Genomic DNA, 57,671 nt, shown 5'->3' on the forward strand with positions numbered 1-57,671 from the left:
TGAAACCCGCACTCTGGCTTATGTTTACTTCTTTCGAAGTAATTACCTTTTATTGTTCAGTTTTCAAAGATCAACTTTGTCTTCACAACACTGTGTTGCGGCGACTAGATTATAATAACAGATTTACAATATCGTGTCAACAGTTATTTTTAATCTTTTTAATTTTCTTAGTTACTAAGCTGTAAGAAAATTAAAAGTGCTTGTGTCTCAAGCACTAAAAGTATTATATGCTATTTACCAATAATTTGCAACCCTACTTTTTACTATTTTTCATATATGTTTTCTATAGAATTCACCCTATATAATCTAGCCCTACTTAAAACAACTAAATTAAGTATATCTAAGCTAAAGCATAATGTACACCCCCTGCTTCTAATTATAATCGGATTTATAACACCATGTGCCAGCAATACTTATATTTCTTCTGAGTAACGTAGTTATACATAGAATAGTTTGTGGAGTTTCTTACTACCTAAATTCCTCAATCATCATAAGAGCACAGCACCCCACCCTAGAACGCAGTTATGCGTAGAACGCCTTGTGGCGATTATATTGACTAAATCACACAAATACAAGAAGAGCACGGTGTGCCCCCGAACAAACATTATGCAATACCGTTTGAGAGGGGGCATACCGCGCTCTGCCCTTTATCGTATTCAGTTAATAATCGCCACAAGGCAGAATAGCATTACAAGTGAAACCCTTGGGTTTTTGCAATTTCTACCAAAGCACTGCGCTTCTCATCCTTCATTTGTAATCGCCCCACTACTTGGTCTGTAAATTTAGGCAAGGGATAATTAGGACTACGAAGATCATAGTATTGATTCATTTCTTCATCATAATCTTCTAATAGCTCATGATAATTATCAAACGTACTATATTCATCATCAAATACATTTGCTTCTCTTGGCATGCGTGGTTTCAATGCTGGTTTTTGGTCTGCCATACCCAGTCCAAGTCCTACTACAGGGAATGTTAATTCAGGTAGGTTCAAAATTTCAATCATTTTTTCTGCATCATTTAAGATACTTCCCAAATATACTGTACCATATCCTGCTAGCTCTGCGGCAGTCACCATATTTTGTGCCGCTAAACAGGCATCTGTCCATCCTTGGAAGAATCGATCTGCATCATTTGCTGTATCGAGATCTAGCCTTTTTTCTTTCATAATTTGTGCATTTCGATACGCATCTACTACAAATACAAATAGCTCAGGCATATTTTTCACATACTCTTGTTTACATACCGCTGCAATGGCTTCTTTAATTTCTGGCTTTACAATACGTATGATACTGAATGTTTGCATTCCCATGCTTGTGGCAGTCCGTTTCGCTACATCTAATAAAATGCTCAAATGTTGTGGAGATACTCGCATTGGTTTATATTGTCGAATACTTTTATGATCTAACATAATATCAATAGGGTTCATAGTTTTACTCCTAACCTTCATCATACTTTCACATAGTTTATGTAGTATAATAACAAATACTAGATGTACTGTATATATACCATTGTAGGGTACTTATTTTTTGTTTGTCAACAGGTACATCATATAGAAAGGACGATTTTATGAAACATTCATTGCTTTTGAAAGCTTTCACTATCGGCGCACTGATGACATCTGCCACAGTGGGCACTATGGCTGCAGATATGACTGCAAATATGTCCGCTGGAGAAATATCCGTCACAGGCCAAGCTGTTCGCCAAGTGGCACCATCCTATGCATTACTTAACCTTGGGGTATCTAGCAAAAATACGTCTGTTCAATCTGCAAAATCTCAAAATGATGCGATTATGTCTAAACTTATCTCATCCCTACAACATTTAGGCGTATCTAGAAATAATATCCAAACATCTAACATTACTATCAACCCTAATTACGATTACATTGATGGGAACTCAAAATTAAATGGTTATAATGTAAACAACACTGTTGTTGTAAGGGTCTATAACACATCCTCTATTGGAAAAGCCATCGACGCAGCTATTGCTAGTGGCGCTTCTGATATCAATTCCCTTACCTTCCAAACCGATGTATCCCAAGAGATAGAAGATCAATTATCTGCATCTGCCATTAGTGATGCACGCCACCAAGCGGAAGTGATTGCAAAATCTCTTGGCCGCGAACTAGGTCCTGTTAAATCCGCAAGCTTAGGAACTACACGCACACAGACTATGGAGGTAAACCCTAGATATGCTATGCTTGCAGTAAAATCTATGGATTTATCTAGCTCTACACCTATAGAGAAGGGAGATATGTCCGCTAACAAAACAGCAAATGTAGTATTCTATCTGCAATAGAATCTATATCTCTTGATACAACTATCTGATTGCCAAAATATGTGCATTCACATACACCTCTAATGATGCAGTTGTACATATCACTTACTATATAAATATAGCCCCCACAAGAAACGTCATCCTATGTATGGCGTTTCTTCATTTTTCTAAAAAAAGCCGTAGCGAAAACAATCCTCAGTCGCTACGGCTTTTTCTTATTTTTTCTTAGGCACAACTTTAAAGCTATCATGCATTTGCTTTTTCATATCATCTGATAATGGACACGGCCATTCATTGATATCATTATGCTTCTTTAATTTTTTTAAATCCTCAGGACTTAATTTTTGCTTTTCTGCATCGTCAAATGTAATCATGATTCCATCACCTCTACTCGGAATACTAGAAAAGGAAAGACCAATTTCTTTCTAATTGTATTATATGATGAAAAGCACCTTCTTGTGAAGATGCTTTTCATATGTATACACAATACTTATATCATCAAAAATCCACTAGGATCCATGTATCAGATTCACGCAAAGTGCCTCCATACTATCCTATTTATTTTAGTGATTATGCACGATCTTTAATTTCTTGTTGGATATTTGCCAAGAATTCTTCCCAAGGAATCGCACCTTGTTCGCCTACGCCACGTTTACGAACAGCTACTTTTCCTTCTTCCACTTCTTTGTCACCTACCACAAGCATGTAGGATACTTTTTCCATTTGTGCTTGACGGATTTTGTAACCAATTTTTTCACTACGATCATCTAGTTCCACACGCACATAGGCATCTTTAAATGCTTTACGTAATTTTTCAGCATATTCTACATGTTTTTCACTGATCGGAAGGATTTTCACTTGTACTGGTGCCATCCAAGTTGGGAATGCCCCTGCAAAGTGTTCAATCAAGATACCAATGAAACGTTCCATAGAACCAAAGCATGCACGGTGAATCATGATTGGACGATGTTTTTGACCATCTTCTGCGATATATTCCAAGTTAAAACGTTCTGGCAAGTTCATATCCAATTGGATAGTACCACATTGCCATGTACGGCCGATAGAATCGCGAATATGGAAATCTAGTTTAGGACCATAGAACGCGCCATCACCTTCGTTGATACGATATGGAATACCTTTTGCTTCGATAGCTTCACGCAATGCTTCTGTTGCTAATTCCCAGATTGCATCGTCGCCAATAGCGCCTTCTGGTTTTGTACTTAACTCTACATGATAGGACAAGCCAAATTGAGAGTAGATACGACCGAATAAGTCGATAACGCTCATTAACTCTTCTTTAATTTGAGATGGAGTCATGAATACATGGGCATCATCTTGTGTAAAGCTACGTACACGGAATAAACCATGTAAAGCACCACTCAATTCATGGCGATGTACTAAACCAAGTTCTGCCATACGAATCGGCAAATCACGATAGGAATGCATATCGTTTGCATACACCAAGATACCGCCTGGGCAGTTCATTGGTTTTATGGCATATTCTGCTCCGTCGATTTGTGTTGTGTACATATTTTCACGGTAATGGAACCAGTGACCAGATGTTTCCCACAAATGTTGGCTTAAGATGATTGGAGTACGAACCTCTTCATAATCATAGTCATGATGTACTTCACGCCAGAAATCTTCTAAGGCATTTCGTACTGCCATACCTTTTGGCAAGAAGAATGGGAATCCTGGTCCTTCTTCTTTGATAACGAACAAGCCAAGCTCTTTACCTAATTTACGATGATCACGACGAGCTGCTTCTTCTAATAAGTGTAAGTATTCTTCTAGTTCTTCTTTCTTTTCAAAGGCAGTACCATAGATACGTTGCAACATTTTATTTTTTTCATCGCCACGCCAGTATGCACCTGCAATACTTTGTAATTTAAAAGCTTTTACTTTACCAGTACTTGCCAAGTGTGGACCTGCGCAAAGGTCAGTAAACTCACCTTGTTTATACGCAGAAATCACTGCATCAGCAGGCAAATCATTGATTAACTCTACTTTATAATTTTCCTGTTTAGCTGCGAAGAAATCTAGTGCTTCTTGACGTTCCATCAATACTTTTTCGATAGGCAAGTTTTCTTTTACAATACGGCTCATTTCCGCTTCGATTTTCGGTAAATCTTCTGGCACTAATTTATGTTCCATATCGATGTCATAGTAGAACCCGTTCTCGATGGCTGGTCCAATGGCCAATTGCGCATCAGGCCACAAACGTTTTACTGCTTGCGCCATCACATGAGATGCTGTATGACGGAATGCATGTTTACCACCATCTTCTGCAAATGTTAAAAAGCTTACCTTAGAACCATCCACCAATACTTCACGAAGGTCTGTTAATTCTCCATTTACATCAGCGGCTAATACTTTTTTTGCTAAGCTGTTTGATAGTTGTTTTACTGCTTCACCCAATGTAGTTCCAGCTGCAAAAGCTTTAGAACTTCCATCAGGTAAAATGATATTTACTTCACTCATAGGTTACCTCCCTAGGTCTAATACTACTATGCCATTGGGGATGGCAATACTTTTTTACCAACAAAAAAAGACCTTCTCCCACACAAGGGACGAAGATCTTCGCGGTTCCACCCTAGTTAGTCCCTATTGATAGGACTCACTCTTACGGACGATAACGGGTCCACACGGATTTGATTACAAGCTAAGCCTTCACCAAACCAGTTTGAAGGTGGTAACGTCTAAGTCTACACTAGATACTCACAGCCAAGGTATCTTTCTCTGAAAGTATAGATGGTTAGGGTCATGTCCTTCGCATCACTGTTCTATATGTATAATACAAATATAGTAACTCCAAACTATATATCTGTCAAGCGATTTTTTTCGATGTAATTAATTCCCTATAAAAAAGTACTACTCTCTGCACCCTGTCCGAGAACTGGCCATTGAGTAGTACTATGTATATGCTCTTAAGACTTGAACAATAGAATCAACTTTTATCCCATGTCTCTTTAGCCGTTTCTAACAAACCTTTGAGCCGGGCTAATCCTTTTCTTCGCAATCGATGAATATAACTATGACTGCACTCCATTGTGTCTGCAATAGATGCTACACTGTGATCTTTGTAATACACTTCTTCCACTACATGTTGCTCCGCTAAAGGCAACTGTTTCATGGCAGAGGTTACCATATCCCCATACATGCGTTCCTCGCAAACAATTTCTGTAGAAGGTCCCTCCGCAGGCAGTTGTTCCCACCAAGTTTCTCCATCTTCTGATTCAGTTTGTAACACAATGCCTTCCTTACCTTCTTTGCGAAGATAGTCTAATATGCGTCCACGAATACGATGCACTGCATAGAGGGAAAAAGCTACTCCTTTTTGGGAGTCATAGCGCTCTACTGCCTCAATTAGGCCAATCGTGCCCTCTTGAATACAATCCATCATATCTATCTTAGAGGATTGATATACATTGGCTTCTTTCAATACTAATGGTTGGTAATGCTCTATGATCGTCATGCGAGCCTGCATATCTTCATGTTCTTCATAGGATTTCCAAAGCTGTTGTTCTTCTTCCCATGACAATAATTCAATTTTATCCACACTGGCAATATAATCATTAAGCATACCTTCACCTCCTTTAGAATCGATAGCGCCACTGCGCCCCTAAATAGCGTTTATTTTCATTATTAAACCATCCTGTAGCACTGACATTACGATTGATATCATACTGAAAACCATATGATACATGATCGTTTTTTAGCCCTCTAGTTAAGGTAATCATCAAATCTGGCACTACATATTTACCTATGGTCACATTAAAGTTATTTTTCTCTTGGAAATCACGAGAGTCTTTTCCATCCAAAGAGCCTGTAGTAATATTTACCAAATCTAAGCCCAATGTATCTTGCAATACATCTTCAATATACCCAAAAGCCAAGGACTGTAAACTAGAGGTAAGCAATGCATTCGCATCATCTGATGTAACACCGCTGGCATTACCTACATTACGTCCAAAAGTCAACAAAGAAATAATTTGACGTTCCGATAAATTAGGTTCCGAAGTCAGCTTTAATCTCATCTGTGTAGCAGGGCCTTCTGCTTGCAAGGATACACGATAGTTCTTTACATTCGCCATACTTCGTACATTCAGCTCAGGAATCACACTACCTGTGACAAACTTGGCTTGCCCTTCAGTAATTTTAAAACGATTTTTCAAATATTTTACATGCCCTTTATTCACAGATAGCTTACCACTTGCCTTTGGTTCTCCTAAGGTACCTCCAAATTTTACCTGCCCTTGTAAGTACATATCATAAAGCAATGGATTATATAATCTCACATTGTTTTTAGCATTGATAGTTACATCTAGCCCCAATGGAATCGATGTCTCTGAACTACTAAAGGATAAAGGTATAGATCCTACCACATCATGAAGGTTGATGACGCCTACTAAGGTTGGCAAATCATTTCTATTGATCATATACAATTCGCCTTCCAATGGGCCGGTATAGAATTCATGACCAATTTCTATACCTTTCATTTGTAATGCACCATCATAAGAAGTAATTCGAGAACCTGTCCATCCTATATTTCCAGATACGCCAGCATTACCTTTCCCCATGGTAGTACTTCCTGTAATATCAACATGATTACCACGGAATAATAGCTGCCCCTTTAACTGCGTCAATGGTTTCTTTAAGGATTTAAGCTGCATAGATCCATTCGCTAATTCGATCGTACCATTAGCTAATACATTCGCAGAGTTTCCTGTTACATGAACAATACCACGAATAGCCCCTTCTCCAGACTGTACCTCTTTAAACATCAACGGAAGTACTGACAAGTTCGCTTCATTCATATCCACATAAACATCAAATTGCTTACTCGCATCATCAGACACATATTCATTGGTTACCAATGCACTCAAAGGTAATTTACCACGCACTTTAATAGAAGAATCCGCTTTCTTGATCATCCCTTGTTGGATCGATACCACTTGGTCTTCCATATTACCTAAGATGCTTAACTGATCCAAGCTTATACCATTGATGACGGCTTGTTCTATTTCACTAGAAAACTCTACCTTTGGAGATTTCGTAGGACCCTGTACATTAATAATAAAGTTCCAGTTTCCTTGTCCATTGACATCTGATGTTACTATAGGCAAGATAGTTCCCACAGGCACTTTTGATGCTACTAACTGAATATCTGTAACCCCATCTAAATCAGCTTTACCTTTACCAGCAATAAGCCCTTCTTTAATAGGTAAATTAAACGTACGGATATCAATGGTACGTCCACCATAGCCCACATCCAGTGTAGCAGTTCCCACTACTTCATCACGAATAGTTGTATTTTCGAGAGATCCTTTTACATCTAACCTTGGGCTGTCACTAGTACCACCTAAATCAATGGTCGCCTGCAACTTGCCATTTACATCTGGTACATTTGCATTACTTAATGCTAATAACTGTTGCAATTCTCCATCTCGTACACGAACATAACCAAATAAGCGTTTCGATTCATCCAGTTGAACTCCACCTTTTACTTCATATTGACTAGTGCCGCTGCCCGTGAAAGTCAGTCCTTGTAGATGTACCACTTTCGGCGTAATGTACACAGCACCCGATATATCATGCAATGTAGTATCCTTCACCTGCATAACATCTGACTGTACCACGCCCTCAAAGATAGGTGCATCCACAGTTCCACCTAGATGTCCTTCTGCGCCTACATAGCCAACCATGTTGAGACCCGCATCCCGAATAAAGGGTTCAATCGGCACCGCATCACCTACAAAATTAATATCTAACTGTTTGTTTTGTATATCCCCATCTACCACAATAGAGGAACCATAGGTAGTAATGTCCAACCTTGGTAAATGTAAGTGCCCATCCTTATATGCATAATATCCTTCAATAGATTCAAACAGTTTTCCATATATAGAACCATCCCAGGCTTTCACATATCCATTTACTTTAGGACGCTGTAAGGTACCTTCTATATGTACATCTGTGTGAATCCATCCCGTCATAGGAATATCTGTAAAGTTTGGCAATATGTCTTCAATACGTACATCCTTCGCAGAGCCTTTGATATCCACATCTTGGTCTCCATCTAAATTGATAGTTCCTCGCACATCATAGATGCTTTTTTTATATTCTAAATCACCGTCAAGGATATGCAGTTTTTTATCCTCTATATTTGCTTTCACAAACATACGGTCAAACTGTGTTACCCCATAAGAAAGTGCATCTCCCGCAATAGTAACAGTCCCTGTAGGGTTCTCTAAGGATCCCTGCAAGTTTGCTTCCATGGATACAGTGCCTCCCAAAGGTTTAGGTGACCATCCATTAAATTGTTCTAGTCCGATATGAGTACCGTATAGGCTAAGTCCAAATGTTCCATTTCCTAAGCGACCACTACCGGTGAATGTCCCCCTACTCCAGTTACCATTCATATAAGGTACTACTAGTTGTGTACCATCCCAAGATACACTAGCATCCAAAGTATCCACTAAAATAGATTGATACCCAATTTGACGTCCCCTTACAGAGCCCACTACATTTGAAATAGCACCTCCCTGTCCTTCCACAGTCAAATCACCGCTGACAGATCCCTGCACAGAGGATTGTCCTCCAAGAGGTAGCCCATATAAAGACACATTTTGTAAGTTTAGCTGTGCCAAGAAATCTTTTGTATCTATATGATACGAGCCAGTACCTTTCACGGTTCCACCTTGCATATTCAGTTCCGCATCCCTCACATGGATGACTTGGTCACCATAGGAAAGGTGTCCTTTCCCACGGTTTACTGTCATCCCTTCATAGGTGATATCTCGTACCTCTACATCTGCACTGGCTTTTACATTAGACACGGGACCTGTTACCAGTGCATCTGCTGTAATATATCCTGTCATTGGCAGTTGAGAAGCAAGATTCCATTCTTTCAATCCTACCGACAATTGCAAGGTAGGGTCTTCATCAAAAATATGATGTATGGTGCCATTCACACGAAGATACTCGTCATTCACATTCGTTTCTATTCCGTCTAAGAATAGAACATCTCCATGGATTTGAAGGCTTCCTTTCCCAGATGTCAATCGATGATCTTGGATGGTCGTCCCTACGTTTTGGAAGGAAAGTCCTCCTTCACCATACCAGAAGCCACCACGTTGTGTTACTGTCAACGCAACATCTGTCAGATCACCCGTCATAGAGCTTACTGCACTTGGCAGAGAAATGCGACTTACTATAGGAGCTATATCTAAATGTGGGGTTTCCACATAAAATGATCGATCACCGCTGCCATCCAGCGCCCATTGTATCTTGGAGTGAATTTGATCCTTTCCAATATGAGCATCAACGACTCCCTCCAGCATATGACCACCATCACCCAAGACAGTACCATTCACATCTGATAGCAATAAAGGCGTTGCCTGTGGCAAAAATAGTGAAATCGTTCCATTTTCTACACGTAGCAATCCACTAAATTGACTAGGTTCTTCTGAGTCCCGTTCTTTTACCAACTGCAGTATATTCCATTGTCCAGTTTCATCTTGTACTACATTCACATGAGGTGAGGAGACAGTAATCGTTCCCACCAAAGCATCTGGTGATATCTGTCCAAAAGGATATTGCAATACCTTTAACCATTGTATAGACACGGTCAAAGCGTCCGCAGTAAGTACAGATTGCCCCTTAGCATCTTCTACACTGAGATCTTTCATTTGAACAGAACCATCCCAACCAATGTGAAATGATGAATAGGAAACAGTTCCATTCAGTGCTGTATGTAATTGTTCTTGCACATAAGGTCCTACATAAGTTTCACTCAATGGTTGTAAGCCGAATCCAACGCCTGCTACACATCCACTTAGTACAATACCTAGTAGCCAGTGTTTCCCCTTCATAATTTACCTCATATTAGTAAGATGACTATCCCTGATTTACGATATTTACCCCAGTACCCACAGCAGAGTCAACCGGAATACCCATCGCTTTTTCTAAAGTAGCAATACTTAAATTGTAGTTATATAGTGCATCTACATAATTATTACGTGCCGTTGCTAAGGAAGTTTCTGCGTCTAATACATCCACATTTGTACCCACTCCAGAACGGTAACGCAATGTTTTAATGCGGAAATCTTCCTGTCCTGCTTCTACTGCAGCATGAGTACTTTTAATTTTTTGTTCTGCTGCTTTTAAATTTAAGTACGCCTCTTGCACTTGTAACTCTACCGTATCAATCGTTTGTGCATAGGCTTCTTTCGCTTTTTCTAACTTTGCTTTAGCAGCACTTACATTAGCTTTTGATTGGCCCCCATCCCATACATTCCAAGATAAGGTAGCGCCTACGGACCAGTCTTTGCTATCGTTACCAGCCCAATGTGCACCATTCATGCGTCGGCTAGCATTGGCTTTCACCACTGGAATATCAGAAGCATCTGCAAGGCCTACATTTTCTTCGGCTGCTTTCACTGCCATTGCCGCTTGTACAATGGCACCACGATGTGCTACTCCATAAGATTTTGCAGATTCCAATGAAATACCATATGGTGCATAGCTTAATTCTTTGTCTGCTGTTACGATTGGTGTAGATACAGGCAATCCTACATGATTATTGAACTTTGCCTCTGCTAAATTAGCAGCGTTTTTCGCTTCTACTAAAGCAGTTTTTGCATTCGCTAATCGTGTATTCGTAGCCAGTACATCAGATTTAGATACAATACCTACTTGATATTGTAAGTTAGCATTTTTTAAATGTTCTTCGTAATCACGGACTGTTTGTTCTGCTACATTTACCTTATTACGAGACATGATAAGGGACAAATAATTAGTTGCTGCCGTTAATTTAGCTGTTTGTGCGGCTTCCGTTAATGCTGCGCCACTGCCATCACGACTATATTTAGCTGCTTCAATTTGTGCATCCAAAGCACGATTAAATACAGATACTCCCACACCTAATTGATGCGAAAAGGCATTTCCAGTTTTACTAACACCGTTCACTTCATTTCCTGTATGGTTAGCGCTATAATTATACGTCACTACTGGATTCCTACCGCTAGTCGCAACTCCTACTTGTGCTATTGCCGCTTCATAATCCCATTGAGATTGATGTAAGGTTCTATTATTTTGCAATGCTAATGCAATGGATTGTGGCAATGTAATAGACACAGATTGACTGTTTGTCTGTGCTTGGTTTTTATATGCCTTTGTCATCATTGCTGCTTGCGCAGTTGCTTTTTCTTGAAAATGTACTAATTTTACTGTATCTGTTTGCGGTGCCGCTGCTCCTACTGTACATGCATAGGCTGCTAACATCGCTGCTACTGTCATTATTTTTGTATTCATTGGGTCCTCCTAAAATGTCTTTCTTAGCCCAAAATAATTCACACGGTTATGGTCATGTCCATACCAAGTCCATTGACCGACCGCATAGGTATCTTTCCATAATTGAATATCGGAACGAATCCGATAAGAACTATGTCTCAAGTCAAACAAAGCTGCTGATAAAGAAAAGGGTGTACCAAAATCAATATCAGCTCCGACGCCTAATTTTCCATCAAACAAACCTCCTCGTAACTGTACTTTATCTAGGACTTGCTTTCCATACGTCACATCTAAATTCGATCCATTTCCTACATTAGATAGTCCTAAGGTATATACTGAATCTTTCGTCATAAGGCGCACATCGGCATCAGTACGAACTTTTTTATCTTCTGGATTATACAGTACCTCTGCTCCTATTTGCGTCTTAAAATCCGACTTTTTTCCATCCGAACCTGCTTTCACATCTCCTCCTGTGAGACGATTTAGCTTCGTAGATAACTGTGCCGTATTATGTAAGGTTTCCTTAATATCTGCCGCACTTTTAGGGTCTGTTACAACGCCTTCCATAGCGCCTGCCATTTTTGAAATACTATCTGTAGTAGTTTTCAAATTATTCACAATTTGACGCATTTCTGTTCCTGCTTGACCATCTGCATTAAATTGTTTCATATTCGTATCCATTTGATTTGTCAAGGATTCCACATTTCGTGTAATGCCTACCATATTCGCTGTTAAAGCTGAAATATTGTCACTATTATTCGCTAACATAGCATTCATTTGAGCCGTCAAATTTGCTGTATTTTGAGCAATTAACTCTGTCGATTGTAAGGCATTGCGTAAAGCGCTTTGTGTTTTTTCATCACCAATGATGCCATTCATGGATTGCAATGTAGTGGTGGCCGCTTCCATCAATTTCGTAGCTTGCGCCATGGTTTTATCGATTTCACTTTTTCCATCCCCTGTAATGAAAGCACCATCATCTAAATACAAAGTACTACGGCCTGGCGTAATTTGGATGAATTTATCCCCTAAAATACCATCACTTTCCATGGTAAAAGCAGAGTCTGTCGGAATTTTTACATCCTTGTCGATGTCCATAGCCACCGTAATCCCTTTGTCAGTGACTTGCATAGATTTGACTTTCCCTACTTTCACCCCTGAAAAGCGCACAGTATTGCCTTCTTTCAACCCCGTTACAGATTGAAAATTCCCAGCAATATGCATAGTAGGAGCTGCAAATATATCAAATCGTCCTAAAAATACAATACACACAGCAAATAGGACTACCCCCACTACGGTAAATAGACCTACCTTCGCCTCTGTTGTCCACTTCATGGTATATCTCCTTCTTCTTGTATCTCTGTTTTCACAGATTTACGACCCTCTATAAATTGTTGTACCTTCGGATTCTTAGAATGTCTAAACTCTTCTGTTGGTGATACTTCAATAAACTTTCCTTTATCTAGTAAGGCAATGCGGTCTGCCACAAAAAAGGCTGAGTTCATATCGTGAGTGACCACGATAGAACTACATTGCAAATGAGATTGCATGCTCCGTATTAAACGACTAATGGTGCCCGATGTAATCGGATCCAATCCTGATGTCGGTTCATCATATAGAATGATTTTAGGATCTAAAGCAATAGCACGAGCCAAGCTAATCCGTTTTTTCATCCCCCCTGATAGTTCACTAGGCATGTACTGTTCAGTCTTTGGCAATCCTACCATACGTAGCTTTCTAGCTACAGTACGTTGAATCTCCTCTTCGCTCATCGTCGTATGTTGGCGTAGTCCAAAGGCTACATTCTCTCCTACACTCATAGAATCAAATAACGCAGAGTATTGAAAGACCATCCCCATAGTTTGTCGCAACCGATCGAATTCATTCTCATCGATTTTCGTAATATCTACATCATCTACTAAAATAGTACCACTGGTAGGCCGTAAAAGACCGATAATCAATTTAAGCAAAGTACTTTTGCCCGCTCCAGAGCCTCCTAAAATAGCTAGAGTTTCTCCATCATGGATAGTTAAATCTACATGGTCTAAAATAATTCTATTCTCATAGGCTAGGACCACGTTTTGTAATTCAATCATAGGTCCTCCTAGAATAATAAGACTGATAAAAAGTAATTTAATATAAAGACTAAAATGATACTGGTTACTACAGAGCTAGTAGTAGCATAGCCAACAGCAGTTGCCCCCATATCTGTGTACATGCCTTTATAAGATCCAACTAGGGCAATAACCGCTCCGAACACACAAGATTTAATGAGTCCGTACGTCAAATCAGATAGGATGGCAAAAATTTGAATGGAGTCTAAATAGGTAGAACCGGCTAGTCCTTTCACTATGGTAGCTACCAAGTATCCCCCACCTGTACCGATAAGAACACCATAAAATGTCAAGATTGGCACCATAATCATACATGCTACAACACGAGGTACTACAAGATACCCAATGGGGTTAACCGCCATGACCTTTAAGGCATCGATTTGCTCTGTTACTTTCATAGTTCCTAACTCTGCCGTAATAGCTGCACCCACACGACCTGCTAATACAACGCCAACTAAAACTGGGCCTAATTCGCGCCCCATAGCAATGGCCATAATACCACCCACAGTTCCCTGTGCACCATAGTGTATCAATACATCTGCCATTTGCAATGTCATCACAGCGCCTGCAAAAAACATAGTTAATGATAAAATCGGCAAGGAATACACCCCTAAGTGTGCCATTTGTTCGATTGTGAGTTTCCAATTTATTTTTGGTAATTGTCCTATGGTTCTCCATAGTAACAACATGGCCTCACCTATCTGGGATAGGAAAAAGATCATTTGCTTACCAATCCATGTTAACCAAATCATAGTTCCTCCTGAGTATTTGTATCAATCTTCAGTATATCACAAAACTCTTTGAATGTGCAGTAGTACCATCGGAGTTTTCAAAATAAAAGCAGGAAATGATGCTATATCACTTCCTGCTCTCTTCGGATAAGACTATTTATTTTTCTTTTGGTCTGACTCTTCTGCTTTTACTTTCTCTTTTAAATTTGAAAGTTTTTCTTTGATCCGCTGTTTACGCAAATGGTCTCGATCTTTTTTATCTACCACTTGTACCGTAAACTGTCCATCACCTAAGACAACATAATCTACTACCACTCGTGATGCTTCATTGTTTTCTTTTTCGTCATCATCAGAGGCTTTCAAACCTTTTTTATGTTTGCCTCCATTTGGCAACTCATCATCGTCCACATCTTCCTCGTCTGCTTCTAGGCGTTGCTTTTTCGCCTTGTCCCCAGACTCTTCCACCATACTGATATCATCGGCTAAAAACTCTGCTACAATTTGGTTATTCTGATCATCTTCACTGAGATCTTTGAAATATTCATCAAAGTTTTTATGCACTTTCAATCGCTCTACAATTTCATCTGTCAAATTATATTTTTGTTTTTCAAACAAGTATGGCAATGGAATCACGCCACCACCACGCACTTCAAGTGTATAGGTTCCTAGCTTTTGATCTTCTGGCACTTTAAAGATAATTTCTCGTTGAATCTTTCCTTCGCGGTAGGCTTGTAAATTGGCAGTAATCACAATGTTGTCCCCAGGAGATACAATGACTTGGTCTGCACTAGCATCGATGATCGTAGCTGTACGTTTTGCTTCTTCCACTTGTACATCTACTTGAATATCACGGATTTCATAGTCTTTGAAAGCATTATTCATTAAACTTTCTACAATATCGAATAATTCATCGATAGATTTTTCAGATACTGAGCTACTGGAGTACACCATATTCCGTCGTTCTAAGGTAGGTAATTTAGGATCTACAGGTGTAATCTTAATATTGATCTTAGCTGTACCACCACCTACACGGTCTAGCGTTTTGTTCAGCAGGCTATATACGGAGGTCGCCACCAAGGTCGGCGTTAGTTTAGAAGATTCCACAACCGTGACCGCCGCATTTCGCTCTACCCCACGATCTAAATCACGAAGTTGCATACGCACAGGAACACCTTTTCCAAATACCCCAACGGTACCAGCAATACCTGCCCCGCGATCTTCTGTGATAACACCTACTTCTCGCCCTAAGGACCCCAATTTAAAACCAGAATCTATACTTTTTACTACTGTAAAAATACTGGAGTTATTCATGAAATAACCTGTAGAGCCACGTTTATCAAATGGGTGTCCAAAGGCAACTACTTTATCCTTATCTACATAGGTAACAGTCCCCACGGCGCCCATCTTCAAATCACCTTTTACCAGTAACGCCGCAATAGAGCCACCAGGCACCATTGGTTTCACAATATCATCCGTGCTGTCACTAGCCGTAGCATATCCTTTATAACCAAAGTCCTTAAATTTTGTTCCCAAATATGCTAAGGATGTTTCATCATAACCATCTGCCATCAATGGTGTGCCCAACGGAATCAATTGTGTATCTTTCCATGGATTCGGTAAATCTTTTTGGTATTTCTCATCCCACAGTTTCACCATTTGATCGATAGGTGTTACCATGCCCAAAGTACCGTCTGTAAATCCCCAGCCATAGGCAACAGCACCTACCAATTTTCCATCAATGTATACGGGGCTACCACTCATACCATGAACAATCCCCCCCGATGCATCAATGATGGGACCTGATACTTTCACTAAAATCAAATCCCCCGATGGGCCACGTTGTTTCATAACGCCTAGGACTTCCACTTTGAAAGAATCAATTTTATCCCCTTGTACTACTGTATCCGCATGACCTACCATGCCACGGTGTAAATCCTCTACTTTCATAAATTCTATTGCATGAGCACTTGTAAAAGTAGCCCCACACAATAAGAGCGCCAGCACACCCTTAGTGTACCGACGCCAAAAACGATGTAATTGCATCTATATCGCCTCTTCTTATTGATTATTAATAATTAGTTATTGATCACTGTTATAATTTGACCTCGTTCCACTGTAGCACCTGGCTCCACAGAGACTGTTTGTACCACACCGTTCACAGTGGCACGGGATGCTACCATAGGTCCCCCTAATGTTTGTACTGTTAGCAATGGGTCCCCTTCTTTGACAGAAGTTCCTACACTAACCACAGATACGACTTCACCAGATAACACAGTTTCATGATTTACTGGTGCAGCCTCTGCCGTAGATGTCACTAAAAATGCTGCTAACAATGCCCCCAAACTATATAGAAAAACTTTTTTCATATATATACACCTCCTACAATTTTCTTCCATGTACAGTATATCATATTTTCAAGAGTCAGAACAATCAATTCCTAGTAAAATAGTCTATCTTTTCATACACTATCTTACTTCCCTTATCATAAACTTTGTATATGAAAAAATCATGAAGTCAAGTACCACTTATCGTAGTTCTTCCAAGGTATCGCGCAATTGATTCAACTCTGATAGCGCTTTTCCTGTGCCCAAGATAACAGAATACCTAGGATGTTCCACTACATAAGCAGGACGACCCGTTTTTTCTGTAATCATTCGGTCTAAACCACGAAGCTGAGAGCCTCCACCAGTCAAAATAATACCATGGTGATTAATTTGCGCCAATAATTCTGGAGGTGTTTTTTCTAAAATACCAATAATCCCTTCAATAATATCTTGCACAGGTCTATCCAAAGCAAACTTCATATCTTTTGAGGTAATTTCCACAGCACGCGGTAATCCTGTCACACTGTGCCGACCTCTAACGATAGCACGTTCCTCTCCAGATCTTGGATCTACGGTACCCACTTCAATTTTTAGATCTTCTGCTGTCAAGGGACCTATAAGAAGCTTTTTCTTCCGCTTCATGTATTGTAGTAACGCTTCATCAAAGGTATCGCTACCGATGCGTAAACTCTCACTGACTACCACGCCAGAATCACAAATGACAGCAATATCTGTGGTACCACCGCCTATATCGACCACCATGGCTCCCACTTGTTCAGCCTTATCTAAGCCAGTTCCAATAGCCGCTGCTAGGGGTTCTTCCATAAGCACTATTTTACGAGCCCCTGCTTGTAAGAGCACTTCTAAAACAGCCCGCTTTTCCACGGGTGTAATACTGGAGGGAACACAAGCAATCATACGGGATCGAATTAGCCCAGATACAGGCATGACACGACGAATAAAGTAACGCAACATATAAGCGGTTGTATCATAATCGGCAATAACGCCCCCTTTTAAGGGCTGAATCACTTCAATGCCCTCTGGCGTCCTACCTAAAATAGCTCGCGCTTCATGACCTACGGCAATCACTTCTCTAGTCTTTGTATCACAAGCCACAAATCCTGGCTCATCTAAAACTATACCTCGGCCTTTGACATACATCACTACATTAGTGGTACCCAAATCGATACCAATATCAGTAGTCCATAAAAGGCTCATTTTTTCAAGAAATGATAGGGAGCGACTTTCTCGCTTAAAGGACGTTTGCTTGGTAGTCGTTCCTATTGGTTTTCTACGTACACGACGTTGTTTCCGTCTATCCTCTCTAGTTTGAGGCTGTTTTGGCTTACTCGTCCACCCGAACAATGTTAGCACCTATTCCTTTTAATTTTGTAACTAAATTATCATAGCCACGATCAATATGAGTCAATTGCCCCACTTTGGTCACCCCAGAAGCAGCTAAGCCTGCGCACACAAGAGCCGCACCACAACGTAAATCAGTCGCTTCTACTTCAGCACCTACCAATTGTTCAACACCGGTTACGATAGCTTTACGATCATCTACCTCAATGGAAGCACCCATTTTTTTCAACTCATCCACATGCATAAAACGATTTTCAAAGACTGTTTCCATCACAGTACTTGTACCTTTGGCAATCGTCGTCATAGCCATAAATTGAGCCTGCATATCTGTAGGGAATCCAGGGTATGGCAAGGTTTTAATAGATGTTGCTTTCAACTGTCCATTACTGATAACACGAATACCATCAATATCTTCTTCTACTGTAACACCAGCTTCTTTTAACTTAGCTACCACAGGCTTTAAATGCTCTGAAAGGGCATTTTCTACATATACGTCGCCACCAGCCATAGCTGCAGCAATTAAATAGGTACCCGCTTCAATGCGGTCTGGAATCACTGTATGCACAGCACCTTTTAATTCTTTGACGCCTTCAATACGAATCACATCCGTACCAGCACCGCGAATATTAGCACCCATACTATTTAAGAATGTAGCTAAATCAACAATTTCTGGTTCTTCTGCAGCATTTTCAATGATTGTTTTGCCTTCTGCAAAGGTTGCTGCCATAATTACATTTTCAGTGGCCCCCACACTTGGGAAGTCTAAATAAATTAAATTACCTTTTAATCCTTCTGGAGCCTTTGCTTCTACAAAACCTTCTCCCATAGTGATAGTCGCACCTAGTGCTTCAAAAGCTTTTAAATGCAAATCGATTGGACGACTACCAATCGCACAACCACCTGGTAAGGCAATACGAGCTTCTCCTTTGCGCGCCAATAAAGGTCCCATCACTAAAAAGGAAGCACGCATACGACGCACTAGATCATAAGGCGCCTCAGTAGCAGAAATTGTAGACGCATCAAAGGTAATATTTTCTCCATCTTTTGTTACTTTCACACCAAGGGATGCAATCACATCACAAATAGTATGAACATCTTCCAAATCTGGAATTTCAAGCAGGGTGCTTGGAGTAGACGCCAATAAAGTCGCTGCAATAATTGGTAGTACCGCATTTTTTGCACTACTTACTCGAATACGACCTTGTAGAGGCGTACCTCCTTGAATAATAAGCTTTTCCAACTGAATTCCTCCTAATCTTATTTATAGTTATCGTTTAACGGTGATACCCTATCACCTTTCAAACATGTTTTGACTGACAAACATTCATACTCTAGTATACTAAATCTTTCCTCTATACGCAAGAAAAAGACCGCCTTTAGACGGTCCTTTCTATAACAGTTATGTGTATTCTATTTATTTTACTTTCATAGATAATTTTTTATCCAATCGATGGATAGTATCTACAAAACGAACGGTTCCCGTTTTATACCGCATCACTACGGAGTGAGTACGAGCACCACCAGGGAAATATTTAATAGAAGATAATACATTGCCTTCTGTAATGGCTGTGGCAGAGAAGATAACATCATCACCACTTACTAAATCATCGATGGTCAATACTTTGTTAAGGTCAGTAATACCCATTTCATGACAACGACGAATTTCTTCATCTGTAGCTGGTTTTAAACGAGCTTGCATGTCCCCACCTGTACATTTTAAAGCAGCCGCTGCCAGTACCCCTTCTGGAGCTCCACCAGTACCTACAACCATGTGAATACCAGAGCCTTCTAAACCACATTCCATAGCTGGGTTTACATCACCGTCTGTAATCAAACGAATACGAGCTCCGACAGCACGACATTCATCCATCAACCCTTGGTGACGTTCACGATCCAACATAACGACTGTTAAATCATCGATAGCACGTTCCATTTTTGCGGCAACACGGCGCAAGTTTTCAGTCATGGATTCATTCAAGTCGATCACACCTTTGGCGCGTGGTCCTACACACAATTTTTCCATATACATATCTGGAGCATGCAATAAACCGCCTTTTGGTGCAATGGCCAATACAGCAATGGCACCATTTTGACCTTTTGCAATTAGATTCGTGCCTTCAATAGGGTCTACGGCGATATCTACTTCTTCTCCGCCTGCCCCAACACGTTCACCAATATATAACATTGGTGCTTCATCAATTTCACCTTCTCCAATCACAACAGTACCAGAAATTGGCACTGTATCGAAGGTTTGTCGCATGCCATCAACAGCTAATTGATCCGCTGCATCTTTGGCTCCACGACCACATAAACGACCACTTTTTAATGCCGCTGCTTCTGTAACACGAACAAACTCTAAGGCTAATGTGCGATCCATTTTGACCCTCCCACTTGTGTCTACTATTTATTGGCTGCTTCCCAGTCCGCTAGAAAACGTGCTAATCCTGCATCTGTTAATGGATGTTTTAAAGATTGTTGTAACACATTAAACGGTACTGTAGCAATATGTGCACCTGCTTTGGCACATTGTGTCATATGCATAGGCGTACGAACGCTAGCCGCAATGATTTCTGTTGAAATATTATGAATCATAAAAATTTCAGCAATATCTTCGATTAATTGGATTCCGTCCATAGAAATATCATCTACTCGACCAACGAAAGGACTTACATAGGTAGCACCTGCACGGGCTGCCAATAATGCTTGGTTGGCAGAGAAAATTAAAGTTACATTCGTTTTAATCCCCTCTTTAGAAAGCACAGCTACTGCTTTTAAGCCCTCTGCTGTCATTGGCACTTTAATCACTACATTATCACCCAACTTAATTAATTCATGGGCTTCTTTCACCATTTCTGGTGCTGTTGTAGCAATGACCTCTGCACTCACTGGTCCCTCTACAAGATCAGCAATTTGTTGAATCACTTCGTGTAAGTCACGTTTTTCTTTCACGATTAAAGACGGGTTTGTTGTTACCCCTGCAATAAAGCCCATTTCATAGGCTGCTTTAATATCATCAAAATTAGCTGTATCAATGAAGAATTTCATAGCGGACTCCTTTCTAAGCCTCTGGATGAATATGAGTTAAACCACCCATATATGGTTGAAGCGCTGTTGGAATGCGTACAGAGCCATCTGCTTCTTGATTATTTTCCAAAATCGCAGCCACTGTACGACCTACAGCTAAACCAGATCCATTTAATGTATGTACAAATTCTGGTTTACCTTTTTGTTCACGACGGAATTTAATATTACCACGACGTGCTTGAAAATCCGTCATGTTTGAGCAAGAAGAAATTTCACGATATACCCCTTGGCTTGGCATCCAAACTTCGATATCGTACGTTTTAGCAGAACCAAATCCCATATCACCTGTGCACAATGTAATAACACGATGTGGTAATTCTAACACTTGCAAAATACTTTCTGCTTGCGCTGTTAACGTTTCTAATTCTGCAAAAGATTCTTCTGGTTTTGCAAATTTCACTAATTCTACTTTATTAAATTGATGCTGGCGGATTAAGCCACGTGTATCACGGCCAGCAGACCCTGCTTCGGCACGGAAACAAGCTGTAAATGCTGTATAATATTTAGGCAATTCATCAGCTGACAAAATTTCATTGGCATGATAGTTTGTCAATGTAACTTCTGCGGTCGGAATGAGGAAGTAATTTTCCCCTTCCACTTTATACATATCTTCAGCAAATTTTGGCAACTGACCTGTATTCGTCAAAGTTTCACGAGTGACAATGTAAGGCGTCATCATCTCTGTGAAGCCAGCACTACCATGCATATCTAACATAAAGTTAATCAATGCACGTTCTAATCGTGCACCAATCCCTTTGTAAATAGTGAAACGAGCACCACTTTCTTTAGCAGCTCTTTCAAAATCTAAAATTCCTAAGGATTCTCCTAGGTCCCAATGCGCTTTTACGTCAAAGTCAAAAGAGCGAGGCGTACCCCAACGGCGTTGTTCGATATTTTCGTTTTCATCAGCCCCTACTGGTACAGAAGCATCACACATATTAGGTAACATCAAAGCCACTTGTTGTAATTCTGTTTCCACGTCACGCAATTTAGTATCCAATGCACCGATTTCATCACCTACACGTTGCATTTCTGCAATTTTATCATCTGCATTTTCTTTATTGCGTTTTAATTGGCTGATTTCTGCCGTTACTGCATTACGCACTGCTTTCAATTGTTCTACTTCTTGGATGATAGCGCGTCTTTCATCGTAGAACTTCACAAAGCTAGCTAGGTCGCCTGTTGTATGACGACGATCTAAGTTTTCTTGTACCGTTTCAATATTCTCACGGACAAATTTTAAATCCAACATAATCATGACCTCATAGAATTCATTTAAGTACTTAATTAATCTACCTTTAATATTAGCACATTTGCTATTACTTTTCTACCTTAATAGGCATTTACTTGGGCAATTTCCCCTTACCCTTTCTCCATCTCTGAAAGGATAACAAAACAGCGACCAAACTCATTTCTGTTTAGTCGCTGTCCATCTACGCACCTCACAACATCCTGTGCGTATACATATATTATTCTTCTGCTATTTCTTCCTCTTCTACTTTCACCGCTTCTGGTTTCATGAGAGGGAATAACAATACATCACGAATGGATGCAGAGTCCGTTAAGAACATGACTAGACGGTCGATACCGATACCCAAACCTGCAGTTGGCGGCAAACCGTATTCCAAAGCTGTGACAAAGTCTTCATCCATACGATGGGCTTCATCATCACCCGCTTCACGTTCTTTTAATTGATTTTCAAAACGTTGTTTTTGATCGATTGGGTCATTTAACTCGGAATAGCCATTTGCCAATTCACGACCATAAATAAAGATTTCAAAACGTTCTGTAGTCAATGGTTTCTCACGATTTTGTTTTGCTAGTGGGGAAATTTCAACTGGATGTCCATATACTACAGTTGGTTGCATCAAGTTTTCTTCTACATATTCTTCAAAACACAAATTCATGATTTTACCAATACCATCGGCTTCACCATATTCTACATTTAAGCGATCTGCAATTGCACGTGCTTCACTCAAGGTTTCAATAGCATCAAAGTCTTCCCCAGTGTATTGTTTAATACCTTCTTGCATAGTGATGCGATTCCATGGTGGAGTCAAATCAATATCCATGCCTTGGTAGTTAATTTTTGTTGTACCAAGTACTTCTTGTGCACAGTAGGAAACAACCCCTTCTGTCAATGCAATAGCATCTTCAAAGTTACCATAGGCCTGGTAGGATTCCATCATAGTAAATTCTGGATTATGACGAATAGATACGCCTTCATTACGGAAAGAACGGTTAATTTCATATACGCGCTCTAAACCGCCAACGATCAAACGTTTTAAGTATAATTCAGGGGAAATACGCATATAGATATCAATGTCTAAGGCATTATGATGCGTAATGAATGGGCGTGCTGCCGCACCGCCCGGAATAGCATGCATCATAGGAGTTTCTACTTCCATGAATTGCTTGCTGTTTAAATACTCTCTAATTTTCGCTACGATTTTCGTACGTTTTACAAATGTATCACGAACGCTTGGATTTACAATTAAATCCACATAGCGTTGGCGATAGCGAAGTTCTGTATCTTTCAACCCATGCCATTTTTCTGGTAATGGACGAAGGGATTTAGACAATAAAGTCAATTTGTTGACTTTCACTGTAATTTCGCCTTTTTGTGTTTTAAACACATGGCCCTCGATACCTACAATATCTCCCATATCAAGCATTTTTACATATTTGTAATCCTCTTCTCCCATAACATCTTTACGGAAGTATACTTGAATATCGCCAGATAAATCGCGCAAATTAGCGAAGGCTGTTTTACCATGAGAACGAATTGTCATCAATCGACCAGCAATCACTACTGGTTGACCATCAAAATCACGGAATTCATCCTTAATTTGGAGTGCCTTATGTTGAACAACAAATCGTTGTCCAAATGGATAGATATTATCCTCTTCATATTGCGCCAACTTTTCGCGGCGTACCAACATTTGATCGTTTAAATCCAATTGTTCTGGCACATGTTTTTCTTCGCTCATGAGGGGCCTCCTTATACTTCTTTACCCTTATTGAATGCTTAATATTTTGAAACTCACCATACCATCTGGTGTATTCACTTCTACTTTGTCACCTTTCGCTTTTCCTAAAATCGCCACGCCTACAGGGGATTCATTAGAAATACGATTGTTGAAAGGATCTGCTTCAGAAGAACCTACAATAGTGTAGTCTAATTCTTCATTAAACTCTTCGTCTAACAAAGTTACTTTACTACCTACTGTCACTGTATCGCCTTTTACATTTTCATCAATGATTTTAGCTGTATTAATTTTATTTTCCAATTCAATAATGTGACCTTCGATGAAAGCTTGTTCGTTTTTCGCATCATCATATTCAGAGTTCTCTGAAATATCACCGTAGGAAATAGCAATTTTAATACGCTCTGCCACTTCGATTCGACGTACAGATTTATAATAATTTAATTCTTCTTCCAGCTTCTTCAACCCTTCGGCTGTAAGTAAGGTTTCTTTTACCTCTGCCATGTATGTCTCTCCATTTCTATTCCTCATATACAGAAAACAGTGCCACATGACACTGCCTCCCTTATGAAAAAGTTACTTAAATTTCTTATTAACAATAGCTATAATTATACTGACTTCTCTTGTAAATGTCAATGTGAAAGCCTATACTTGTACGACACACATGGAGTTTACCCTATTTTTTATAGACACTTTCATAGATAGCTAACGCATCCTTAGGTGTAAGATTACTATATGCTGTAGGATAACGAACACAACTATTAGCAATATCCGATAAGGATTCTTTTGGAATCCCTACTTCTTCCAAAGTAGATGGCACCCCTATTTCTTTGAAATATGCTTCTAAGGCTTCGATACCAGCTAATGCATAGTCTGTATCACTCATAGTGCCTTGTTCAATGCCCCACACTTCCTTAGCAAAACGCATCAACCGCGCTGTAGCATTGGGCAAAATCCAACGCAAATACGCTGGATGCATAATCGCCAGACCTGCGCCATGAGGAATATCATAAAAAGCTGACAGGGCGTGCTCTAAGGCATGCGTCATCCAGTCTTGATCTTTGCCTAATCCTAAGGAACGATTCAAGGCTAAGGTAGCACCCCACATAATGTTAGAACGAGCTTCATAATCTTCTAAGTGTTCCATGGATTTTCTGCCATTGCGCACGATATTTTTAAAAATTCCCTCGATGGCAGAATCTGTCACATTATCATCATCAGGTGTAGATACATATTGTTCCAATAAATGAGACAACATGTCTACGATGCCATAGGCAACTTGCTCTCGCGGTAACGTGTAGGTATAGGTAGGATCTAACATAGAAAATTGTGGAAACAAAGCCGGTCCATAACCGCTTAATTTTTTCTGTGTTTCCCAATCAGTAATAACACCACCATTATTCATTTCACTGCCAGTAGCTGCCATAGTTAATACTACACCAAATGGCAATGCCTCCATCACAGGCTGATGGTCTAAAAAGAAAGTTTGCCAAAAGTCAACCGTATCTGGTAAGGTAGCACCACCTGCAATGAATTTAGTGCAATCAATAACAGAACCACCACCGACGGCTAGAATAAAATCAATATTATGTTCTTTGCATAAAGCAATCCCTTCACGCACTTTCGTAGTTCGTGGATTTGACATAATCCCACTTAACTCAAACACTTCCTTACCTGCTTGTTGTAAGGCTTCTTTTACCGTATGATAAATACCATTCTTTTTAATACTACCTCCACCATAAGTAAGTAGCACTCGTGTTCCGTAGTGACTTAATTCAGCTGCTAGTGATTCCTTCACACAGTCTTTGCCAAACACTATTTTGGTTGGGTTATGGTAAATAAATGATTTCATTCGACCCTTGTCTCCTTACTATTAAATACGCCTATCGATGATAGAATGAATAGGCAATTGTTCTTTCATAGACTGTATCTGCTTTAGTCTTGCTTTCACCATTCATATTGATATCATTCGGCACAAATTGTGGCTCAATGGCAATGCCTGCATGACTGCCATAATGACGTTCTCGGCCATCTTCATCCAACCAATTTCCTGTATATACCTGAAAGTGTGGCGCATCTGTATGGAATACCGCTGTCACATCCTTACCTTGTAACACCGCAAAAGGCACAACAGAATCTACTGTTTTACTTCCTTCTACTGGAGTCGTTACAAAATCATGGTCATATCCCTTATATTGACTTAGGGCATCAGCATAATGCTCCAATGCCTTTTGTAGATCCATACCATTTCTAAAATCAAATGGTGTTCCATCCACTGATGCTGGTTCCAATTGCGGGATTTGATGGTCTCCAAATGGCATATACTGATGGGCTCCTAATTCTAATACATGGTTCGATAAGTCACCTTCTCCATGCAGATTAAAGTATACATGATTCGTTAAGTTCACAAAGGAATCTTCAGAGGTTGTGTACACATACGTGACTACTAACGTCTGCTCTACCAATCTGAATACCGCTTCTACATAGAAATCACCTGGAAATCCATCTTCTTCAGAAGTAATAGAATGAGAGAGATGTACCACTGTATCAGAACAATTTTCCTCCACTGCATCCCATAGACGATGCCCAATATTTCCTTTCCCACTATGCAATAAGTTGGGTCCATTGTTAGCTGTTAGTTGATGAACTGTACCATTCCACGTATAGGCTGCATTGGCAATACGATTCGCCACACGGCCTACGGTAGCACCCAGTTGTCCATGCTTTGTTTCATAGTCTTGTGCAGAATCATAACCCAATGCTAAATGGCGCTGCAACACTTTATCATAAACAGCGACAATGGTGGCACCATAATTACTGATTTGTACTCGTAGTACTTCATTTTCTATTGTATATACATGAGCCTCTTGGCCTGTTTGTAAGTGTCCAAAAGATTCTACTTTCATCATAACTCCTAACCTCCGATACGCCACATAGGACGTTCCACTTTTTCAATGGAATTTCCATCATGACTCGCGTATCGACCTTGTAATGCCTCTTCAATGCAATGCAATATAGTTTGTGGTGTACCGCCATTTTGTATAAGTCCACGCAAGTCTAAATCTTCATCACGCAACAAACATAAGCGTAGCGATCCATCTGCAGTGAAACGAATCCGATTGCAAGAAGAACAATATTGATTGGACAAAGGAAAAATAAAGCCAATTCGTTGTCCATCTGGCAATTGGAAGTATTGAGCTGGTCCAAATCCCAATCGGTCTGTGACTGGAGTTAACTCAGATCCCACAATGCGTTCAATCTGCTCCTTCCACTCTCCAAAGGTTGGCACATGACTTTGTTTCCCTTGGAATGGCATATATTCAATAAATCGCCAGACCACATCCCACTCTTTTCCATAATGCAACAAGGTTTCCACTTCTTTGTCAGAAAATGGCGCTTGCACTACAGTATTAATCTTTATGTTTTGAAAGCCTGCAGTTTTTGCAGCTTCTATACCACGAAGCACACCAGCTAATTGTCCATTGCGACCTACAGCTTTGGCAAAACCCTCTTCTTCCACAGAGTCTAAACTAATATTTAATCGCTGTACCCCTGCTGTAAATAAACGTTTCGCCTGAGTTTCTAATAGACTACCATTGGTAGTCATAGAAATATCGGAAAACCATTGGCTCTCTTGTATACGCTCTAACAACTCATATAAATGTGGATACAATAATGGTTCTCCCCCAGTTAAGCGCAAAGCTTTGATGCCTCCTAAGTGCAATGCCTCTAACAAAGGCAACCAAAAGCTTGGCGGCAACACAGGCGCCATAGCTTCTGTAATCTCCTGAGGCCGACAATAGGCACAACAAAAATTACACGCTTCCGTTAAGGAGATACGTGCATACTCAATGACACGCCCTTGGCTATCACGCATTGACTGGCTCCTCAACAATACGCACTGCATCACCTACTTGAATCTTTCCGCCTTCTAGCACATGGCCAAATATCCCTTGCGTAGGCATAATGCAACTTCCTACTTGTTGCATAATTTCACAACCTTGATGACACTCTTTGCCGATTTGTGTAACCTCTACGATAGTCTTACCTAAGGCTAATTTAGTACCCACTGGCAATTGAAATAAAGTCAAGCCTTCTACAGTAATATTTTCTGCAAAATCACCAGGGTTCACATCAGCACCGCTTTTACGCATTAATTCGATACTTTCAATACCAAGCAAGCTCAATTGACGATGCCATGGGCCTGCATGAGCATCTCCTTCAATACCATGATTTACTACTAACTCCGCTTCAGGGATGTTTGTTTTCTTTTGTCCTTTTGCTCTGCTAATTGAAATAGCAATAATTTTTGCGTCCATTATATCTCCTTAGATTATTATATTTAAAATTACCTATATAGTTTCTATTATATCACGTTTGTATAGTAAATCTATAACAAAAAGCACGCCCTTCCAGAAAGCAATCCATATGTTTGCATTTCTAAAGACGTACTCTTTATTTTATATTCTTTAAACTAATTATCTTTTTATATCCCTCTGACCTAAACCATTAAAAACCATATTTAATACGACCGCTAGAATACTGCCAAAGGTAATACCACTTTCAAAAATAATCTTCGCAGCTGGTGGAAAGTTATGATAAAACTGGGGAGCTCCAATAGGAATCATGGCCACACCAATACTCAATGCTACAATCATCAAATTATGATTATTTTCGTAATCTACCTTTCCCAAAGAGCGAATGCCGCTAGCAATAATCATACCAAACATGGCAATCCCTGCACCTCCAAGCACTGGGCTAGGAATGGATGCCACTACGGCTGCTAATTTAGGAAACAGTCCTAAGACCATCAAAATCATACCAGATGTAGCTACTACGAAACGGCTTTTCACATTAGTCACTGCAATTAATCCAATATTTTGAGCAAAAGCTGTATAAGGAAAACTATTTAAAAAACCACCTATGCATGTAGATAATCCATCCGCTTGTAAACAAGAACTTAATGTTTTCTTATCCACTTTTTTATCTACAATTTCACCTATGGCAATGGCATCTCCTGTAGTCTCTACCATACACACAGACATAACTACAAGCATAGCGATAATGGAGCTTACATCAAAGGTAGGCATACCGAATGCAAGTGGTGTCACTAAGCCTAACCAATCTGCCTGAGTCACCTCAATAAAATTCACTTCTCCTAAGGCATACGCAATCATAGTACCACCTAATAAGCCAATAAGAACTGACAAATTACTTAAAAATCCTGTAGTAAAACGATTTACTAAGACTACAATGAGCAATGTTAATCCTGCCAACCATAAATTTGTGGAACTCGCGTAATTAGGATCTTCTGGAGATACGCCTGCAATCCACATAATCGCTACAGGCATCAAACTAATGCCGATAATCGTAACGATAGTCCCCGTTACCACCGGAGGAAATAATCGAATGAGCCTACTAAAATAAGGGGCGATGAAAAAGGTAAATATCCCAGCCATTATAATGGCTCCATACACAGCTGGTAAGCCATGTTCTGTTCCTATAATAATCATAGGTGCTACAGAGGCAAAGGTAACTCCTTGAATCATCGGAATTCGCGCACCCACTGGTCCTATCCCTATGGTTTGAATCAACGTAGCAATACCACAAGCAAATAGGTCAGCATTTATGAGGCGAATCAAATCTGGAGTAGATAAACCTAAGGCATTCGCCAGAATGATAGGAACGGCTACAGCCCCTGCATACATAGCCAATACATGTTGTAAACCATAGGAAAACAACTTAGGTAGGGGTAAGATTTCATCAACAGGATGCACCTGTTTAGCACTTTCACTCATGCCATTTCTCCATTCTTCAATACACTTTATTAAGAAGTTATACTAATTATAATACTTTTATATTAAATCATAACTTATATAATTTGTCAAAAAGATAGCCTACTCATCAAGAGTAGGCTATATCTTATTTAGCTTTATATCCTTTTACAGTTGGATTATGGTCTTTCATAGCTTGTTCTAAGCCGAAAATAACCATCTCATTCATATATGTACGCAATTCATCATTTTGTACTTTTTCAGCGTGACGTGCTAATATGCCTAAAAACTCAGCTTTATAAGTTTCCACTTGATCACCAGCTACAAAGCGATGTCCATTTAAATAGTTTTGATAATCCATATATAGGCTATTCAATACTGTTGTGCCATAGCTATCTTGTTTCCAGCGATGGCTATCGATATAAAAGTTTTTACGTACATTCATATAATAAAGAGCATTCTTTACATCCAACTGGCCAGCAGAAACAACTTGGTTTGTTTGTAATTCAAATAATTGTTTACTATGTGCTTGTCCATAGTTTGCAAATGTATTGACTACTTGTTTTACTTCCCAATTTGGACTTTGTACAGAAACACCAGATTGCATATCAGCTATCACAGCTACCCCTTCTTGTGCTGGCAACATCAATGGGTCTTGTGCTGCATACGCAGTTTGCCCCAATGCAATAACACCTAATATGGCAGCTCCTGCTATCCAACGTTTACTTTGTTTTTTCATATAAAAGCTCCTTTCAGTATTTCATTCTATATCCCTATTATACAGATTGTACCTCTTTTATTCAATGAGCAATTGTATATTCATTTAGTCTATTATATTCTATCCATCAAAGTATATGTCTTGACTTTTATCAATCCATCAAGTACCATAAGAGTAACTATGATAATATCTATCATTATCGTTTTTACTGTGGAGGTGACCATGAAGTATTTTGAATTAGAAGCACTGCCTTATCCTGACCATGCCTTAGAACCGATTATCAGCAGAGAAACACTCACATTTTTGTATACCCAGGTGTACAGCCATGCCATATCTTCACTTAATGAACTAGTTGAAGAGTGTCCTGACCTTCGCTTTGGTCATATTGACTGTCTGTTAGGAGGCCTAAGCCATGTACCACAAGAAATTCGACAAGACATTCAGTGTTATGGTGGAGCCTATAAGAATGTAACCTTATTTTTGCACACGTTGACAAGCCCTAATACAAGTACCATCAACGGACCAATCAAAGATGCTATCAACCGCTCTTTTGGGTCCTTGGAAACATTCCAACAGCAGTTTACGAAGGAGGCTCACGCCCATGTTGGTAATGGTTGGACTTGGCTTGTCATCAACCCAGACAATACCCTTTCTATTACTTCCACAAAAGAACAAAACAATCCAATTATGGATATGCAAACTGCCATTTTAGGTATCAATATGTGGGATTACATGTATTCCTCATCTAACCGTCAAAACTATATTGATACCTTCTTCACCATTGTGAATTGGAAGATCGTGAACCACATCTACGAAGAAACATTAAAAAGTCCAAATCGCTTTGGCCACGAATAAAACAAATAAAAAGCTGTCATTACCTCGTTGTGTATGACAGCTTTTTTCTATTCTTCTGGTACGGTGCCCACATGGACTGCTACAATGCCACCTGTAAGTTCAAAATACTTAGCATCTTGTAGTCCCACATCTTTAAAAATTTGAAGAACACCTTCTTGCCCCACATAACGGCGCAATGATTCTGGCAGCCATGCATAGGATGATTGATCTCGGCTCAATTTCCCCAACACAGGCAGAATCTTTTCAAAGTATATATAATAGGCTTGTTTAAACCCAAACATAGTAGGCTTTGCCAATTCCAAAGTCACTACTTTGCCTCCCGGTTTAACAACACGTTTCATTTCACGAATCGTTTGTTCAATGCTTGGCACATTGCGCAAAGCAAAACCAGATACAGCACCATCAAAGGTATTGCTATCATAAGGTAAATCCATAGCATCCCCTTGGGTCAAGGTCACTCGATCTGTATATCCTTCTTTCTCTAATCGATTTTGCCCCACCGCTAACATTTCAGGACTAAAATCAAGTCCTTCCACATGTAAAGACGGAATTTCTTGTAATGCTGTTTTTGTTAACATACAAGTACCACAAGCAATATCTGCTAGTTGCATACCTTCCGTTAATTCTAATTGTGCTATAGCAAATCTACGCCACCGTGCATCTTGGTTAAAACTCAATAATGTATTCATCACATCATAATGCTTCGCAATATGAGAGAATATATCTTGCACGTAAGCTTTTTTATCTTCATGTGTTTTAAATTCCACAATATACCTCCAGTTATTTATACTGCTATTAATTATACACGAATGGATGAGGATATTCCATAATTTGTGATTTTTTTCTCTTGCCAAAAGTATATATTCCGTTTATAATGTGCTTACGTCTTTTATGAGTAGATATTTGTACTCGATTTTAAGTATTTATAAGTATAAGGAGTTTTCTATGAGGGCATTATTTCAATTCATCAATAGATTTAGCCTCATCCAGCAAATCTGCATAGGTCTCTTAATCGGCACTGGTATTGCCGTATGGTCTCCAGAAAATGCTGTGAAGTTATCTTTATTAGGTACCATCTTCGTAGGTGCATTAAAAGGTGTAGCACCTGTATTAGTATTTTTCTTAGTCATCGCAGCAGTCAGCCGTCATCGTTCCGGTCAAAAAACTGGTATGCGTTCCATCATCGTATTGTACTTAATCGGCACATTTGCATCTGCAGCTATCGCCGTAGCAGGTAGTTTCTTATTCCCTACGACTTTGCTATTAACAGCATCTCCAGCTGATACAGCACCTCCTAGTGGTATTACTGCAGTACTTTCTACTTTATTAACTAATATTGTAGAAAATCCTGTGAAAGCCATTTTAAGTGGTAACTATATCGGCATTCTTGGTTGGGCTTTACTATTTGGTTTCGCTCTTCGTCATGCAGCAAATGAAACAAAAGATGTGATGGCTTCCATCTCTGATGCGATTACATTGGCTGTACAATGGATTATTAAATTTGCTCCTCTTGGTATCATGGGCTTAGTAGCTCAATCTATCGGTGAAAATGGGTTAGGCGCTTTACTGACTTACGGTAAATTGTTATTAGTCCTATTAGGATGTATGTTTGCGGTAGCGCTCATCATCAATCCATTGATCGTAGCTATCGTTATGAAACGCAATCCATATCCATTGGTATTCCGCTGCCTTCGTGAATCTGGTGTGACAGCCTTCTTCACTCGTAGTTCCGCTGCGAACATTCCAGTTAACATGGATTTAGCAAAACGTTTAGGCATTACACCTGATACCTATTCCATTTCCATTCCATTAGGCGCTACTATCAACATGGGCGGTGCAGCTATTACCATCACTGTTATGGCATTGGCAGCTGTATCTACATTGGGTATTCAAGTAGATCTAGCGACAGCAATCTTACTTAGCATTATCGCTACCATCTCCGCTTGCGGTGCCTCCGGTGTAGCTGGTGGTTCACTCTTATTGATTCCATTAGCTTGTTCCCTATTCGGTATTTCCAATGATGTAGCTATGCAAGTGGTTGGTGTTGGATTCATCATCGGCGTGATTCAAGACTCCACCGAAACAGCATTAAACTCTTCTACAGATATCTTATTTACAGCAGCTGTAGATTATGCGCGTCACGGCTACCCAACGGACAAAGTATAAACGTATACTTCACACATACTGTTTGAAAGGTCTATTTGTTCTTTGGTATGGGATGCCCAATAGAATTTATAATTACATATGGCTTATGAAAGTAAGCCCTAAAAAGGACTGGTACAATCTGTACCAGTCCTTTCTTATTTGTGTCATCACTTATATTGTAAAGCAAACAGGATGATATGCTTTCTCTTATACCCCAGTGTATCCGTGTACTACATTCGGTTTCACTACGAATGTTGGCAGTACCGCTTCTACTAATTGGCTTAATTTTTGTGAAAGTTCCTCTTTCGTATATTTCACATCATGCGGTACTTGTACGTCAAAACTAATCTTTCTATGTTCCATATCAATTCGAATATCGTATAAAGAAAAACTGTCATCATAGGCTTGAATCACTGCCACTAAACGTTGTTGCAAAGCTAGGGTTTGCTCATTGACAACGATTGGATCCATATGGATAGTCAATTTTAACTGCAATTCTTTCAAAGCTTGTCGTTCTACACGATCAATCATATTATGGATGGTCATCGCATCTTGTTTCGCATCTACTTCTACGTGGATAGAAGCATACTCGTGGCCTGGACCATAATCATGAATCATTAAATCATGAGTTCCTAAAATGCCAGCCTTAGATTCTACAAAATTAATAATCTCTTGTACACGTTCTGCAGTAGGTTCAAATCCTAATAAACGATCTGTCGCTTCTTTCAGCACTTCAAAACCAGCTTTGGCAATGATAAGTGCCACAATTAAGCCTAAATACCCATCAACGCTCAATTGGAATATACCGCCCAACAATAAGCCAATAGCAATCGCTGCCGTCGCCCATACATCGGATAAAGCTTCTTTCCCATTGGCACGCAAGATAGGAGAATCAATACGATTACCAATGGAACGCAAAAAGAAGGATAACCAAATCTTCAAAGCCATAGCCCCTAACATAACAGCCAGTGCGGATATGGAAAACTCTACTACCTCGGGATTCATAATGTGCTCCACCGCTTCAATACCTAATTGAGCAGCTACTACAAAAAGCAAAATAGAAAAACCAATGGATAACAAATATTCCATTCGACCATGTCCATATGGATGCTCTGCATCTGCTTTACGGCCAGATAATTTAAAACTCAAAAAGGATACTAAGGATCCCCCTGCATCAGCCACATTATGGATAGCATCACTAATCATGGCAATGGAGCCGATAAGAAAACCAATGATTAATTCCCCTAAACAAACTAACACATTTACCACAATACCGGTGATACTCGCCATAATCCCATATTGTTGGCGTACATTAGTATCTTTGACTTCATCTTTATTTTTTACAAATAAACGGATTAATACTTCTGTCATACTACACCTCTTTTATCTATTTAACATATACTCACAATTCTACCCCATTCTAATCTGCTATATCACAGAGGTAGCTTTTTATTCTCATTTACTTTCTCATTATATACCATTATTTAACTATTATCAACTATAATTTTAATTGAGAATCTTTGATTTCAAAATAGTTATAACCTATGTCATATACTCATACAATAAGGTAGGCTATATTTTTTATACTATATTACACCTCTAGCATTACTAGCACATCATACTCATATCTGCCTATACAGAATAAACATATTCTGATTATAGGTACTGTAAGCAATATCAATTATAACTATGCAGTAGAGCAAAAAAACTGCAGTGATAGTATTCCCATCACTACAGTTTTTAGTAAATATCTTATTAATAGATTACCATTTATGTTCGTAGAATACTTGCGTCCACATAGACACTTCTGACAATGTTGGATGTGGAGCCATAGCCTCGCCAATGGAGATAACAGATTGTGGATCCAAGTACCGTGTCAAACCTTGTGCACGTAGTTCTTTCGTTGTATTAGAACCGATTTCTTCATGAACAGGCACTAATTTCACTTCACCACTATTCATTAAATGTACATATGGTTGGAACAAGATCGATGCTTGTGGTCCCACGATATGAGCCCCTATTAGACGATTCGTAGCTTTGTCTACTACTACCTTAATAAATCCGTCATGCACATCGCCTTTATCGATACCAAGGGCCATACCTTTTGCGGAGTTAGAATAGTGGTTAATACCAACTCCCACATCATAACCAGCCTCTTTGGCTTCTGCTTCAGTCATACCAACACGACCTACTTCTGGATACGTGAACGTCACCATAGGAATCAAATCATAGCGTGCCCAACGATAGTCTGTTGGAGATGTAGCACGATATAAATTATGAGAGATAATATCCCCTTCATAGTTGGCACGATGACGGAAGGCTGCATTACCATTCACATCACCTAATGCATACACACCTTCTACAGATGTTTCTAAAAATTCATTAGTTTTAATCCAGCCACCTGGTAATTGCTCAATATGAGTATTTTCTAGGTGCAAATCTTCTACAGACGGAGCAATCCCAGTAGCCACCAAAATTTCATCTACACGGATTTCAGATACTTCACCTGTAGTACGGTTTTTCACAGTGATTACTTTATCACCATTATCCACACGTACATTATCACATACAGTATCTGTTAATACGTTCACTCCAATGGCTTTCATTTCTTCTAAAATATGAGCAGAAATAGCTTCATCTTCTTTTGGCAATAAACGCACATTGCGTTGGATTAACGTCACTTCCGTACCTGCTGCGGCAAACACACCAGCAAATTCTGTACCAATAGGACCACCACCAAATACAGCTAGTCGTTTATATGGTACTTTTGGATATTCACTGCCAAAGAATTTTTCACTTGTAATATAACCTGCTTCTTCTAAGCCATCTACATGATTTACTTTAGAATGACCGCCTGTACCAATGATAATAGTAGGCGCTGTAATTTCTTCTGTTTTTGTACCATCTTGTAATGTTACATATAACACTTTATCGCTTACAAAAGTGGCAGCTCCATGGTATACATCAGCATTGTCAAAGCTTTCATAAAACTCTTTGACTCCTTTGCTTTTATTGATAGCTTTCCAAACCCGTTTACTCACTACATCCCAGTTAAGAGTCGGTGTGGCAGTTTCTACACCAATTTTTTTCCAACCATGGCTTTCATGTACCACATCTGCTGCCGTAACCATTACTTTTGTTGGAATACAGCCACGTGTTAAACAAGTACCACCAAATCCTGTTTTTTCAATAACAGCTACACGTTTACCTGCTTTTAATGCCGCATCAGCTACTAAGCTAGCACCACCAGTACCAATTACGATTACATCATATTGTTTCATTTACGTCATCCTTTCTAAACCAATGGATAATCTTTATTCTTTGTATATAGTATATCATACATCGACTATTTTAGATATGAGAATTTTTACTATTTTCCACTGGCAATAGAATCTAACAATCCAATATACGTTTCTTTTGTTAAAGGAGCTTCAAAGTTTTCTAAAATTTCTTCCGCAACCTGTGCCTCATCATATAATAAATCAACAATAGTCATGGCTAAGGCTTGAGCCGTTTTAATATAGGCTACATCTGGTACGGTAATATTATATTCCGCACTATGGAGCACCCCTTCAATACATCCCACCCAAGGGTGGATAACAGGCATTAAATGGGATACATCGCCCATGTCAGTACTTGCTGTCATATGCACCCGTTGACGTACATTGTCTGTACCAAATAGCGGTTCTGAGTTAGACCGCAATAAACTGTTCATATCTGGATTATCACGCATCGGTAAATAGCCCGGTAGATCATGAATCACACAAGTAGCCCCCACTGCATCTCCGCCAGCTTTCAAGGCACGATTGACACGTTGATTCCCATCCACAATAGCTTGTACATTAGAAGCACGCACATAGCTTTCAACTTGCACATAATCTGGTACACAGTTGACCAAGGTTCCCCCTTGATTAATGATAGGATGGAAACGGAAATAATCGCTCTCTTTGAAAGTCTCACGAATAGCATGTACTCCCATCACCCCCATCAAAGCTGCATTTAATGCGTTAATCCCTTCATGAGGAGATGCCGCTGCATGGGCAATTTTACCATGGTATTCAATCAGTTTTGCCACAAATCCATTGGAGGTACTACCTAAGTTCATTTCTCCCGTAGGTGTGTCCGCTGTTTCCACATGCATTTGCATAGCCATATGGATATCATCAAAAGCTCCTTCATAAATCAGCTGTTGTTTACCACCTAAGTATTTAATCGTTCCTTTTTCACGCAATGTATTGCGATAATCCACTTCAATCATCTCTTCTGCTGGCACAGCAAATAAAACTACATCCCCACCAAGAGCTTCCATAACGCCTTCCGCTTGTAAGCCCATGGCTACTGCAAATAAATTGGCAATTTGCACATTATGTCCACAACAATGGGCTGCCCCTGTCATAGGATCTGCCTTTGGATGACGGTGACATACGATGGCATCCAATTCACCGATCATGGCGACAGTTTTTTTAGATTTACCACCATGCAAACGACCTTTCACACCTGTAATAGCATGACCAGTCGTAAAAGGAATCCCTAGCTCTGTAAACATATCTTGTACTTTTTGAGATGTTTTATGCTCTTTATAGCCCAATTCTGGTTCATCCATAATGGCGCTAGCTAATGCACGCAATCGACCTTGACCTGCCACAATGGCATCACATACACGTTGTTTTACTTCTTCTTTCGTTAACATAATCGGTCTCCTTTTACATTGTATGAAAATACCTTTCACTAAAAGATATCTATGTATAACTCTTGAACTCTATTGTACCATGAAATCAAAAAGAGAGTTGATAGAAAATCCTCAACTCTCTTTCATTCGGTTCAACTATAACCTATATGGTTATATTCAAGTTTAAATCACACCTTGCATATGTAATACAAAATGAGCTACTGCAGCAGCACAAATAAAGGTACCTGCCGTTACCGCTAAGGCTACTGGAATAATTCTCCAAGATAGACGACGGAATGCTCCTAAGTCTTTTCCCAAGGAGAGACCTGCATAGGCTAATACTGGTGTGGTTGTAGCCAAGAATGTTACTTCTTTTGTTTGTGCAATAATCCATGCTTGCCCTGGCATGATTGGCAAGGAAGCAATGACACCTACTAAAGACACCCAGAAGACCATAGGGAATCGATTAGCTACTGGTAAATAGGAAATAATCGCACCAATAATTGCTAACCCAGCAATCACAAAGACCCCTACAAGGCTTGGTCCCAATAGATGCTTGCCATCAATGATATTACCCAGAGCAGTCATAATAGCTGCAATGCATATAACAATGACAAATTGTGTAATTTTTTCACTCATAGTCATCTTATTGTTCCTCCTCTGCCAAATCTTGTTCACGTGTACGACCTGTAAAGAAATTATATGTTTTTTCCATCACAGGCAAAGATACGAAAATACCAAAGTAAACGCCTAGTACAGTAGTCAGCAAATTCGCTGCCCCTGCTAAAGCTGCAATTTGAGCTTCATATTCTGGATATACTGCAATGATAGGGGCAGTAGAAGCAGCCATCATACTAGCACTACCTACACCCGCACCCATAGCCAAGGCCAGTGGATGGAACCAACCCATTTGAGCAAAAAATCCTGCTAGTACAGACGCCCACATAGCACCAATCAATACGCCACAAATATACATGCCCATAACGCCACGGCCTTCAGGAGAGCTAAAGCCAAATTTATCAATGATAATCGCTACATTAGGTTCCCGGTCTACAGAGTAACAAGCACCCACCGCTTCACGGCGCATTCCTACTAATAATGCCACTGGCAAGCCGAATAAAATAGTACCAAAGAAATGGCCTAACTCTTGTAACATAAGAGCCAACCCAGCAGTAGAAAGAATTTCTAAATTAGGACCAATCCCTAAGCCTACTTTAACCATTAAGAGCATCACTGCAATCCCAAGATAATCCGCTGATTTTTCCATGGTTTCTACTGTTAAAATTTTGAATGATGGAATGGATACAAACAAACCCATAATCAACGCGTAGAGAAGTGGTAAGAATACCACAGCTCCAAATCGTTGGATTCCGATCATTTCTGCAATGATGGTAATCACAAGAGCCAATGCATGTAATTTCCAGTTTTGTAATACTTGCATACAATACCTCCTATACTAATAACTATAACTATTTCTTTATTATAGTAAAGTTTAACGTGCACGGTCAATGTGTGAGTGATTCCGAATTAGCAATAGGGTTGCAAAAATAAAATAAGAGGTGAATAGATGTACTATCCACCTCTTATGATTAAGAGCTAGTATATTGAGTTATCATATGCCGTATAGTTGGCTTATGCGTTTACTAATGCTTTTCCTAATGCTTCACATTGTTCTTTACCAGAATCATCAGGTTCTCCCATAACTGGTAATTTGTCAACTACAACGCCATTCGCGCCTTCTACGCGACCAGCCCAGTCATCTAACCAAGAGCCACCCCAACCATAGGAGCCAAACAATACTACTTTTTTACCTGCCAATTTAGGTTCTAATGCTTCATAGAATGGTGCAAATTCACCGTCTTCCAATTCTTCAGCACCCATGTCAGCGCAACCTAATGCTAATTTTTCATAATTAGCAGCTTCATCAGCAGTGATTTCAGAAACGGATTTTACTACCACTTCTTGACCAGCATCAGCGATGCCTTTACCTACAGCTTCTGCCATTGCAGCTGTATTACCTGTTCCAGACCAATAAATTACAGCGATCATAATGTTACCTCCTAGCATGCCGTTACGGCAACCAAAGACTCTAAAGATTTTCCTTTATTCAACTGTGCATGACAATAGTCACGACACATTCGAAAACAATGAAATGCGTGCATAGCTGACGCTTGATTTCCATACACCTTCCAGTCGCCACAGACTTTATAGCCTGCTCCGCGGAATTGGATAAACGCTTTTACATCTTCTAATGGATATCCTAAAAACACACCGATTTCATGAGGAAATACGTCGCTCATTTCAATACGATCACGCAAATGTAATAACCAATCTGCCAAAGTTTCATAGGATTCATATCCATAATTTTGTAAAAATGCTAGCACCTCAGGTTGTCGCAAATAGTCCTCAAGCATACGTTCACGAAATACGAGTAATAATTTTCGTTTATCACAATGGCACAATTCATAAAAGAATAGACCTTTTTGATTAAATTTATCATTATACTCATGTGTTTTTTCTACCATCTTAGCCCCTAAATGCTGAGGTAAAGCAACAAGATTTGCCACTTTAATACCTCGAATCGCGGGCGCACAATGGTAACCGATAATCTGCTCGATGGATTCCATTTGTTGTACCTGCCTTTTTACTTATTTTGGGGAGAACACTTGCTCTCACAGCAAATAGATAATCCGGATATATATCATCTCGAAAGATGAATCAAAATAATGAAAATTATTTCTATTATTATAATACAAATAATCCTACTATATGTCAATAAGCATGAGAAGTTTTTTCATTTAAAGCAAAAAAGTTGCACTCTTTGAAAGATAGGTATTTCATACTACTCATAGTCAATACTATTCTTCAAAGTTTGCAACTTTTCTTTATAATAAATACTGTAATTGTTTTCTCAGTGCTGCATCTTGCACATTCGTCATGACATATTTCACTCGTGGGGCTCCTGTACTATCTGACAAGAATGTAATTTGCAGATACATAGGATATTCCACTTGCTTAAACCATGTATTTACAATGATTTCACCTGCATATACATGTTTTCTTACTTCTCGAAATGGGACAATCACTTGGAATGATTCAGGGTGTTCTTTTACATATGAATCATAGTCCTGAATCATAGCGACTGTATATTTAAACCCTACAGGGGCTGATGTAGGATTCCAACCACCTTGCTTAGGACCAAATCCATATAGCAAGGTGCCTTCACCATAACGGGCATAGTAATAATTGTTATTTTGTTTATCCATCAGCATGTAGGACTCACTTGTATCAATACCAATTTGTCGTAGTCCCTCTTCCAATGACTGTGGCATACCACTAGAAATAATACTAGCACTACTCCCTGCTTGCACAAGCATAGTAGCCGGCCATCTATCTGATACCGTATTGGATGCTTCCACACCAATCTTGCTGCCAACTAGCATACACACAAGCGTACATAGCCATACAAAATATGTTATTTTTCTATTCATTATATCCGCCTAACCTTGTTTCTTTTGCATTTTCGCCCAGGTATCACGCATACCTACAGTTCGATTCATCACAATATGGTCTGGCGTGCTATCCTTATCTGTTACAAAATAACCGGTGCGCAAGAAATGATAATGATCACCTACTTGTGTATTACGGAATGCTGCTTCACCTTTAGCTGATTTTACTTCTAAGGAGTTTGGATTCAACTGTTGTAAGAAATCCTTATCTGCCGATTCATCATCTTCTGCAGATAATAAATAATCGTATAAGCGCACTTCCATATCTACCGCTGTAGAGGCTTCTACCCAATGTAAGATACCTTTTACTTTCTTTTGACAGCCTGTTCCAGATTTTGTAGTTGGATCATAGGTACAATGGATTTCAGTGATATTGCCATTGTCATCCTTTACTACAGATTGACATTCAATGATGTAGGCACCTTTTAAGCGTACTTCTTTGCCAGGTGCTAAACGGAAGAATTTTTTCACTGGCTCTTCCATAAAATCACCACGCTCAATGTACACTTCTCGACCAAATGTCACTTCACGTATGCCCATTGCTTCATTTTCTGTATTGTTCTCGATCACTAATGTCTCCGTTTGCCCTTCTGGATAATTTGTGATGACAACTTTTACTGGGTCTAGTACTGCCATATACCGTGGCGCTTTTAATTTCAAATCTTCACGGATACAGAACTCTAATAGACCTACTTCTACCATGCTATCTGCTTTGGCCACACCAATACGTTCACAGAAATCCCGAATGGACTCTGGGGTATAACCACGACGACGTAAACCAGAAATCGTTGGCATACGAGGATCATCCCAACCACTTACAAGATTTAACTCAACTAATTGGCGCAATTTACGTTTACTCATGACCATATTCGTCACATTTAAGCGAGCAAATTCAATCTGTTTTGGTTTTTCTGTATCTTCCCAATCTTCCAACACCCAATTATAGAGTGGTCGATGCACTTCAAATTCTAAGGTACATACAGAATGGGTAATACGTTCAATCGCATCAGATACTGGATGGGCATAGTCATACATAGGGTAAATATTCCATTCAGAACCTGTACGATGATGGTCAGCATGTAAAATACGATACAATACAGGGTCTCGCATTACGATATTAGGGTCTGCCATATCAATTTTGGCACGTAATACTTTTTCTCCATCTTTATATTTGCCCGTTTTCATTTCTTCAAAAAGACGTAAGTTTTCTTCTACGCTACGGTCACGATAAGGACTATTCGTGCCAGGAGTTGTAAAATCACCACGAGTAGCACGGATTTCTTCTGGTGTTTGATCATCTACATAGGCTTTACCTTTTTTGATCAATACTTGGGCATATTCATATAATTTACCAAAATAGTCAGATGCATAATGTACATCCCCATGCCATTCAAAGCCTAACCATTTTACATCTTCTTCAATGGATTCTACATATTCCACATCTTCTTTCACAGGATTTGTATCATCAAAACGCAAGTTTGTTAAGCCATGATACGATTTGCCAAGACCAAAGTTAAGACAAATAGATTTTGCATGTCCAATATGCAAATACCCATTTGGCTCAGGTGGGAATCGCGTATGAACACGTTTTCCATAGGTATTTTCTTCATTATCTGTATTAATAATCGCTTCAATAAAATTAACAGTTTGAGGCGTTGTTTCTTCTGTACTCATCATCGTCTCTTTCGATTCCATGTGATTCTTCCTCTCTTAGATTGATTATACACAAGTGCACGTTCTGCACATTCTCTTTATTATACCACAGGAACAGCTATGTTTCACCGTTTTCTTATGAATGAAACCAGCAATTTTCATATCAGTTCTCTACCATTTATTTCTCGATGGATTGGTAATTAACACTTTCATTAACACAGGTCAACAATGGTTTACCATGTACACCAGCAATCAGGTTATTAGCTGTCAGCATAGCCATCTCTTTACGAGTGCGATCAGTGAAAGACCCAATATGAGGTACCACTAGACATTTACCAGTTTTAAGTAATGGATGGTCTGCCCCAATTGGTTCTGGATCTACCACATCTAAAGCCGCGTAATCGATTTGACCCGTTTCTAACGCGTGCACTAATGCGTCTGTATCCACAATTTTTCCACGTCCCACATTGACAAATAAAGCCGTCTCCTTCATCATTTCAAAAGCTTCTGCATCAATTAAATGATGTGTTTCCTCTGTCAATGGAGCCATTACTAAAATAATATCACTAGTAGTGAGCAACTTGCCCAGTGATACATATGTTGTCATGAGTAAACTATCGTCATTGCGACGATTACGGTTATGATACTGTACAGTCATCCCAAAAGCACGAGCTCTACGAGATACGGACACACCAATTTTACCCATACCTATAATGCCTAATGTCATACGGCTTAAATCTTTACCTTTAATATTTGAAGGGCGTTCAACCCATTTACCCTCCTTAACGAACTGAGCATTTTCATAAATTCTACGACTGGCAGCTGCCATCAATGTAAATGCTAACTCAGCTGTGGTTTCTGTTAATACATCAGGTGTATTGCCATAAGGTATATGACGTGCTGTTAACGCATCGATATCGATATTATCATAGCCCACAGAAGCCTGTGCAATTACCTTTAAATTTGGCGCATCTTTAACTAGTTCTTCATCCACAGCAAAATGATTAATACTCCATAATCCATCTGCATCACGAAGCCATTCTTTTAGCAGCTCTTTTGGCATTTTTTCTTTTTCTGTCCACTGACGCACTGTCACATGTTCACTTAAATAAGCGACTACATCTTTACGCACTAGACCCGGTACTACTACTATTGGTTTATTCATTTGTTACCTCACTTTCATGTATCCTATGTATCTACCCTATAAGTATTATGTTATATTATCCACTCTTGACTATTGCTAGTCATCGTTATAAATACCTCTTTTGTAAATTATATCATATCTCCTTTGGACAATAAAAAAGACAGTCCTATTTTCATAGAACTGTGCTTTTTATTTGTAGATACGGTAACTTGCACTCTCAAACGTACCCGAGAGCTTCTACGCTTTCTATACGATGATATGCTATTCCACAAACGTTCCTAGAATAACATGTTTATCCTACCAATTGGATTTTCCTTCATTGAACATTTCAAATGCATGTGCAATTTGGCGTCTCAATTTTAATCGTTGTGAATCACTTAATACATATTCTACACCATTATGTGCGATGCGCCCATTTTTTACAATGCTACTCAAATCGTAAAGAATTTCTCTAGCCATGCTTGCATTGCCTGCTAATTCATCAATTGTTACATCATAATAATTAGCCAATCGCTTTAAGGTTTCCAAATCAGGCTCTCGATATCCTGTTTCGTAATTTGACAGGGCAGCATTACTAATACCAATATCCCGAGCCACATCTAATTGACTCCGCCCAATCCGTTTACGGGCATGTCTTAAATTTTCACCTAATGCCATTGTATCACCCCTTATACTACGTGAATCTATAGTATAAATAACCTATCTCTATTATAGCATGAGATACAATAGATATGCTATAGAAAACCACTATCCCACATCTCACGAATTGTGTATCTCTCTATGTTTTTCAGCATTTTTGAATTGTATTACACGAATTGAATTGTTTATCCCAACTGCGCATGCGTATTTTTGATTATATTTTAATCAAAATTGATAGATTTCATTCTATTTTAATCGTTTTTTCTCATAAATTATTTATATTATTCATGTGCATGTTCTGGTGGCGGTAATTGTTCAACTCGGAATACCTCACCTATAGTTTGAATTTTTCCAGGAATGTATTCAACAATCTGTGTCATCAATACATATAACAATCGTGGATCAAAATTAGAATTTGCGCTTTGATTAATACAATCTAAATATACACTATCATCATCTTCTTCAATATAATATTTGAAGCTTTTATATGTACTGTTCTCACGATTGATAAAAGTCAGAATATCTTGACGATTTTCCTTAGTAACAACACCTGCCCCCATCAATAATCGAATTGTAGCATAAATTGTATCATCCAACAATAAAAATACTGGAATATCTCCTAATTCTGTTTGTACATAGGATCTAAATACAACCGTATGATCTTCATCGCCAACTTCACGCTTTTCAAAGCATGTCAATTGTTCATCAATGAGAAATTTTTCAAATAATCTCGCCTTTTCATTCATAGGTATCACCTCGTTAAAAAAAGGGCATTGCTTGTCACAATGCCCATATAATTTTATTCTATCAGTCTTAATCCTTTTTAGATTTTGTAGTTTTCCGCGGTTTACTTTCTTTTTTAGTAGCCGTTTCTTCTACTGCAGTATTTTCTACTTTAACACTTTCTACTGCTGCAATAATACGAGTTAAGTCTTTTTGTGTATGTGGATACAAGACCTCAAAAATAGTATATGCTACTAACTCTGGCTCAAAATTATCTCCACTCATTAAGCTTACATCTAAAAGAATTGCTTCGTAGCCATCTTCTTCCATTAGATAGTGTTTGAAACATTTAAATTCACTATTCAATTGATTTAGCACTTCCACTGTAGCTTTTCGTTGTTCTGGAGTGAAGCGACCACCTGCAATTTCTAAACGCACAAAACCAAATGGCGTATCATCCAATACTACAAACAATGGGAACACAATATCATTATACTCAATACTCGCATCGAATATCGCTGTATTATATTGATCATTTTCAATCTCACGAAGAGTAAAAAGATTTGTTAATTCATTTTGTTCAATAAACTGTTGAAATAATTCTGCTTTTTTGTTCACTGTCTTAACTCCATTCCAAATACGTTTAAAATTAAAACTCATTACCATAATGATAACACACAATGAGATATGATTTCAATGGATTAACAAGATTCATCTTCTTTATAAATACAACGATCATTTTCAAAGCGTGCAATTCGCACTAAAGAATGTACTTCATACCCTGCTTTTTCTAAACGCTCACGACCTGGTTGGAATGATTTTTCAATGACAATAGCAATTCCTTCTACCGTATCTCCTGCGCTTTCTACAAGCTTAGCCAATCCCATAGCCGCTTCACCGCTAGCTAAAAAATCGTCAATAATTAATACTTTCTCTCCTGCAGGTAAGAATTTTTTGGAAATTGTTACATCATAGTTCTCTTCTTTTGTATAAGAATATACCACAGAGTGATATACATCATCTGTCATCAAAATAGATTTTTTCTTACGCGCAAATACTAAAGGAACATCTAGTTCAATGGCAACTTGTAATGCGATTGCAATACCAGAGGCTTCAATCGTAACAATACGTTCAATACCTCGTCCTTCAAATTGTTTCGCAATTTCTTTACCGATTTGAACAAACAATTTAGGATCAATTTGATGATTTAAAAATCCATCTACTTTTAACACTCGATTGTTTAATACAATACCTTCTGCATCAATACGCTGTTTTAATAATTCCACGATGATCCTCCTTATTGTTTTCTGTCTTTCAATATATTAATAAATTGTGAAACACCTTCTGTTAATGCATCCATTCTTGATCGTACTAATACAATACGACGCTCTGGAATATGTAAGTTTGTTTTTAATTCGATTAAAGAACCTTTTTTTATTTTTTCTCTAGCCACTAATTCTGGCACTAAAGAAATCCCTAAGTTAATTTCAACCAAATCCATAAGTACATCCAAGCTACCTAGCTCAAAAGCTGGGCTCGTACATCGATTATAGGTAACCGTATCAAAAAAAGTACGACTGCTCGCCCCCATCGTAAGCAATAATAATGGCTCTGCCATAATTTCATCAATGGACCAAACCTTCGACTCATCTTTGTATATAGTGCCTCCTACAAATATATCTTGCATAGGCTCTAAGTCTAGGATTTCTAAATGATTATTATCATAGAGTCCATCATAGGCATGAACCACAGCGATTTGAGCCTCTCCCGATTCAAGCATTCCTACGCATTCACGGGATGGTCGATTCGTAACACGTAAACTAATATCTAGCTGTTTTTCTTGCCAACTTTTGAAAGTAGGTAACAAAAAATACTTACTCAATGTATCTGTAGCTGCTAAGTGTAAACTCTTATAATCCCTAGATACACGTTCTTGTAGTTTTACAATCCCATTGTCTAAAATGGAAAATGCTTCTACAGCTGTTTCAAAGAGTTCACGACCTGCTTTTGTAAAAGCTACTGATTTTGTTGTCCTTTCAAATAGAGGAATTCCTAAATCTTTTTCTAATTGCTTAATACTCTGGCTAATGGCCGATTGTGAGACACCATTCGCTTTCGCTGCCTTGGAAAAAGATAAGTGCAATCCTACTCCCACAAAGGCACGCAGTAATTCTGCAGACACAGACATAAATAACCTCAAATTTTCTATGAAAGTAATTCACTTCCACTATTACTTTACTATTATATATACTTATAAGTTTACCTATATTCATTACTATTGTCAAACTGCAAAAATACAAATAGAATTTTATCTATCTATTTGTAATAAAACTATATAAAATGGTTGCGTTCTAGCTTATAAACTAGTAATATATATTTGATAAGAAAATCTGGGGCATAACAATCCCCCCGTATGTATGAAAGGAATTTAACTATGCATTGCGCACAAAAATTGACTGATCATATTTATTGGATTGGTAGCAACGATTGGAGTACAGAACGTTTTGAAAACTTGTTTCCAATTCCAAATGGGGTAAGCTACAATTCCTATTTTATTGACGACGAAAAAACTTGTATTGTTGACTCTGTAGATGATAGCATTCGTCAAGAATTCTTTGACAATGTAGAACATTTGTTAAATGGTCGTGAGTTAGATTATTTAATCGTAAATCACATGGAACCTGATCATTGTGCTACATTAGTAGAATTGCTAGACCGTTACCCAAATGTGAAAATGGTCGGCAATAAAACTACCTTCCGATTCTTTGAGCAGTTCTATGGTCGTCCAGCTCCTGACAACTACTACGAAGTAAAAGAAGGCGACACCATCGATCTTGGTCATCATAAGCTTCACAGCTACACCATGCCAATGGTTCACTGGCCAGAAGTAACCTGTACTTACGAATCAACAACAGGCACTTTATTCTCTGCTGATGCGTTTGGTACATTTGGCACCATCAACGGCAATATCTTCGCTGATCAATTAGATTTTGATCGTGTATACGAAGATGAAGCTCGTCGTTATTACACAAATATCGTAGGCAAATATGGTGCACAAGTACAAAATGCATTGAAAAAAGCATCTTCCTTGAATGTAAATATCATTGCACCTCTTCATGGACCAATTTGGAGAACTCCTGATAGCATTTCTTATATCATCAGTAAATACATGCATTGGAGCACTTACAATGCAGAGAAAAAAGGCGTTGTCATTGCTTTCGGTTCCATGTATGGTAACACTGCTGAAATGGCTCAGCAATTAGCGAAGTTGCTATCTTTACGCGGTGTAACAGATATCCGTATTTATGATGTATCTAAAACTAATCCATCTTACATCATTTCTGATGCATGGAAATATAGCCACTTAGTATGTATGGCACCAACTTACAACTTAGGCTTATACTTGACTATGGAAAACTTATTACATGAGTTACATGCATTAAACTTCCATAACCATAAAGTTTCTATCGTAGGTAACCATTCCTGGGCATCCGGCGCGATGAAACGCATGGTTGATTACTTTACAAATGAATTTAAAAACATGGAAATTGTTGGTACTCCACTAGATATTAAAGGCGCATTACACAATGAACAATTACCATTGTTTGAAGAATTAGCAGATTCCATCGTTGCTTCCTTAGCAGAAACAGATATTAAAACTTTATAATCAATACAAGCGACTCTACTGTGTAGAGTCGCTTTTTATGTATACATCTAAACAATTAATAATACTATTGATGAATCTAGTTTTAGTATAACCCAATATTTAGTATAGAGTGTAACTGTAAATTCCTTGTAACATATACAAAATGAGCTATCATGAAGGGACATTCCCAACTTGATAGCTCATTTTTACAGGTAATATATGCATTACTATATCTGATAGCAAATAAATCTACACAGAGGATGTATAAGTACAATCACATCATTATATCTGGGTATTACCTATCGATTCTACTAACATACTATCGACGATAACGACCTAACATACGCGCCCCTTTTGGTGCTTCTAAAATCATTGACCACACCATTCCATGTCTAGCTGCCAATCGTAAGGCTTCCTTCTTAGACGTACCAGAATAAATAGGTCTGTCTTTCCTTACCTCGTTAACAGATATGTTTGCAGATTTCCTTCGTTTATCCTCTATTCGTTCATGGACTGTAGCACGCATTTCCTCTGCGTCATATCTCGGTGAGTCTACTGGCTTCTCATATCTATCTACATTCACTGGATTGCTTGTATTCACAGTCCCTTCGGAGGTGTTTCCCACCATTACATCAGGATCCATATTCACAGATTCCTTCGGGTCCCGTGAAAGTGTAATACCATAATACTCTTCCATTTCCTCCCAAGTCATATCCTTAGTCGGAACTGGTTTTTGTGACGATTCCTCGTTAGATGTTCCTTTTTTAAATATAAAGGACCCTAAAATAATCAGAATGAGTATCCCTATTTCCATAATCGGATACCTCCTCTACCTTATTCATGTGTACCTTTACCATCGATGGTAGACGCATAATCACCTTCAGAAATGCTTTCACGCATTTTAGTGTCCGCCATAATATTGTTCATCGAATAGTAATCCATAACACCCAAATTACCCTCACGTAACGCTTGAGATAATGCTTTTGGTACTTCCGCTTGAGCTTCTACTACCTTTGCTTGCATTTCTTGGGTATGGGCACGCATTTCTTGTTCTTGTGCCACCGCCATAGCTCGACGTTTTTCTGCTTGAGCTTGGGCAATTTTTTTGTCCGCTTCCGCTTGATCTGTCATCAATTGGGCGCCAATATTACGTCCTACATCTACGTCGGCAATATCAATGGATAAGATTTCAAAAGCTGTCCCTGCATCTAAGCCTTTATTCAATACAGTACGAGAAATATGGTCTGGATTTTCCAACACGTCTGTATGCTCTTCAGAAGAACCTACAGTAGTAACAATACCTTCCCCAACACGGGCAATAATCGTTGCTTCTCCAGCGCCACCAACTAAACGATCAATATTAGCACGCACTGTCACACGAGCACGAACTTTTAGTTCAATACCATTTTTAGCTACTGCAGAAATAATCGGCGTTTCAATCACTTTTGGATTGACCGACATTTGTACTGCTTCTAATACGTCACGACCTGCTAAATCAATGGCTGCAGATCGTTCAAATGTTAACTCCATAGTAGCACGTTCTGCTGCAATCAATGCATCAACCACACGGTCTACATCACCACCCGCTAAATAATGGGCCTCTAATTGATCTACCGTCACATCTAAGCCAGCTTTATTGGCTTTCACCAAAGGAAGTACGATTTGAGATGGAGATACACGACGAAGACGCATACCAATCAAAGTCATAATGCTGACGTTCACGCCTGCTGCTAGAGCAGATACCCATAGCCCTAATGGGACGAAATGTAAAAATAAAGAAATGCCGATAATTAGAATAATCGGAAAAATGATAAATCCTACCGTTCCAATAATTGTTTCCATATGTCCTCCTATCTATTTGTAGTTCTCACTACGATACGACCACCAGTAACAGAAATAATTTCCACTTCTGTGCCTGGTTCATAAAATTCACCATCAGTGACTACATCGAGGAATGTTCCTTCCACAACGATGGTCCCTGCTGGTCGCAACACCGTTTTTGTATATCCAATCTTGCCCAACCAACAATTTGGGTCTGGATGTGTAGCATATCCTTTTTCCTTAGTAGATGTTAGGTGCAATGTCAATCGTTCTCCTAAAGCTGTCTTAGGAAATACAGAGATAATCCACCACAACAATAGTACGCCCACTACTGAAAGCGAGGTGACAGTAACTATTGCCATAGGTCCTCCTCCCATCCAATCATAGATACCCCATAGGAATAGCAACAAGCCTGTTAGACCAAATATGCCAAATCCTGGTATCATCATTTCGATGAGGAGCAAAATAATACCACTTACTAAAAGTCCTATCATAGCGTCTCCTTTCTCTTTACTATCTCTTTATCTGTATTATATCACAATCTCTTTATATAAAAGATGAAAAAGCTAGATTTTGTTATCTCTATTCTCCTCTTTAATCTATATATAATAAAATAAGAGGCCTTCTAAAGAAAGCCTCTTAATTGTTTAGTGATTAAACGTCTTCGCGGTATGGAGCTTGACCGATTTCGTAGAAATCGTTTCCTTCGCTATCGATAACAACGATTGCAGGGAAATCTTCTACTGTTAATTCTGCCAAAGCTTCTGGACCTAAGTCAGCATAAGCGATAACATCATATTTTTTAATGGATTTAGCAATTAAAGCTGCTGCACCACCAACGGCTGCAAAGTAAGTTACGCCGTTTTTCTTCATAGATTCGATAACTTCTGGTTTACGGGAACCTTTACCGATCATGCCTTTGATACCTTGATCAAGCATTGTTGGTGTGTAAGCATCCATACGACCAGATGTTGTAGGACCAGCGGAACCGATTGGATCTCCTGGTTTAGCTGGGCTTGGTCCTAAATAGTAAACGATTTTGTCATGCCAATCGATTGGTAATTCTTCGCCACGTGCTAATGCTTCAGTCATTACTTTATGAGCAGCGTCACGAGCACTGTAGATTTTACCAGAAATAAGAACCATATCACCAGCTTTTAATTTACGGGATTGTTCTTCTGTTAAAGGTGTTTGAATACGAATTTGTTCTGCCATGGTTATTCCCCCTCTTAAACTTCACCGTGAGCATGACGGCTAGCGTGGCAGCAGATAGTTACTGCTACAGGAAGACCAGCGATATGTGTTGCTGCCCACTCGATATTAACGGAAACTGCTGTTGTAGAACCACCTAATTGAGGTCCGATACCAGTTTTGTTAACCATTGCATTGATTTCTTCTTCCAATTTTGCATATTCAGGATGTGCATTACGTTCTTCTACAGAGCGAAGAAGAGCTTTTTTGGAAAGGAATGCTGCGTAGTCCATAGTACCACCGATACCAATACCTAGTACCATTGGAGGGCATGGATTAGGGCCAGCTTTTTTAACGATTTCAAGAACTGCTTTTTTTACGCCTTCAACGCCATCAGCAGGAACCAACATTTTTACGCCAGATTTGTTTTCAGAGCCAAAGCCTTTTAACTCTACATTAATGTCAACTTTGTCGCCTGGAACAATTTTAGTGTAAATAACTGCTGGAGTATTATTTTTAGTGTTTACACGGTTGAACAAAGGTTCAGCTACTACGGATTTACGAAGATATCCGTCCACATAACCTTTTGCTACACCAGCTTGAATAGCTTCTTCAAGATCTCCACCTTCGAAGTGTACATCTTGACCAACTTCTAAGAATACGATTGTAAGACCAGTATCTTGGCAGATTGGACGATCTTCAGCATCAGCGATTTCCGCATTTTTGATGATTTGATCCAATACGCCTTTACCTACTGGAGATTTCTCACTCTCATAGCCTTTTTTCAATGCATTATACATATCTTTTGGAAGATGATATGCTGCATTCATACATAATTCTGCTACCTTTTCTGTTACTTTCTCAACGTGAATGTTACGCAAAGTAATCCCTCCTCAACTTAAAACAGAGACCTTTCTCTTGTGTATTATTGTATCACCATTACCTTATCTTTTTCAATTCTTTAAGAATAGGTACTATAACTGTTTATTATGATAGAATTTATTATCATTTAATGGTAAATGCATATAGTTCTCTATTTCTAAGGTATTCTTAAATCCCATGGTTCATTCCTTATATGGACAAATATCCACCCTTTATAAACCATTTAAAATACACATATATTTAATCTTCTCAATACATTATTTCCTACTAAAAACTACTATGTTTACACACAAAATATACCTCTATAAACTGAAAAACTCTCTCATTAAATCATAATAAGAGAGTTTTATTTATGCTATTTTATATATTTTCTTATGGAAATAGTGCTACCTATGATTTATTGATATAGCAAATATAGGTTATTTCCAGCCATATATGTAACATTTATTATAGACAATCATACCCACTATAGGTCAGCTGCTTCTATCCACTCTTGTAAATCGGCTTCTCCTCCAATGATATCTTCATCATAAGCGCCTGCTAACTCTGGGTAACGACATACTTCAATCGTATAGAGTATCGCTTCATCGCGACCATTACGGAAGGTGCCAATCCATACACCACGAATCGTAGACTCATACCATTCTACTGGTTGATCTGTATCTTTCAGATGGATCGTCACATCACCACGTCCCAATGTTTCCAATACTTCCACTTGCTCTTCCATAGTGAGACCTGTATTTTCCACATAAATCGTATAGGTTTCTCCTGTTTGACGCAAGTGCTGCATAGCATTTTTCAATTCTTGAAACACCGCTTTTACACGGCCAAATTCATTTTGCATAGAATCTCCTTATCAAATTATTACAGTTTATAGTATGTAGCAGTCTATTCTTCTTTTCCACTCACAGGACTAGCTGTTACATGCCAATTAGATAAAACCCTCAGCACTCGTTCTTTCACTTCTGCTACCGCAGCTTGTGTGGAATCACTCAAGGTAAGGCCTAATTCTAAACTTTCAGGTTCTACACCGATGACAACGGCATCTTCTAAAGGATCTTCTTGTAATGCACGAATACGTAAAATATCTTGCATCCCCACTTCATGCACAGAAATAGCTTCAGTAAAATAACTATTCATTTCCTCATGAGGAAACTCATATACTGTGCCTGGCACATCACCACCATTGATGGCATCCACTAATAATAGTTTTGTCATACCCCGCATATACGTAAGCAATTCCATGCCCATGGTGCCTCCATCTAGAATGGTAATAGGAGGATTAAATACATAATCCTCCTGTAATTGGTTCACCACATGGACACCGAATCCCTCATCAGTAAGCAAAATATTGCCTACCCCTAATAATACAATGGGATTACTTTTTATTTGGTCCATATAAGTCCTCTATATCTTCTGGATCTGTAGGATAAAATTTCATACCTGAAACCATACTAGATACTTCTCCAGATTCTTCCATAACATCTTCACGGAATGCCAAATATACGTGAATAATTGTAAATAACAAGAATCCCCAAGCAATATAATGATGAATCATATGCACTTGATATTCCGTAAATAATAAGTTCACTGGATTAAAAATTTGTGCCACCCATGTATCAGGATACACTTGGGCATACATAGCAAGTCCTGTAGAAATTTCTAAGAACATCATTACATAGACGCCCACATAACTAGTACGCGCTAAAGAATTACGCAAGAAACGATGCTCCCGTTGTTGTGGCAACATCATGTAATGCTTCATGGTATCCCATATACCAACCCAATAACTTTTTTTATGAAATCTTGGGAATAAGCGATCCCCTCGATAGCGAATGCCTCCGTAAATACGGAATACAAAAGATGCAATTAAGATAAAGGCTGCAATGAAGTGAATCTTACGAATCATTTCCATAGAGAACCAACCGCCTACAGCAATAGTCGGTTCCACACTACCTGGTGTAGCTTGGAATCCTGGATTCCCGATATACAAGCCAGTCCAGAATAGAGCCGTTACACAGAGCACCATAGTCCAATGGAAAATACGAAGCCATAAACTAAATACGCGATAGGGCTTTTTATTTAACGGTAACATAGATAGCCTCCTCCTATTTACATAGGGCATCTGTATTGACAGACACTATTTTTTCACCCTTTTTATTGTACAAGTGCGTCGCACATGCTAAGCAAGGGTCAAAGGAATGAATCCCTTTTAAAATTTCCAATGGTTTATCTGCAATTTTAACTTTTGTATCCATCATATTTGCTTCATATGCACCATGTTCGCCAGCAATCGTTTTAGGGCATGCATTCCAAGTCGTTGGTACGATACATTGATAATTGTCTACACGACCATCTTTGATGACACACCAATGACCTAAGCCACCACGAGGTGCATCTAATACACCTACACCTTTTGCCTCTTTTGGCCAAGTATTAGGATCGAATTTACGCGTGTCCGCCACTACAGTATCACCGGTTTTGATATTTTCAATCAAGCGATTGTAGAAATGTTGGCTCAAATTCGCTGCCACTTGTGCATCTAAACCACGAGCTGCGGTACGGCCCACTGTGGAACACATCCACACATGCGCTGGTACGCCTAGCACTTTGGATACAGCATCAATTTGGTCCACCATCATTTTCTCAGCCCAAGTTGGGTCTTTGATGATGCCTTGTTTTACTTTTACATAGACAACGATATATTTTGCCAATGGGCCCACTTCGCAGGCTTTTCCTTTGAATGTAGGAGATTTAATCCAAGAATATTTTTTCTCTTCATCCAAGAATTCCCATTTTTTATTTGTTCCCGTTTTAGGACCTGTGAAAGCAGGTTTTGTCACACCTTCTGTTGGATGCAAGGATGTTTCACCATTTGGATATTCAAACCAAGAATGATTGATTTCTTCTGACAAGAAGTCAGGGTTCATCAAATCTTCCCCTTCTAGTGCTGTAAATGTTGCTTTTTCCCAGCCAAGCTCAAAGTTTTCTACTACACCGTTTGCACGCACCAGCGCTTTTTTGAAATAATCTCCGTTGCTGATGCCAGTGAATGTATCATCTGGATAGCCACCATAAGCTAACACGCGTTTTTTCGCCAATCCGCCGCCGTCTACCATGCCAGCTTTTACATATAGATGGCCGATAGCTAGTAAATCTGGTAAATAGAAATAGTTCACCAAATCTTTTGCCAAGGAAATAGATTCATCTACACTTGCCAAACGAGCCGCATTGACAGGTGCATTCATATCATCCATGGAAATAGAGCAAGGCATACCACCTACAATGTAATGAGGATGTGGGTTTTTGCCACCGAAAATAACATGTGGTGTCACAATATCACGTTGACGATCCAAGATTGTCAAATAGTGGGAAATGGCCATCAAATGCACTTCTGGAGGCAATAATTGATAGTCTGGGTGATCCCACCATTGGGCGGAGAAAATACCTAATTGACCACTTTCTACAATTTTTTTCACTTTTGTTTGGATCGCTGCATAATACGTAGCATTTCCTTTAGGGAACTCCTTAGGGTATGCAGATGTGCCAGATTCCAAATCTTTTGGTTGTAATCCACTCACATTGTATGTGTCTAAGACTTGTTGTTGCAATTCTGCTGTTTTCTTAGGATCTGCTTTCAATGCCTCTACTGGACTTACCCAGTCAAGGGCATGCAAGTGATAGAAATGCACAATATGGTCATGCACATCTAAACAACTATGCATCATATTACGAATATAATTGGCATTTTTAGGAATTTGAATCCCCAATGCATCTTCTACAGCACGAAGAGCTGCTAAGGCATGCGTAGAGGTACATACTCCACATATGCGTTGCACAAAAGCCCATACATCTCGAGGGTCACGATTTTTAGCTACTAATTCAATCCCACGCCAAGCCGTACCACTAGATAGGGCATCTTGTACTTGGCCTGTTCCTTCATCAACACTAACTTCTACACGTAAGTGACCTTCAATACGGGTCACTGGATCGACTACAACTCGTTTCATTATTGGTCACTACCTTTCTCGCCAGATTCTTTTTGTTTTGCTTCTTGTTCAGCTAAGTATTTTTTCTCTTCTTGGATGGAATCATATTTATGTTTCGCTAGCGTAACCCCACCATGGGC

The 57,671-nt window shown here is 39.1% G+C and carries 54 protein-coding genes (1 of these 54 running past the window's edge); 4 read left to right on the forward strand and 50 right to left on the reverse strand.

What is annotated here, in order from left to right; translation table 11 throughout:
* Positions 1 to 688 precede the first annotated feature (688 nt).
* A complete protein-coding gene (locus EO111_RS00005) occupies positions 689 to 1,429 on the reverse strand; it encodes an NADPH-dependent oxidoreductase (RefSeq protein ID WP_127010151.1) in 741 nt (246 codons plus the stop codon).
* A gap of 140 nt (positions 1,430 to 1,569) precedes the next feature.
* On the opposite strand from EO111_RS00005, the gene EO111_RS00010 reads away from it, so the two are divergent.
* Complete coding sequence (locus EO111_RS00010; protein WP_127010152.1) at positions 1,570 to 2,301, forward strand: SIMPL domain-containing protein; 732 nt, start codon at positions 1,570 to 1,572, stop codon at positions 2,299 to 2,301.
* A 194-nt stretch (positions 2,302 to 2,495) separates the two neighbouring features.
* On the opposite strand, the gene EO111_RS08250 is transcribed toward EO111_RS00010, so the two are convergent.
* From EO111_RS08250 to EO111_RS00120, 23 genes are all read right to left on the reverse strand, one after another.
* Entirely contained in the window at positions 2,496 to 2,654 is a 159-nt protein-coding gene (locus EO111_RS08250; protein ID WP_009353813.1) for a hypothetical protein, read from the reverse strand.
* A 196-nt stretch (positions 2,655 to 2,850) separates the two neighbouring features.
* Complete coding sequence (thrS, locus tag EO111_RS00015) at positions 2,851 to 4,761, reverse strand: threonine--tRNA ligase (RefSeq protein ID WP_127010153.1); 1,911 nt, start codon at positions 4,759 to 4,761, stop codon at positions 2,851 to 2,853.
* A gap of 466 nt (positions 4,762 to 5,227) precedes the next feature.
* Positions 5,228 to 5,863: a sigma-70 family RNA polymerase sigma factor gene (locus tag EO111_RS00020; protein ID WP_009353815.1), complete on the reverse strand. Its 636-nt coding sequence runs from the start codon at positions 5,861 to 5,863 to the stop codon at positions 5,228 to 5,230.
* A gap of 13 nt (positions 5,864 to 5,876) precedes the next feature.
* Complete coding sequence (locus tag EO111_RS00025) at positions 5,877 to 10,151, reverse strand: translocation/assembly module TamB domain-containing protein (RefSeq protein WP_127010154.1); 4,275 nt, start codon at positions 10,149 to 10,151, stop codon at positions 5,877 to 5,879.
* 25 nt (positions 10,152 to 10,176) lie between these two features.
* Complete coding sequence (locus EO111_RS00030; protein WP_127010155.1) at positions 10,177 to 11,592, reverse strand: TolC family protein; 1,416 nt, start codon at positions 11,590 to 11,592, stop codon at positions 10,177 to 10,179.
* Positions 11,593 to 11,601: 9 nt separating this feature from the next.
* The gene (locus EO111_RS00035) at positions 11,602 to 12,906 is read right to left on the reverse strand and encodes an MlaD family protein (protein WP_127010156.1); all 1,305 of its coding nucleotides are present in this window, start codon (positions 12,904 to 12,906) and stop codon (positions 11,602 to 11,604) included.
* Positions 12,903 to 13,667: an ABC transporter ATP-binding protein gene (locus EO111_RS00040; RefSeq protein WP_009353808.1), complete on the reverse strand. Its 765-nt coding sequence runs from the start codon at positions 13,665 to 13,667 to the stop codon at positions 12,903 to 12,905. Before EO111_RS00040 ends, EO111_RS00035 begins: the two co-directional genes overlap by 4 nt.
* An 8-nt stretch (positions 13,668 to 13,675) precedes the next feature.
* Positions 13,676 to 14,437, reverse strand: coding sequence for an ABC transporter permease (locus EO111_RS00045; protein ID WP_009353821.1), 762 nt, complete (start codon positions 14,435 to 14,437; stop codon positions 13,676 to 13,678).
* Between the two features lie 132 nt (positions 14,438 to 14,569).
* Complete coding sequence (locus EO111_RS00050; RefSeq protein WP_009353807.1) at positions 14,570 to 16,459, reverse strand: SpoIVB peptidase S55 domain-containing protein; 1,890 nt, start codon at positions 16,457 to 16,459, stop codon at positions 14,570 to 14,572.
* Positions 16,460 to 16,491: 32 nt separating this feature from the next.
* Positions 16,492 to 16,782, reverse strand: a complete 291-nt coding sequence (locus EO111_RS00055; RefSeq protein ID WP_009353801.1) for a biotin/lipoyl-containing protein — start codon at positions 16,780 to 16,782, stop codon at positions 16,492 to 16,494.
* A gap of 159 nt (positions 16,783 to 16,941) precedes the next feature.
* The gene (locus EO111_RS00060) at positions 16,942 to 18,114 is read right to left on the reverse strand and encodes a rod shape-determining protein (RefSeq protein ID WP_127010157.1); all 1,173 of its coding nucleotides are present in this window, start codon (positions 18,112 to 18,114) and stop codon (positions 16,942 to 16,944) included.
* Entirely contained in the window at positions 18,086 to 19,342 is a 1,257-nt protein-coding gene (murA, locus tag EO111_RS00065; protein WP_009353806.1) for a UDP-N-acetylglucosamine 1-carboxyvinyltransferase, read from the reverse strand. The genes EO111_RS00060 and murA overlap by 29 nt, the downstream gene beginning before the upstream one ends.
* Positions 19,343 to 19,516: 174 nt before the next feature.
* On the reverse strand, positions 19,517 to 20,479 hold the full coding sequence (glpX, locus tag EO111_RS00070; RefSeq protein WP_062401433.1) for a class II fructose-bisphosphatase: 963 nt from the start codon (positions 20,477 to 20,479) through the stop codon (positions 19,517 to 19,519).
* Positions 20,480 to 20,502: 23 nt separating this feature from the next.
* Positions 20,503 to 21,147, reverse strand: coding sequence for a fructose-6-phosphate aldolase (fsa, locus tag EO111_RS00075; RefSeq protein ID WP_009353803.1), 645 nt, complete (start codon positions 21,145 to 21,147; stop codon positions 20,503 to 20,505).
* A gap of 13 nt (positions 21,148 to 21,160) precedes the next feature.
* Positions 21,161 to 22,438, reverse strand: coding sequence for a serine--tRNA ligase (gene serS / locus EO111_RS00080; protein ID WP_009353820.1), 1,278 nt, complete (start codon positions 22,436 to 22,438; stop codon positions 21,161 to 21,163).
* A 217-nt stretch (positions 22,439 to 22,655) separates the two neighbouring features.
* The gene (gene lysS / locus EO111_RS00085; protein WP_127010158.1) at positions 22,656 to 24,176 is read right to left on the reverse strand and encodes a lysine--tRNA ligase; all 1,521 of its coding nucleotides are present in this window, start codon (positions 24,174 to 24,176) and stop codon (positions 22,656 to 22,658) included.
* 27 nt (positions 24,177 to 24,203) lie between these two features.
* Positions 24,204 to 24,677: a transcription elongation factor GreA gene (gene greA / locus EO111_RS00090; protein WP_062401428.1), complete on the reverse strand. Its 474-nt coding sequence runs from the start codon at positions 24,675 to 24,677 to the stop codon at positions 24,204 to 24,206.
* Between the two features lie 172 nt (positions 24,678 to 24,849).
* Positions 24,850 to 26,025: an iron-containing alcohol dehydrogenase gene (locus EO111_RS00095; protein ID WP_062401427.1), complete on the reverse strand. Its 1,176-nt coding sequence runs from the start codon at positions 26,023 to 26,025 to the stop codon at positions 24,850 to 24,852.
* 31 nt (positions 26,026 to 26,056) lie between these two features.
* The gene (locus tag EO111_RS00100) at positions 26,057 to 27,079 is read right to left on the reverse strand and encodes an aldose epimerase family protein (protein ID WP_164727573.1); all 1,023 of its coding nucleotides are present in this window, start codon (positions 27,077 to 27,079) and stop codon (positions 26,057 to 26,059) included.
* Between the two features lie 8 nt (positions 27,080 to 27,087).
* Positions 27,088 to 28,050 carry a GTP 3',8-cyclase MoaA gene (locus EO111_RS00105; protein ID WP_126940703.1) on the reverse strand — a complete coding sequence of 321 codons (963 nt, stop codon included), beginning with the start codon at positions 28,048 to 28,050 and terminating at the stop codon, positions 27,088 to 27,090.
* Positions 28,043 to 28,495, reverse strand: a complete 453-nt coding sequence (locus EO111_RS00110; protein WP_127010160.1) for an MOSC domain-containing protein — start codon at positions 28,493 to 28,495, stop codon at positions 28,043 to 28,045. The genes EO111_RS00105 and EO111_RS00110 overlap by 8 nt, the downstream gene beginning before the upstream one ends.
* A 156-nt stretch (positions 28,496 to 28,651) precedes the next feature.
* Positions 28,652 to 29,971, reverse strand: coding sequence for a nucleobase:cation symporter-2 family protein (locus EO111_RS00115; RefSeq protein ID WP_127010161.1), 1,320 nt, complete (start codon positions 29,969 to 29,971; stop codon positions 28,652 to 28,654).
* A gap of 124 nt (positions 29,972 to 30,095) precedes the next feature.
* Entirely contained in the window at positions 30,096 to 30,686 is a 591-nt protein-coding gene (locus tag EO111_RS00120) for a hypothetical protein (protein ID WP_009354067.1), read from the reverse strand.
* A gap of 201 nt (positions 30,687 to 30,887) precedes the next feature.
* On the opposite strand from EO111_RS00120, the gene EO111_RS00125 reads away from it, so the two are divergent.
* On the forward strand, positions 30,888 to 31,520 hold the full coding sequence (locus EO111_RS00125; RefSeq protein WP_164727574.1) for a superoxide dismutase: 633 nt from the start codon (positions 30,888 to 30,890) through the stop codon (positions 31,518 to 31,520).
* A gap of 47 nt (positions 31,521 to 31,567) precedes the next feature.
* Here the strand turns inward: EO111_RS00125 and EO111_RS00130 are convergent, their stop codons facing one another.
* Positions 31,568 to 32,287: a class I SAM-dependent methyltransferase gene (locus EO111_RS00130; protein ID WP_009353120.1), complete on the reverse strand. Its 720-nt coding sequence runs from the start codon at positions 32,285 to 32,287 to the stop codon at positions 31,568 to 31,570.
* Positions 32,288 to 32,465: 178 nt separating this feature from the next.
* Between EO111_RS00130 and sstT the strand changes: the two genes are divergently transcribed.
* A complete protein-coding gene (sstT, locus tag EO111_RS00135; RefSeq protein WP_009353062.1) occupies positions 32,466 to 33,686 on the forward strand; it encodes a serine/threonine transporter SstT in 1,221 nt (406 codons plus the stop codon).
* Between the two features lie 186 nt (positions 33,687 to 33,872).
* Here sstT and EO111_RS00140 read toward each other — a convergent pair whose 3' ends face one another.
* From EO111_RS00140 to EO111_RS00210, 15 genes are all read right to left on the reverse strand, one after another.
* Positions 33,873 to 35,036: a cation diffusion facilitator family transporter gene (locus EO111_RS00140; protein WP_240642180.1), complete on the reverse strand. Its 1,164-nt coding sequence runs from the start codon at positions 35,034 to 35,036 to the stop codon at positions 33,873 to 33,875.
* A gap of 392 nt (positions 35,037 to 35,428) precedes the next feature.
* A complete protein-coding gene (locus EO111_RS00145) occupies positions 35,429 to 36,946 on the reverse strand; it encodes an NAD(P)/FAD-dependent oxidoreductase (RefSeq protein WP_127010163.1) in 1,518 nt (505 codons plus the stop codon).
* A gap of 89 nt (positions 36,947 to 37,035) precedes the next feature.
* The gene (locus EO111_RS00150) at positions 37,036 to 38,355 is read right to left on the reverse strand and encodes an amidohydrolase (RefSeq protein ID WP_126940709.1); all 1,320 of its coding nucleotides are present in this window, start codon (positions 38,353 to 38,355) and stop codon (positions 37,036 to 37,038) included.
* Positions 38,356 to 38,517: 162 nt separating this feature from the next.
* A complete protein-coding gene (locus EO111_RS00155; protein ID WP_062401414.1) occupies positions 38,518 to 38,979 on the reverse strand; it encodes a hypothetical protein in 462 nt (153 codons plus the stop codon).
* Between the two features lies 1 nt (position 38,980).
* A complete protein-coding gene (locus EO111_RS00160) occupies positions 38,981 to 39,775 on the reverse strand; it encodes a DUF3100 domain-containing protein (protein WP_127010164.1) in 795 nt (264 codons plus the stop codon).
* 191 nt (positions 39,776 to 39,966) lie between these two features.
* Positions 39,967 to 40,383, reverse strand: a complete 417-nt coding sequence (locus tag EO111_RS00165; RefSeq protein WP_009353092.1) for a flavodoxin domain-containing protein — start codon at positions 40,381 to 40,383, stop codon at positions 39,967 to 39,969.
* An 11-nt stretch (positions 40,384 to 40,394) separates the two neighbouring features.
* Positions 40,395 to 40,961, reverse strand: coding sequence for a DUF3793 family protein (locus tag EO111_RS00170; protein WP_126940710.1), 567 nt, complete (start codon positions 40,959 to 40,961; stop codon positions 40,395 to 40,397).
* Between the two features lie 258 nt (positions 40,962 to 41,219).
* Positions 41,220 to 41,825, reverse strand: a complete 606-nt coding sequence (locus tag EO111_RS00175) for a hypothetical protein (RefSeq protein WP_126940711.1) — start codon at positions 41,823 to 41,825, stop codon at positions 41,220 to 41,222.
* A gap of 9 nt (positions 41,826 to 41,834) precedes the next feature.
* Positions 41,835 to 43,538, reverse strand: coding sequence for a glutamine--tRNA ligase/YqeY domain fusion protein (locus EO111_RS00180; protein ID WP_127010165.1), 1,704 nt, complete (start codon positions 43,536 to 43,538; stop codon positions 41,835 to 41,837).
* A 136-nt stretch (positions 43,539 to 43,674) separates the two neighbouring features.
* The gene (locus tag EO111_RS00185) at positions 43,675 to 44,661 is read right to left on the reverse strand and encodes a D-glycerate dehydrogenase (RefSeq protein WP_127010166.1); all 987 of its coding nucleotides are present in this window, start codon (positions 44,659 to 44,661) and stop codon (positions 43,675 to 43,677) included.
* Between the two features lie 276 nt (positions 44,662 to 44,937).
* Positions 44,938 to 45,297, reverse strand: coding sequence for a helix-turn-helix domain-containing protein (locus tag EO111_RS00190; RefSeq protein ID WP_009353094.1), 360 nt, complete (start codon positions 45,295 to 45,297; stop codon positions 44,938 to 44,940).
* Between the two features lie 263 nt (positions 45,298 to 45,560).
* On the reverse strand, positions 45,561 to 46,025 hold the full coding sequence (locus tag EO111_RS00195; protein WP_009353098.1) for a hypothetical protein: 465 nt from the start codon (positions 46,023 to 46,025) through the stop codon (positions 45,561 to 45,563).
* Between the two features lie 67 nt (positions 46,026 to 46,092).
* Positions 46,093 to 46,620: a hypothetical protein gene (locus EO111_RS00200; RefSeq protein ID WP_009353096.1), complete on the reverse strand. Its 528-nt coding sequence runs from the start codon at positions 46,618 to 46,620 to the stop codon at positions 46,093 to 46,095.
* Between the two features lie 83 nt (positions 46,621 to 46,703).
* Positions 46,704 to 47,288: a xanthine phosphoribosyltransferase gene (locus tag EO111_RS00205; protein ID WP_009353068.1), complete on the reverse strand. Its 585-nt coding sequence runs from the start codon at positions 47,286 to 47,288 to the stop codon at positions 46,704 to 46,706.
* A gap of 11 nt (positions 47,289 to 47,299) precedes the next feature.
* Positions 47,300 to 48,190, reverse strand: coding sequence for a LysR family transcriptional regulator (locus EO111_RS00210; RefSeq protein WP_062401409.1), 891 nt, complete (start codon positions 48,188 to 48,190; stop codon positions 47,300 to 47,302).
* 246 nt (positions 48,191 to 48,436) lie between these two features.
* Between EO111_RS00210 and EO111_RS00215 the strand changes: the two genes are divergently transcribed.
* Positions 48,437 to 49,669 (forward strand): FprA family A-type flavoprotein, encoded by a 1,233-nt coding sequence (locus tag EO111_RS00215; RefSeq protein ID WP_126940715.1) that lies wholly within the window; start codon positions 48,437 to 48,439, stop codon positions 49,667 to 49,669.
* A gap of 298 nt (positions 49,670 to 49,967) precedes the next feature.
* On the opposite strand, the gene EO111_RS00220 is transcribed toward EO111_RS00215, so the two are convergent.
* From EO111_RS00220 to EO111_RS00265, 10 genes are all read right to left on the reverse strand, one after another.
* Positions 49,968 to 50,462, reverse strand: a complete 495-nt coding sequence (locus tag EO111_RS00220) for a hypothetical protein (RefSeq protein ID WP_126940716.1) — start codon at positions 50,460 to 50,462, stop codon at positions 49,968 to 49,970.
* A 20-nt stretch (positions 50,463 to 50,482) separates the two neighbouring features.
* On the reverse strand, positions 50,483 to 51,490 hold the full coding sequence (gene floA, locus EO111_RS00225) for a flotillin-like protein FloA (protein ID WP_009353112.1): 1,008 nt from the start codon (positions 51,488 to 51,490) through the stop codon (positions 50,483 to 50,485).
* Positions 51,491 to 51,498: 8 nt separating this feature from the next.
* Positions 51,499 to 51,963, reverse strand: coding sequence for an NfeD family protein (locus EO111_RS00230; RefSeq protein WP_062401404.1), 465 nt, complete (start codon positions 51,961 to 51,963; stop codon positions 51,499 to 51,501).
* A 160-nt stretch (positions 51,964 to 52,123) separates the two neighbouring features.
* On the reverse strand, positions 52,124 to 52,684 hold the full coding sequence (locus EO111_RS00235) for a Fe-S-containing hydro-lyase (protein ID WP_009353067.1): 561 nt from the start codon (positions 52,682 to 52,684) through the stop codon (positions 52,124 to 52,126).
* Between the two features lie 14 nt (positions 52,685 to 52,698).
* Positions 52,699 to 53,541 carry a fumarate hydratase gene (locus EO111_RS00240; protein ID WP_009353063.1) on the reverse strand — a complete coding sequence of 281 codons (843 nt, stop codon included), beginning with the start codon at positions 53,539 to 53,541 and terminating at the stop codon, positions 52,699 to 52,701.
* A gap of 467 nt (positions 53,542 to 54,008) precedes the next feature.
* A complete protein-coding gene (locus EO111_RS00245) occupies positions 54,009 to 54,386 on the reverse strand; it encodes a hydrogenase expression/formation C-terminal domain-containing protein (protein WP_062401403.1) in 378 nt (125 codons plus the stop codon).
* A gap of 44 nt (positions 54,387 to 54,430) precedes the next feature.
* Positions 54,431 to 54,940 carry a HyaD/HybD family hydrogenase maturation endopeptidase gene (locus tag EO111_RS00250; RefSeq protein ID WP_062401400.1) on the reverse strand — a complete coding sequence of 170 codons (510 nt, stop codon included), beginning with the start codon at positions 54,938 to 54,940 and terminating at the stop codon, positions 54,431 to 54,433.
* Entirely contained in the window at positions 54,921 to 55,637 is a 717-nt protein-coding gene (gene cybH / locus EO111_RS00255; RefSeq protein WP_062401398.1) for a Ni/Fe-hydrogenase, b-type cytochrome subunit, read from the reverse strand. Before cybH ends, EO111_RS00250 begins: the two co-directional genes overlap by 20 nt.
* A 13-nt stretch (positions 55,638 to 55,650) precedes the next feature.
* Positions 55,651 to 57,552, reverse strand: a complete 1,902-nt coding sequence (locus tag EO111_RS00260; RefSeq protein ID WP_126940717.1) for a nickel-dependent hydrogenase large subunit — start codon at positions 57,550 to 57,552, stop codon at positions 55,651 to 55,653.
* Positions 57,552 to 57,671 carry the final stretch of a hydrogenase small subunit gene (locus EO111_RS00265; RefSeq protein ID WP_127010168.1) on the reverse strand. Its footprint extends 1,023 nt past the window's final position, so 120 of the gene's 1,143 nt are visible here — the last part of the coding sequence; the start codon falls outside the window, past its right edge; the stop codon is at positions 57,552 to 57,554. Before EO111_RS00265 ends, EO111_RS00260 begins: the two co-directional genes overlap by 1 nt.

Source organism: Veillonella sp. CHU594 (genome assembly GCF_003992265.1).
In the GTDB taxonomy this organism is placed as follows: Bacteria; Bacillota; Negativicutes; order Veillonellales; family Veillonellaceae; genus F0422.

Bases quoted from the DNA above. Each gene is read 5' to 3' on its own strand.
- glpX (WP_062401433.1), bottom strand. From the start codon at position 20,479: ATGGATCGCACATTAGCCTTAGAGTTTGTTCGTGTTACAGAAGCAGCG.
- EO111_RS00035 (WP_127010156.1), bottom strand. From the start codon at position 12,906: ATGAAGTGGACAACAGAGGCGAAGGTAGGTCTATTTACCGTAGTGGGG.
- EO111_RS00170 (WP_126940710.1), bottom strand. From the start codon at position 40,961: ATGGAATCCATCGAGCAGATTATCGGTTACCATTGTGCGCCCGCGATT.
- EO111_RS00030 (WP_127010155.1), bottom strand. From the start codon at position 11,592: ATGAATACAAAAATAATGACAGTAGCAGCGATGTTAGCAGCCTATGCA.
- EO111_RS00145 (WP_127010163.1), bottom strand. From the start codon at position 36,946: ATGAAACAATATGATGTAATCGTAATTGGTACTGGTGGTGCTAGCTTA.
- EO111_RS00010 (WP_127010152.1), top strand. From the start codon at position 1,570: ATGAAACATTCATTGCTTTTGAAAGCTTTCACTATCGGCGCACTGATG.
- EO111_RS08250 (WP_009353813.1), bottom strand. From the start codon at position 2,654: ATGATTACATTTGACGATGCAGAAAAGCAAAAATTAAGTCCTGAGGAT.
- EO111_RS00250 (WP_062401400.1), bottom strand. From the start codon at position 54,940: ATGGACCAAATAAAAAGTAATCCCATTGTATTATTAGGGGTAGGCAAT.
- cybH (WP_062401398.1), bottom strand. From the start codon at position 55,637: ATGTTACCGTTAAATAAAAAGCCCTATCGCGTATTTAGTTTATGGCTT.
- EO111_RS00020 (WP_009353815.1), bottom strand. From the start codon at position 5,863: ATGCTTAATGATTATATTGCCAGTGTGGATAAAATTGAATTATTGTCA.
- EO111_RS00115 (WP_127010161.1), bottom strand. From the start codon at position 29,971: ATGAGTGAAAGTGCTAAACAGGTGCATCCTGTTGATGAAATCTTACCC.
- greA (WP_062401428.1), bottom strand. From the start codon at position 24,677: ATGGCAGAGGTAAAAGAAACCTTACTTACAGCCGAAGGGTTGAAGAAG.
- EO111_RS00230 (WP_062401404.1), bottom strand. From the start codon at position 51,963: ATGATAGGACTTTTAGTAAGTGGTATTATTTTGCTCCTCATCGAAATG.
- EO111_RS00235 (WP_009353067.1), bottom strand. From the start codon at position 52,684: ATGGCAGAACAAATTCGTATTCAAACACCTTTAACAGAAGAACAATCC.
- EO111_RS00165 (WP_009353092.1), bottom strand. From the start codon at position 40,383: ATGATCGCTGTAATTTATTGGTCTGGAACAGGTAATACAGCTGCAATG.
- EO111_RS00190 (WP_009353094.1), bottom strand. From the start codon at position 45,297: ATGGCATTAGGTGAAAATTTAAGACATGCCCGTAAACGGATTGGGCGG.
- serS (WP_009353820.1), bottom strand. From the start codon at position 22,438: ATGTTGGATTTAAAATTTGTCCGTGAGAATATTGAAACGGTACAAGAA.
- EO111_RS00150 (WP_126940709.1), bottom strand. From the start codon at position 38,355: ATGTTAACGAAAGAAGAAGTAAAACAACGTGTATGTGATGCCATTGTG.
- EO111_RS00105 (WP_126940703.1), bottom strand. From the start codon at position 28,050: ATGCGTGATAGCCAAGGGCGTGTCATTGAGTATGCACGTATCTCCTTA.
- floA (WP_009353112.1), bottom strand. From the start codon at position 51,490: ATGGAAACAATTATTGGAACGGTAGGATTTATCATTTTTCCGATTATT.
- EO111_RS00095 (WP_062401427.1), bottom strand. From the start codon at position 26,025: ATGAAATCATTTATTTACCATAACCCAACCAAAATAGTGTTTGGCAAA.
- EO111_RS00210 (WP_062401409.1), bottom strand. From the start codon at position 48,190: ATGTCTGTGTCTGCAGAATTACTGCGTGCCTTTGTGGGAGTAGGATTG.
- EO111_RS00050 (WP_009353807.1), bottom strand. From the start codon at position 16,459: ATGCAATTACATCGTTTTTGGCGTCGGTACACTAAGGGTGTGCTGGCG.
- lysS (WP_127010158.1), bottom strand. From the start codon at position 24,176: ATGAGCGAAGAAAAACATGTGCCAGAACAATTGGATTTAAACGATCAA.
- thrS (WP_127010153.1), bottom strand. From the start codon at position 4,761: ATGAGTGAAGTAAATATCATTTTACCTGATGGAAGTTCTAAAGCTTTT.
- EO111_RS00005 (WP_127010151.1), bottom strand. From the start codon at position 1,429: ATGAACCCTATTGATATTATGTTAGATCATAAAAGTATTCGACAATAT.
- fsa (WP_009353803.1), bottom strand. From the start codon at position 21,147: ATGAAATTCTTCATTGATACAGCTAATTTTGATGATATTAAAGCAGCC.
- EO111_RS00025 (WP_127010154.1), bottom strand. From the start codon at position 10,151: ATGAAGGGGAAACACTGGCTACTAGGTATTGTACTAAGTGGATGTGTA.
- EO111_RS00160 (WP_127010164.1), bottom strand. From the start codon at position 39,775: ATGCAAGTATTACAAAACTGGAAATTACATGCATTGGCTCTTGTGATT.
- EO111_RS00100 (WP_164727573.1), bottom strand. From the start codon at position 27,079: ATGAAAGTAGAATCTTTTGGACACTTACAAACAGGCCAAGAGGCTCAT.
- EO111_RS00185 (WP_127010166.1), bottom strand. From the start codon at position 44,661: ATGAATAAACCAATAGTAGTAGTACCGGGTCTAGTGCGTAAAGATGTA.
- EO111_RS00215 (WP_126940715.1), top strand. From the start codon at position 48,437: ATGCATTGCGCACAAAAATTGACTGATCATATTTATTGGATTGGTAGC.
- EO111_RS00245 (WP_062401403.1), bottom strand. From the start codon at position 54,386: ATGCAAAATGAATTTGGCCGTGTAAAAGCGGTGTTTCAAGAATTGAAA.
- sstT (WP_009353062.1), top strand. From the start codon at position 32,466: ATGAGGGCATTATTTCAATTCATCAATAGATTTAGCCTCATCCAGCAA.
- EO111_RS00180 (WP_127010165.1), bottom strand. From the start codon at position 43,538: ATGGAATCGAAAGAGACGATGATGAGTACAGAAGAAACAACGCCTCAA.
- EO111_RS00220 (WP_126940716.1), bottom strand. From the start codon at position 50,462: ATGGAAATAGGGATACTCATTCTGATTATTTTAGGGTCCTTTATATTT.
- EO111_RS00045 (WP_009353821.1), bottom strand. From the start codon at position 14,437: ATGATTTGGTTAACATGGATTGGTAAGCAAATGATCTTTTTCCTATCC.
- EO111_RS00040 (WP_009353808.1), bottom strand. From the start codon at position 13,667: ATGATTGAATTACAAAACGTGGTCCTAGCCTATGAGAATAGAATTATT.
- EO111_RS00175 (WP_126940711.1), bottom strand. From the start codon at position 41,825: ATGAATAGAAAAATAACATATTTTGTATGGCTATGTACGCTTGTGTGT.
- EO111_RS00055 (WP_009353801.1), bottom strand. From the start codon at position 16,782: ATGAAAAAAGTTTTTCTATATAGTTTGGGGGCATTGTTAGCAGCATTT.
- EO111_RS00155 (WP_062401414.1), bottom strand. From the start codon at position 38,979: ATGACTATGAGTGAAAAAATTACACAATTTGTCATTGTTATATGCATT.
- EO111_RS00120 (WP_009354067.1), bottom strand. From the start codon at position 30,686: ATGAAAAAACAAAGTAAACGTTGGATAGCAGGAGCTGCCATATTAGGT.
- EO111_RS00260 (WP_126940717.1), bottom strand. From the start codon at position 57,552: ATGAAACGAGTTGTAGTCGATCCAGTGACCCGTATTGAAGGTCACTTA.
- EO111_RS00195 (WP_009353098.1), bottom strand. From the start codon at position 46,025: ATGAATGAAAAGGCGAGATTATTTGAAAAATTTCTCATTGATGAACAA.
- EO111_RS00140 (WP_240642180.1), bottom strand. From the start codon at position 35,036: ATGACAGAAGTATTAATCCGTTTATTTGTAAAAAATAAAGATGAAGTC.
- EO111_RS00125 (WP_164727574.1), top strand. From the start codon at position 30,888: ATGAAGTATTTTGAATTAGAAGCACTGCCTTATCCTGACCATGCCTTA.